Raw genomic sequence first — 57,058 nt, forward strand, 5'->3', positions numbered from 1 at the left:
CAAGCACGCTCTTGCCGTTAATGCGAAGATATTGCTTAGGACAGGCCGCCTGCATCCGGCTGCCGACACCGGCAGCGGGCACAACGGCAATCACCTCAGTACCTGCGATAGTCATGTTTTATCGTTGTTGATTGGCCTGCGCGTTTTTACTGCGATCCGGCACAAGGCGATAGAAGGTCTCACCGGGCTTGATCATGCCCAGCTCATTGCGCGCGCGTTCTTCGATAGCTTCGGAACCGCCATTCAGGTCATCGATTTCCGCAAACAGCCGATCGTTGCGCGCTTTTAATTTGGCGTTACTGCTCTGCTGCACCGCAACATCGTCGTTAACGCGCGTATAGTCATGTAGGCCGTTCTTGCCCAGCCAGAGCGAATATTGCAGCCAGCCGAGTAGTACAAGTAACAGCAGCGTAAGTTTTCCCATCCCCGCCCCCTGAAAAACGGCTCAATCATCCCATAACTTTTCTCCCGACTCCACTGCGGCCTTGAAATAGCCGCCGTTTGGCGAATCGGTGAGCGTTCCACGGGGCTAAACAGCGTCGTCAGGCAACCTTCTGTTACCACCGGGCGCATTCAGACATCAGATTTTGCCCACGGGCGGGCAAACCTTACCACAATGAGGGCGATTACCAACCGCTCAGCAGCGTAAACAGCAGCCAGAAAAGGCCTATAACCACCACGACGGTGAGCAGGAGCGTCCAAATCAGATGGCCGCGCAGCAGCACGCTGGCGATAATACCGACCAGAACGGAAACGGGCAGCAGCGCGAGAAAGAAGGGCCAGGTATAGAGGAAGAAGAACAGCGTGTTAGAGCCGTAAAGCATAAAAGGGATCGCGAGCGCGAACCAGTAGCAGGCAAAGCCTGCCACTCCACCGGGAAACGACCAGGAAGACTCTTCCTGACCGTCATCTTTGCGGGCCAGCATGGGCGTAACGTTATGCATAAGTATCCTGTTGACGCGTAATACGGCCCGCTCTGAGGCGTTTTGCCGCGGCTATCTCAGGCTTTGATAATATCGCGGTCACGCAGCAGATCTAACACTTGAACCCGTAAATTTGTTACCAATTGTTCGCCATCCAGGCGGATTTCCGGACGTTCCGGCGCTTCATAAACGGCGTCAATGCCGGTGAAATTACGCAGCTCGCCGGCCCGCGCTTTTTTATACAGGCCTTTGGGATCGCGCGCTTCGCAGATAGCCAGCGGCGTGTCGACAAAGACTTCAATAAAGCGCCCTTCCCCAACCATGTCGCGCACCATCTGCCGCTCTTCCCGATGCGGAGAGATAAAGGCGCTCAGAACGATCAGGCCCGCATCGACCATCAGCTTTGCGACTTCGCCGACGCGCCGGATATTCTCTTTACGATCGGCGTCGCTGAAGCCCAGATCGCGGCAGAGGCCGTGACGCACGTTGTCGCCATCCAGCAGATAGGTGCTGACGCCAAGCTGATGCAGCGCCTGCTCCAGCGCGCCCGCCACGGTGGATTTACCGGAGCCGGAAAGCCCCGTAAACCACAGCACCGCGCCCTGATGACCGTGCAGCTGCTCGCGCTCCGCACGCGTTACCGCGTGCGCATGCCAGACGACGTTTTCATCGTGAGCGGCCATTATTGACCGCCTGAAATATCGCGAGCGCCCCAGTGCGGGAAGTGGCGACGCACCAGCGCGTTAAATTCCAGTTCAAAAGCGCTGAAATCACCGGTCGCCTGCGCCGCTTCCTCGTTCGGTTCGCGGATCATGCCTGCGCCGACGGTAACGTTGCTCAGACGGTCAATAAAGATCATGCCGCCGGTAACCGGATTCTGCTGGTATTTATCCAGCACCATCGGCTCGTCAAAGGTCAGATCCACCAGACCGATGCCGTTCAGCGGCAGGTTTTCCACCTGACGCTGGGCCAGGCTGTTGATTTCCACCTGATACTGAATTTTTTCGACGCGCGCGCGGGTTTTCTTGCCGGCGATTTTAATATCGAAGCTCTGACCCGGCGCCAGCGGCTGTTCCGCCATCCATACCACGTCCACGCTGGCCGCCTGCACGGGCTTCAGCTCTGTACTGGCATCTACCAGCAGATCGCCGCGGCTGATATCGATTTCGTCCTTCAGCACCAGCGTAATCGCTTCGCCGGCCTGCGCTGCCTGCAAATCGCCGTCAAAGGTCACGATGCGGGCGATGGAAGATTCCACGCCGGATGGCAGCACCTTCACGCGCTGGCCGACCTGTACCGTTCCCGACGCCAGGGTGCCCGCATAGCCGCGGAAATCCAGGTTAGGTCGGTTGACGTACTGCACCGGGAAGCGCATCGGCTGCTGTTCCACCACGCGCTTGACCTCGACGGTTTCCAACACGTCCAGCAGCGTCGGACCGGTGTACCAGCCCATCGCCTCGCTCGCGGAAGCGACGTTTTCCCCTTCCAGCGCCGACAGCGGCACAAAGCGGATATCCAGATCGTTCGGCAGCTGTTCGGCAAAATCCAGATAGTCCTGTTTGATTTGCTCGAACTTCTCTTCGCTGTACTCGACCAGATCCATCTTATTAATAGCCACCACCAGGTGCTTGATGCCCAGCAGCGTGGAGATAAAGCTGTGACGACGCGTCTGATCCAGCACGCCTTTACGGGCGTCGATCAGCAGAATGGCCAGGTCGCAGGTTGATGCGCCTGTCGCCATATTGCGGGTGTACTGCTCGTGCCCCGGCGTGTCGGCAATAATAAATTTGCGCTTTTCAGTGGAGAAATAGCGGTAGGCCACGTCGATGGTGATGCCCTGTTCCCGCTCGGCCTGCAGGCCGTCCACCAGCAGCGCCAGATCCAGTTTCTCGCCCTGGGTACCGTGACGCTTGCTGTCGTTGTGCAGCGAAGAGAGCTGATCTTCATAAATCTGGCGCGTGTCGTGCAGCAGGCGGCCAATCAGCGTGCTTTTGCCGTCGTCGACGCTGCCGCAGGTCAGAAAACGCAGCAGGCTTTTGTGCTGCTGAGCGTGCAGCCAGGCTTCCACGCCGCCCTGGTCGGCAATTTGTTGTGCAATGACGTTGTTCATCTCGGCTCCTTAGAAATAACCCTGGCGTTTCTTCAGCTCCATCGAGCCGGACTGATCGCGGTCGATCACGCGCCCCTGACGTTCGCTGGTGGTTGAAACCAGCATCTCTTCGATGATCGAAGGCAGCGTCTGCGCTTCAGATTCCACCGCGCCGGTTAGCGGCCAGCAGCCCAGCGTACGGAAACGCACCATCCGCTCCTCAATCTTCTCGCCAGGCTGTAAATCGATACGGTCGTCGTCAATCATCATCAACATGCCGTCGCGTTCCAGTACCGGACGCTTAGCGGCCAGATACAGTGGAACAATGTCGATATTTTCCAGGAAGATATATTGCCAGATATCCAGCTCGGTCCAGTTAGAGAGCGGGAAAACGCGAATGCTTTCGCCTTTATTGATCTGGCCGTTGTAGTTGTGCCACAGCTCAGGACGCTGGTTTTTCGGATCCCAGCGGTGGAAACGGTCACGGAAGGAGTAGATACGCTCTTTCGCGCGGGATTTTTCCTCGTCGCGACGCGCGCCGCCGAACGCGGCATCAAAGCCGTATTTGTTCAGCGCCTGCTTCAGCCCTTCGGTTTTCATAATGTCGGTGTGCTTGGCGCTGCCGTGCACGAAGGGATTGATGCCCATCGCCACGCCTTCCGGGTTTTTATGCACCAGCAGCTCGGCGCCAATCTCTTTTACCGTACGGTCGCGGAATTCGTACATTTCACGAAATTTCCAGCCGGTATCCACGTGCAGCAGCGGGAAAGGCAGCGTGCCCGGATAGAACGCTTTACGCGCCAGGTGCAGCATCACCGAAGAGTCTTTGCCGATAGAGTACATCATGACCGGATTGCCGAACTCTGCCGCCACTTCACGGATGATATGGATACTTTCCGCTTCCAGTTGACGCAGGTGGGTGAGTCGTTTTTGATCCATAACTTTTCCTCAAGCCAAATTCACAACGGCGGACGCCCGCTGCGCTGAATGTTGAAACCACGCCAGCTGCTGATGCAGGTTGACCACTTCCCCTATCACTAACAGGGCGGGCGTTGGCGCACGTTGTGCCAGTTGTTCTAATTCCTGTAGCGTGCCGGTCAGCACCTGCTGATCCTGACGCGTGCCGCGCCCGATCACCGCTACCGGCGTTTGCGCGTCGCGGCCATGGGCAATAAGCTGCGCCGAGATTTCGGCGGCTTTTACCGTGCCCATATAAATAGCCAGCGTCTGCCGCGCTCGGGCAAGCGATGGCCAGTCCATCTCTTCGCCGTCGGCCCGGCAATGGCCGGTGATAAACAGCACGCTTTGCGCATGGTCGCGATGCGTCAGCGGAATGCCGGCATAGGCCGTCGCGCCTGCCGCTGCGGTCACGCCCGGTACCACCTGAAATGGAATGCCCGCCTCAACCGCCGCCTGAAGCTCTTCGCCGCCGCGACCAAAAATAAAGGGATCGCCGCCCTTCAGGCGCACAACCCGCTTGCCCTTCTTCGCCAGCTCGACCAGCATCCGGTTAGTCTCTTCCTGCGGCACGCTGTGCGCGCTGGCGCGCTTGCCCACGCAGATGCGGTCGGCGTCGCGTCGGACTAAATCCAGCACCTCGTCGCTGACCAGATGGTCGTACAGCACCACGTCCGCCTGCTGCATCACCTGCAGCCCGCGCAGCGTCAGCAGGCCGGCATCGCCAGGCCCCGCGCCGACCAGGATAATTTCGCCCTGGCTCGCCTCCGGATCGTCCAGCTGGCGAGCCAGCGTCTGTTCCGCGCCCGTCAGATTGCCGGAGGCGACCTGGCTGGCGAAAAGACCGTTAAACGCCTTTTCCCAGAAGCGGCGGCGCTCTGACATTTTGCTCAGCCGCTGCTTAACTCTGTCGCGCCAGCTGCCGGCCAGCGCGGCCATCTGCCCCAGATGGGCGGGCAACAGAGACTCAAGCTTTTCACGCAGCAGGCGCGCCAGTACGGGCGCCGTGCCGCTGGAGGAAATAGCCACGACCAGCGGCGACCGGTCGACAATAGAAGGGAAAATAAAAGAGCATTTAGGCTGGTCATCGACCACGTTAGCCAGCAGCCTGCGCTCGCTGGCATCGTCAAAGACGCGGCTGTTCAGTTCGCCGTCGTCGGTGGCGGCAATCACGAAATAGACCAGGTCGAGCTGGGCGCTCTGATAGTCGCGAGCAATCCACTCGACTTCACCGCTCTCCTGCAGCGCCGTCAGCTCTTCACACAGTTCGCGTGCGGCAATCTGCACCCGCGCGCCTGCGCGACGCAGCAGTTCGATTTTGCGCGCGGCCACGTCGCCGCCGCCAACCACCAGCACCGGTTTGTTTCGGATGTCTGCAAAAAGGGGAAGATAATCCACGTCAGCCTTGCTAAATAACAAAAAGTTAACGCGACTATAGGGCGGCGGTGGAGGCTTATGAAATTACTAATTGGAATGAGTAGTTACCGAATGGAATAACGTTACGGTAAAGCTACGCACAAAATGTGCTTAGCGGAGCGATTTCAGGGGCTTTCAGAAGGATTGTAATTGTGCGGAGCCCGTCACACTTTCATACTGGGACAGCAAAATATTTTCGCTGTTTCGTTACAGGATGACGATTAAGGACGTGACATGTTTTCCCGACTTTGCCTGAGCGCCCTGCTGGCGCTGGGCGTGCTTTCCCCGCTTCACGCCGCGACCAATGAAGGTCAGCTTGCCGAACAGCAGCTGCGCCATATCGCGACTTACTTTCCAGGGCGTATGGCTGGCAGTCCTGCCGAGATGTTAAACGCCGACTATCTGCAACAGCAGTTTCAGCAGTGGGGCTATGAGAGCAATAAAAGAGATTTTACGGCGCACTATCACTATAAATCACAGGATGGCCGCGTTAGCGATCGCAGCGTTATCGCGACATCGGTTATCGCCGCCCGCGCAGGCGAGGTCCCGCAGCAGATAGTTATTCTGGCGCAGGCCGATACCTGGCTGCCGCTAAGCGACAGCGATCGGCAAAAAAATCGCGGCGGCCTGACTTTACAGGGCGCGGACGATAACGCTTCCGGGGTGGCGGTGATGCTGGAGCTGGCGGAGCGTTTACAGTCGACGCCGCTGCACTACAGCCTGCGCTTTGTGGCGCTAAGCGCTTCTGCGCTGCATGGCGAAGAGGATTATCTCGCCCGCATGAAGCCGGAAGAGAAAAAGAACACGCTGCTGGTGATAAAACTAAACGATCTGCTCGTGGGCAACCGGCTCTGGTTTAACAGCGGCACCAACACGCCTGAACCGGTGGCGCGGCAGACGCGCGATCGGGCGCTGGCGCTGGCGCGCTCGGCGCATATTCCTGCCGCCACGCTGGGCAAAGCGGTGAAAAATGAACCGGCGGTAGAGACGTTTGATAAGGCAGGCATCCCGTTGCTGAGCGTTCGCGCCGCCAACTGGGATAAAAAAGGCCATCGGGTGCATACCAGTAACGCGCATTTTCCGCAGGGAAGCTGTCAGCAGCAGGCCAGCTGCGATAACCTTGCCTGGATCGATCGCTGGCTGCCCGGCCGCATCACGCACCGCACGCGCGACAGCGTGAAAATCCTGCTGCCGCTGATCCGCGAGTTAGCCAATCCTCAACCTGAAGCTTAAGGAAGCCCATGTACATTGTCAGTCTGACCTATAACCGCCCGATGCCGGAAGTGGAAGCGGCGCTGGATGCGCATATCGCCTGGCTGGATACTTACTTTGCCGACGGCACCTTTATTGCCGCCGGACGTAAAGATCCCCGTACCGGCGGCGTGATCCTGATAAAGGATATCGATCGCGCTCGGCTGGATCGTATTCTGGCAGAGGATGCTTTTCAGAAGGTGGCGGATTACGAGGTCACTAAAGTGAACGTCACGCGCGGTTCGGCGGACTTTTCTGCGCTGGTGGGACTGTAGGTTTTCGGGAATAAATCAGGGCTGACTCGCATAATAAAGCTTTCGTCATCCCTGATGGAGGCTTTGCTTAGCGAGGTATTGTTAGCATAAATAAATTAGCCTACGATACCCTCATCGTGGTGATTAAATCGCCAATTAAGGAGGGATCTATGAAATATCATCCACCTGAAACGAAACAGCTAACGCCGGAGCAGCGCAAGCTATATCTTAAAATTCAGGCTGAAGAAAATGCTGAAGAGAAACGTTATGCGTCCGATCCTGTCTTGCTGAAACAGGCAGAGGCCTATCACAGAGAGCTGGAACGTATGGTTGAAGAGCGTGCCCAGCCCAAATTTTTACTGCCCGCCTCGAAGGTCAACCAGAGCGTAGCTTCTGGCCATCATGCCATTGATGCGAGCGTTGAGTATTCAGACATTCTGGATCCAGATTCCGCCAGTAAAGGATTTAACCAGTCCGTTCGTGTTCACACTCGCAATAAAAAAGCTTCAATTGCTGTTCATGCCGCTCTTGTGGCCAGCAAGAATAATAAAAAATTCTGAAAGGGAAAGTCAGAAAAATGGTTGCAACAAGGGTAGCAATAACCCCAACATCGAAAATTGAAATCGTATTAGCGCCACAGTTTGAACACGGCGACCGCAAGCAAATTTTAGGTATACCAGGTGAAGCAGCCAACGATATATTTTTAACGGATTTGCCTCAAATGGATGATAACAGCCGTGCATCGTTTGATTATCTTATCCAACAGCTGGCTGAAGAGCTGGATCAAGAAGGCAGAAACAAACCTTCATGGTGTAAGACCAACGGAATGCGTTACGCAGGCGCCGACATCTATGCGCTTTATGACGTATGGCATTACCATAGCGGAGATTGGGATGCGGCACAGGGTCGTTCTGTTTATATTCCTACCGATAGTGGTCATACAAAAGTAAAAGATCTACAGCCCAACCCGTTAGGCATGACCAGCGGGCCTTGCATTCATTTTGCCTGGGAAAATAACGATAAGCGAGTACGGATCCTGGCTTATAGCAAAAGGCATACGCCATACTTCCGGGCATCAGAGCCGGGAAATAATCTTACCTCAAGGATCCTTGCTCCCCTCTGAGCAAAAAGTCATGTTATGCGGCGAACTACCTTATCTGGTTCAGCGTGCGTCAGACAGTATAGCCGCAGCAGTGATAAACCTACGTAAGCTCTTGCAGTACCAAACCTATAGAAAACTGCTGGATATCTGCTTCAGCGGCGCCAAAGAAAACTATCGCTGGGTATGGATGTGTAATAAAGACAAGGATTGGCGGGTTTTAATAATTTGTTTGTAATGAGGGCGGAAGATAACCTCCGCCCTTTAACGTTATTCGTGCAGGCCGCACTCGCGCTTCAGGCCGAAGAAGCGCGTTTCTTCTTCCGCCATGCCCGGCTCCCACTTCCGCGTGGTGTGCGTATCGCCAACCGACAGATAGCCCTGATCCCACAGCGGATGATAGCCCAGGCCGTGCTCCTTCAGATACTGATAAACCTGGCGGTTGTCCCAGTCGATAATCGGCAGCACCTTGAACACGCCGCGCTGAATAGCCAGCACCGGCAGATGGGCGCGGCTGCTGGACTGATCGCGACGCAGACCGGCAAACCACGTCTGCGCATGCAGCGTTTCCAGCGCGCGGTTCATCGGCTCCACTTTGTTGATCTCGTTGTAGCGTTCGATGCCTTCCACGCCCTGCTCCCACAGCTTGCCGTAGCGCGCTTCCTGCCACGCCGCGCTCTGTTCGGCGCGGAATACCTTCAGGTTCAGACCGAGCTTATCGGTCAGCTCGTCAATAAACTGATAGGTTTCCGGGAACAGATAGCCGGTATCGGTCAGGATCACCGGAATATCCGGCTTCGCCTGGGTCACCAGATGCAGACTCACCGCCGCCTGGATGCCAAAGCTGGAAGAAAGCACCGCCTCGCCGGGCAGATTTTCGAGCGCCCAAATAACGCGATCCTGTGCCGACAGCTTTTCCAGCCTGGTGTTGATTTCCGCCAGCGCCATTACGCGTTCGACTTTGGGTAGTGCATTCAGTGCCGAGAGATCGAGTACAGCCATTTCGCGCCTCCGTTATGCCCAAAAATCGCGAGCCGGATCGAGAACAGGTTCCACCACGCCAGCGCGGATAGTGAAATCGCCAAAGCCTTCGTCCGCTTCGCGTTCTTTTGACCAGCGACCCAACAGATGATCGAGGGTGGTTAAAATTTCATCTTCGGTAATGTTTTCACGGTACATACGCGGGATGCGCGTGCCGATGCGGTTGCCGCCCAGATGCAGGTTATAGCGCCCCGGCGCTTTGCCGACCAGGCCGACCTCGGCCAGCAGCGCGCGGCCGCAGCCGTTAGGACAGCCGGTCACGCGCAGGACGATATGCTCATCGCCCACGCCGTGCGCCGTCATCAGCTCTTCCACGCGGGTCACGAACGACGGCAGAAAACGTTCGGCTTCCGCCATCGCCAGCGGACAGGTCGGGAACGCCACGCAGGCCATCGAGTTTTCGCGCTGCGCGGTGACGTTTTCCATCAGGCCGTGCTCGCGGGCCAGCGCTTCGATCGCCGGCTTGTGCGCTTCCGGCACGCCCGCCACAATCAGGTTCTGATTGGCGGTCAGGCGGAAGTCGCCTTTGTGCACCTTCGCAATTTCGGCCAGGCCGGTTTTCAGCGGACGGCCCGGATAGTCCAGCAGGCGGCCATTTTCAATAAACAGCGTCAGATGCCAGTTGTTATCAATCCCTTTCACCCAGCCGAAACGGTCGCCGCGCGTGGTGAATTCATAAGGGCGGATCGGCTCGAAGGTCAGGCCGGCGCGGCGCTCCACTTCCTGCTTAAAGGTTTCCACGCCCACGCGCTCCAGCGTGTACTTGGTTTTGGCGTTTTTACGATCGGTACGGTTGCCCCAGTCGCGCTGCGTGGTGACGACCGCTTCCGCGACGTCGAGGATTTTTTCGACCGGCAGATAGCCAAACTCGCTGGCGGTGCGCGCGTAAGTCGCTTTGTTGCCGTGATCGATAGACAATCCGCCGCCCACCAGCAGGTTAAAGCCGACCAGCCTGCCGTTCTCGGCAATGGCAATAAAGTTCAGATCGTTAGCGTGCAGATCCACATCGTTATGCGGCGGCACCACTACGGTGGTTTTAAACTTACGCGGCAGATAGGTTTCGCCCAGGATCGGCTCTTTATCCGTGGTGGCGACCTTTTCCTGATCCAGCCAGATTTCCGCATAGGCGCGGGTCTGCGGCAGCAGATGCTCGGAGAGTTTTTTCGCCCATTCGTAGGCTTCCTGATGCAGCTCGGATTCTATCGGGTTCGAGGTGCACAGCACGTTACGGTTCACGTCGTTCGCCGTTGCCAGCGCATCCAGGCCGACTTCGCTCAGCATCTGGTGAGCAGGCTTGACGTTGCCCTTCAGGATGCCGTGAAACTGGAAGGTCTGGCGGTTGGTCAGACGAATGCTGCCGTAAATCGTGTTGTCCGCCGCGAACTTATCGATAGCCAGCCACTGCGTCGGCGTAATGATGCCGCCCGGCAGACGGCAGCGCAGCATCATCGCGTGACGCGGCTCCAGCTTCTGCTCGGCGCGCTCGGCGCGAATATCGCGGTCGTCCTGCTGGTACATGCCGTGGAAGCGGATCAGCAGAAAGTTGTCGCCGGTGAAACCGCCGGTCAGGCCGTTATCTAAATCTTCCGCGATAGTTCCGCGCAGATAGTTGCTCTCTTTTTTCAGGCGCTCGGCGTCGGTCAGCTTGCCTTCAACCACCAACGGGCCAGGATGTTTTTCATTGCTCATAAGGCTTTCTCTTTAATATTCGTTAGTGCCGCCGGATATCCGGCGGGGCCGGCTAGTAGACGTCGCGCTGATAGCGGCGCTCGATACGCAGCTCGCTTAAGAATTCGTCGGCGCTTTCCGTATCCATACCGCCATGCTCCGCCACCACTTCCAGCAGGGCCTGCTCCACATCCTTCGCCATACGGTTGGCGTCGCCGCACACGTAAATATGCGCGCCTTGCTGGATCCAGCGCCACACTTCCGCCCCTTTGGCGCGAATTTTGTCCTGCACGTAAACTTTTTGCTGCTGATCGCGCGACCACGCCAGATCGATATTGGTCAGCAGGCCGTCTTTCACGTAGCGCTGCCATTCGACCTGGTACAGGAAGTCTTCGGTAAAGTGCGGATTGCCGAAGAAGAGCCAGTTTTTGCCTTCTGCGCCGTCGTTATCGCGCTGCTGCATAAAGGCGCGGAACGGCGCGATGCCGGTGCCCGGCCCAATCATAATGACCGGCGTTTCGGGATTGGCCGGCAGGCGGAAGTTATCGTTATGTTCAATAAAGACGCGGACTTCGCCGTCTTCTTCCAGCCGATCCGCCAGGAAGCTGGAAGCGCCGCCCGCGCGCGCGCGGCCATCGATGTCATAGCGCACCGCACCGACGGTAATGTGCACTTCGCTTTCGCTCTCCGCCTGCGAAGAGGCGATAGAATAAAGACGCGGCGTCAGCGGACGCAGCAGCGCCGTCAGCTGTTCGGCGCGCAGCTCGATTGGCGCCTGACGCACCATATCCACGATCGGCGTCGTCTGCGCATAGTGCTGCAAACGGCTCTTATCGCCGACCAGGGCCAGCAGATTTTCATCGCGGCTAAGCTTGCCGTACTGCTCGACGATCTGCGTGGTATTGACCGTCAGCTCGAAATGCTTTTGCAGCGCTTCGCTGAGCGGCAGCGTAGCGCCGTTGACCTCTACGGGCTCACTGCCTTTCAGCCACAGTAGCCCGACCAGCTCCTGCACCAGCGCAGGATCGTTTTCATACCAGACGCCCAGCGCGTCGCCCGGCTGATAGCGCAGCCCGGAATCGCCCAGGTCGATTTCGATATGGCGCACGTCTTTATCCGAGTTACGGCCGGTGATCTTCTGATTCACGGCCAGGCTGGCGGTCAGCGGCTCTTCTTTGGTGTAAGGGCTGCTGAGCACTTCGTTGACCGTGCCGGCAGCGGTGGCTGCCGCTGCGACCGGTGATTCGCTCGGCACGCGCGCTTTCAGGATCTCTACAATCTTTTTCCGCCACTGTTCCGCTTCGGCCGCGTATTCGACATCGGCATCCACGCGATCCAGCAGGCGTTCGCCGCCCAGCTCGCCCAGCTTGTTATCGAAATCTTTGCCGGCCTGGCTGAAGAACTCATAAGAGGTATCGCCCAGACCAAAGACCGCGAAAGCGGTGTCGGCCAGCTTCGGCGCTTTCTTTGACATCAGAAACTTATGCAGCGCCACGGCTTCTTCCGGCGGCTCGCCCTCGCCCTGCGTGGAGGTAACCACGACCAGCAGCTTCTCCTGTGCGATCTGCTTGAACTTGTAGTCGCCCGCGTTGACCAGGTTCACGTTCAGCTTAGCCGCCAGCAGATCGTCGCGCAGCTGCTCGGCGACGCGACGGGCGTTGCCGGTCTGCGAGGCGGAAAGCAGCGTAATGGTTGGTGTCTCGACCGGCGCTGGCGCGCTGGCGGTTACCGCGCCCGGCGCCTGATTGACCATGCCCCAGAAGTAGCCGGAGAGCCAAGCCAGCTGCGTGGTAGAGAAATCGCCGGTTGCCGCCTGAAGGCGGGAAAGCTGTTCCGGGTTAAGCGGAAGCAGAGAAGCAGGAGGTGCCTGAGTCGTCATTGCGTTGAAAGTTCCAGTATCGGTGGTCAGGGCCGTAAAGACAGCAAGATAACGTTAGGGTAACGACTGGCATAATAACCCTTAAAGAAGGGTTGGTAATATAAAATAACCAAAATGACTAAACGGTTTTACAAGTAAGCGATAGCGGCGAAACCGGTTAATTAACTTATTGTTTATTATGAACTTAGTCAGAAGGCGCTTTTGCTACGGGCCAGGATGTGCGGATTGGCCGGGAAACGGGTGCGAAAAAAGGCTTTTTCAGGTAGACTTCGCCCGTTTTTTTGAGAAATAACCGAGACTGTCATATGGCTACCACGCTGTTTAAAGATTTCCAATTCGAGGCGGCTCACCACCTGCCCAACGTGCCGGAAGGCCATAAATGCGGCCGCCTGCACGGGCACTCTTTCCTGGTGCGGCTCGAAATCACCGGCGAAGTGGACGCGCATACCGGCTGGGTCATGGATTTTGCCGAACTGAAGGCGGCCTTCAGGCCGCTTTACGACAGGCTGGATCACTATTATCTGAACGAGATCCCAGGGCTGGAAAACCCGACCAGCGAAGTGCTGGCAAAATGGATCTGGGATCGGATGAAGCCGACGCTGCCTCTGCTCAGCGCCGTGATGATCAAAGAGACCTGCACGGCGGGCTGCGTTTACAAAGGCTGATGCTCTGGCGGCAGAGGTCGCCGAAGCCTATGGATAACAATGACAGGGATTAACTAAAAAGGCGGCCTCGGTGCCGCCTTTTTTTATCAGGCGATATTCAGGTATTTGTGTGTCTGCATCGACAGGCGCCAGTTGCGCGCGATGCAGGTTTCAATGCAAAGTTTGGTCGCGTCGTCTTTCTGGCTGATCGGCTGTAGGGCAATGATACGCGGCTTGCTGTCGCTCAGCGTCGCCAACAGGGCGTCCAGCGCCTCTACGTCGCGCTGACGGGCCACCGGATGCTTCACTTCATCAGCGCGAACCAGCGCCTGGTTCAGCACATCATAGCCGCCGCGCATATTGACCTTAGGCGAAACGGTAACCCAGGTTTTTTCGCTGCACTGCACCCGATGCGTGCCGCTGGTTTCAATCTGGCAGCTGAAGCCCTGCTGCTCCAGCGCTTCGGTCAGCGGCGTCAGATCGTGAATGCAGGGCTCGCCGCCGGTAATCACCACGTGCCGGGCCGTCCAGCCGCGCTGCGCAATTACCGCCAGTAACGCCTCCGCGTCCGCCGCGCCCCATGCATCGGTTTCCACCGTCTTCAGCAAGATATCGCCCAGCGAGGTTTCCCGATCGGCCAGCTTATCCCAGGTGTGTTTGGTATCACACCAGCTGCAGCCCACCGGGCATCCCTGCAGGCGGATAAAAATTGCCGGAACGCCGGTATAAAACCCTTCGCCCTGCAACGTCTGGAACATTTCATTAATCGGGTACTGCATCACGCTCTCAATTGACTGTAAAAATAAGGGCGCAAAGTATGACAGATAGCGGCTTTTTAACCAAATCACATTGTGCGGGGGAACCCGGCAACTTTTTATCCCACCTAACCTCATCACTCTTTTCTGAGGTAATCCTATGAACATGCCCATCAGCAGTTTACTGAATCGCGTACTGCTGAATGCCAGCAGCGAGGCGTCGAGCGCGTTCCAGCCGCCTCAGCAGCAGTCCGGCGCGCAGGCCGCGCGCACGGGCAGCATCAGCTTTGGCTCGCCCGCGACCAGTAATCTGCCGGAGCTGAGTAAAAATGGGCAGGATGACGCGGGCAGCTCTTCGTTTAATCAGTTTATGCAGCAGATTGGCAAACTGTTACAGACGGCGCTGTCCGCTATCGATTCGCTGGCGCAGCAGGTGAATAAGGCACACGCTTCGCCCGAACGCATCAACGCCGCCTCGCCAGCGGTCGCTAATGGCCCTTCGACCACGCCCTTAGCCAACGGAACCGCCGCGCCGTCGCAGACCACAACGGCCGCAAACGCTGACGTTACGGCCGCCTCATCCACCAGCAGCAGCCAGGCGGTAAACAGCAATACAGCGCTCGATCCTGCCAAAAACAGCCTGACGTTTGAAAACAAAGGCGACAAGCCCATGACCATCGCCTTTACGCCCAACGCCGACGGCAGCGCCAGGCCTGACGATCTCACCTTGCAACCGGGCGAAACCAAAACGCAGAACTTTGATGCCAACTGGTCGGGCAATTTCCGCAGCACCGCAGGCGACGGCGCCAACGCGACGCTGGGCGAGGTGAAATTTGACGGCGGCAGCGGACAGACTTATTACGACGTCAGCTATATCGAAGGCAATAACGCGGCCATGACCATTGGCCCCGCGAAGGGCGACGGCAGGGTTTCCGGGACGCTGGACGATCTGGTTTCAAACGCGCCCGACGGCATTAAAGCGAAAGACGCGGACGGCAACGTTTATGGCCTGAAAAAATCCACGACTTCAAACCAGCAGGACGCGGCGGTAGTGGATTATTACCGGCAGCATGTGGCCGCCGACAAGGGCTATGTTATCCCTTCCGATGATGCGAGCACCCTGGGCAGCAGCACGAAAAACCTGAAGGTTGAACTGAAAGGCTAAGCGTGACGGCCGGTAAATAGCCAATAAAAAAGCCCCGTCCAGAGACGGGGCTTTCAGATCATCCCGACCTTTAAGGCCGGGAAAACGTCAGCTTACTGACCTTTAACTTCTTTCAGACCGTTGAACGGCGCACGGCTGCCCAGCGATTCTTCGATACGGATCAGCTGGTTGTACTTGGCAACACGGTCAGAACGGCTCATAGAACCGGTTTTGATCTGGCCCGCTGCGGTACCTACTGCCAGGTCGGCAATAGTTGCGTCTTCGGTTTCGCCTGAACGGTGAGAAATCACTGCGGTATAGCCCGCGTCTTTCGCCATTTTGATTGCAGCCAGGGTTTCGGTCAGAGAACCGATCTGGTTGAATTTGATCAGAATGGAGTTAGCGATGCCTTTCTCGATACCTTCTTTCAGGATTTTGGTGTTGGTCACGAACAGGTCGTCGCCCACCAGCTGGATTTTGTCGCCCAGCACTTTGGTCTGATAGGCAAAGCCGTCCCAGTCGGATTCGTCCAGGCCGTCTTCGATAGAGACGATTGGGTACTGTTTGGTCAGATCTTCCAGGAAGTGAGTGAACTCTTCGGAAGTGAAGGCTTTGTTGCCTTCGCCAGCCAGTACATATTTGCCGTCTTTGTAGAATTCAGAAGCCGCACAGTCCATCGCCAGCGTGATGTCTTTGCCCAGCTCGTAGCCTGCTGCTTTTACCGCTTCCGCGATAACGGCCAGCGCTTCGGCGTTGGAGCCCAGGTTTGGCGCATAGCCGCCTTCGTCGCCTACAGCGGTGCCCATGCCTTTAGACTTCAGCACTTTTGCCAGGGTGTGGAACACTTCAGAACCCATGCGGATCGCTTCTTTCAGCGTTTTCGCGCCTACTGGCTGGATCATGAATTCCTGAATGTCGACGTTGTTGTCGGCGTGCTCACCGCCGTTGATGATGTTCATCATTGGCAGCGGCATAGAGAATTTGCCCGGGGTGCCGTTCAGCTCGGCGATGTGCTCATACAGCGGCATGCCTTTAGCGGCAGCAGCAGCTTTAGCCGCAGCCAGAGAAACGGCCAGAATGGCGTTAGCGCCAAATTTGGATTTGTTTTCGGTGCCGTCAAGATCGATCATGATCTTGTCGATGTTTGCCTGGTCTTTGGCATCTTTGCCGGTTACCGCGTCAGCGATTGGGCCGTTAACGGCTGCAACGGCTTTGGTCACGCCTTTACCCAGGAAACGAGATTTGTCACCGTCACGCAGTTCCAGCGCTTCACGGGAACCGGTAGAAGCGCCTGATGGTGCGGCCGCCATACCGACAAAACCGCCTTCCAGATGCACTTCTGCTTCAACGGTCGGGTTGCCACGAGAGTCGATGATTTCGCGACCGATGACTTTAACGATTTTGGACATTAGTTTTTCCTCAGTACAAGTTAACTTAAAACTCAGACAAACAACGCGCGAAAATAGTTCTTATCTTTCGAGCCGGAGCGGTGCTGGCTGGCTCACCCCGGTCACTTACTAAAGTAAGCGCCGGGGATCCACTCGATAGCCGCCTTGCTTCAGCTCAAAACCTGGCAAGTATAAATTCGCGCGCTGCCATGAAAACTACTTATTTCGCCAAACGCTTCTGGTGCTCGCTGGCTGCCTTAACGAAGCCGGCGAAGAGTGGATGACCGTCACGCGGCGTTGAGGTGAATTCCGGGTGGAACTGACACGCAACAAACCACGGATGGTTCGGGATCTCAATGATCTCGACCAGCTGATCGTCACCAGAACGCCCGGCAACGCGTAATCCGGCCGCTTCAATCTGCTTTAACAGCATATTGTTGACTTCATAGCGGTGGCGATGGCGCTCAACGATGGTGTCAGAGCCATACAGCTGGCGCACCAGGCTGTCCGGCGTCAGCTGACACTGCTGGCTGCCCAGGCGCATGGTGCCGCCCAGATCGCTCTTCTCAGAACGCACTTCAACGTTGCCCTCTTCGTCGCGCCATTCGGTGATCAGCGCCACGACCGGGTACTTACAGTCTGGCACAAATTCCGTTGAGTTCGCATCCGCCATACCGGCTACGTTACGCGCGAACTCCATCAGCGCGACCTGCATCCCCAGGCAGATGCCCAGGTAAGGAATATTGTTTTCACGCGCGTAGCGAGCGGTCATCAGCTTGCCTTCCACGCCACGGTAGCCGAAGCCGCCAGGGATCAGGATAGCATCCAAATCTTTCAGAATTTCTACGCCACGGCTTTCCACATCCTGCGAATCGATCAGCTTGATGTTGACCGTTACGCGGTTTTTCAGGCCGCCGTGCTTCAGCGCTTCAATCACCGACTTATAGGCATCCGGCAGCTCAACATATTTGCCGACCATGCCGATGGTGACTTCGCCGCCCGGATTGGCTTCTTCATAGATAACCTGTTCCCATTCGGCCAGGTTCGCTTCCGGCGCGTTCAGGTTGAAGCGCTTGCAGATATAGTCATCCAGGCCCTGCGATTTGAGCATACCCGGAATTTTATAGATAGAATCAACGTCTTTCAGCGAAATAACCGCTTTTTCCGGCACGTTACAGAACAGCGCGATTTTCGCCCGCTCGTTGGCCGGCACGGCGCGGTCTGAACGGCAGATCAGCACGTCAGGCTGAATGCCGATAGAGAGCAGCTCTTTCACCGAGTGCTGGGTTGGCTTGGTTTTGACTTCACCCGCCGCCGCCATATAAGGCACCAGCGTCAGGTGCATGTACATGGTGTGCTCACGGCCAACGTCAACCGCCATCTGGCGGATCGCTTCAAGGAACGGCAGGGATTCGATGTCGCCGACGGTGCCGCCGATTTCCACCAGTACCACGTCGTGACCTTCGCCACCTTCGATGATGCGTTCTTTAATGGCGTTGGTAATGTGCGGGATCACCTGAATGGTCGCGCCCAGATAGTCGCCGCGACGCTCTTTGCGCAGCACTTCCGAGTAGATACGGCCAGTGGTGAAGTTATTGCGGCGGCTCATTTTGGTGCGAATGAAGCGCTCATAGTGGCCCAGATCGAGATCCGTTTCCGCACCGTCATCGGTGACGAAGACTTCGCCGTGCTGAGTAGGGCTCATGGTACCCGGATCCACGTTGATATACGGGTCCAGCTTCATGATGGTCACATTAAGACCACGTGCTTCAAGAATGGCGGCCAGGGAGGCTGCGGCAATGCCTTTACCCAGAGAGGATACGACCCCGCCGGTCACAAAAATATAGTTCGTTGTCATGCTGAACCTGAGAAAGTAGGTTTAAAGACGATGGAATAACCAGGACGGGAAAACAGTATACGGGATTCCCCTGCATGCCACAATTAATCGTTTCCGGTTATGTGCCAGCCATCGTATTGACCGTCACGAGAGTACCCGATTCTCTGCGTGCTGAAGTTGATTGCGATCACACTTTTGTTGAATCGAGTCAGCGAGTTATTCGCCACGAGGGAATAATTCGACCGCTGCCAGGATAGCAAAGCGGAAAAAACAAAAGGGGCGCGCTGGCCCGCCGCGAAAGACGGGCTAACGGACGGGAGAAACAGATTTTCCCTTTTCAGGCCCTGCTATTCCTTCGCCTTCACCTGCTGCCAGGCGGCCTCCATTTGCTCCAGCGTGGCCTCCTGCATTGGCAATCCCTGTGCGGCGATAATTTCTTCTACCTGACGGAAGCGACGCTCGAATTTATCGTTGGCTTTTTGCAGCGCCGTTTCCGCTTTGCTGCCCAGATGCCGCGAGAGATTAACCGTGGCAAACAGCAGATCGCCAATCTCCTCTTCCAGCTTTTGCTGGTCGATGACCGCCTGTTTGGCTTCGTGCATCACTTCATCAATTTCTTCGTAAACTTTGTCCAGCACCGGGCCAAGCGTATGCCAGTCAAAGCCGACGTTGCTGCAACGCTTCTGGATTTTGTGCGCGCGCATCAGCGCGGGCAGCGCGCGAGGAATATCGTCCAGCGCCGAGTGCTGCGCTTTACCGGCACGTTCCTGCGTTTTAATCGCTTCCCAGTTCACCAGCACCTCTTTGCTGTCGCGAACCTGCGCATCGCCAAAGATATGCGGATGGCGACGCTCCAGCTTGTCGCTGATGGTCTGGCAAACGGCATTAAAGTCAAAGCGCCCTTCTTCCTGCGCCATCTGCGCATAGAACACCACCTGAAACAGCAGATCGCCCAGCTCGCCCTGCAGGTCGTCAAAATCTTCGCGGCTGATGGCGTCCAGCACTTCATAGGTTTCTTCAAGGGTGTAAGGCGCGATGCTGGCAAAGGTCTGCTCACGATCCCACGGGCAGCCAGCTAGCGGATCGCGCAGGGTTTTCATGATGCCCAGCAGGCGATCGATAGCGTTCATAACGGAGTCCATTTGTAAGGAAGAAAAAAACGACTATACGGCATGGCAAGGCAAAATTCATGCAGGGAAAGGAATAAAGCTTCGGTCATCAGCAGGCCGCCTGCGCCCGGCCAGCGCGCTATCCCCTGTCAGGGATAAACGCGGCCGGCGCGCAAAACGGCAACCAGGCAGCAGGCTTGCAGGGTCGTCGCCTCAGCAGTCCTGTCCGGGAAGGGGGAAGGCATTAATGCAGCCTTCTGGCGTCAATGATATCCGGCACCTGGTTCAGCCTGGCCAGCACGCGGCCCAGCACCTGCTGATTGTAAATTTCGATATCCATATCGATAGTCGCCAGCTGCTTTTTGGTATCGCTCCTGCTGGAGACGCCCAGCACGTTGACCTTCTCGTTGGCGAGGATAGTCGTGATGTCGCGCAGCAGGCCGCTGCGATCGTTGGCGGTGACGCGCACCACCAGCGAGTAGCCGCTGGAGTAGCTTTCGCCCCACACCGCATCGACAATTCTTTCCGGCGCGTGCGACATCAGCTCGGTCAGCTGATCGCAGTCGGCGCGGTGGATAGAGATGCCGCGTCCCTGGGTGATAAAGCCGGTGATATCGTCGCCGGGGATCGGCTGGCAGCAGCGGGCGATATGGTGCATCAGGTTGCCGACGCCCTCGACCACCACGCGGCCGCTCTCCTTGCTGCGCGGCACGGAGGATTTCAGCGTCAGCTGGCGCAGCGCCTCGCGATCTTCTTCTTCCGCGCTCGGCTTGTTCAGCTTCGATTGCAGGAAGTTGCTCATCTGGTTCAGACGAATATCGCCGCCGCCGATAGCGGCCAGCAGCTCGTCCAGCGAGTTGACGTTATAGCGCGGCAGCAGCAGCTTTTCCGCCTCTTTCAGGCTGATATCCAGGTGATCCAGCTCGTTATCGAGGATCTGCTTGCCCGCGACGATATTTTTATCACGATCCTGCTTACGGAACCAGGCGTGAATTTTTGATCGCCCACGGCTGGTGGTGACGTAGCCCAGGTTGGGATTCAGCCAGTCGCGGCTTGGGTTCGGCTGCTTTTGGGTGATGATGTCGATTTGATCGCCCATCTGCAGCTGATAGGTAAAGGGCACGATGCGGCCACCGATTTTTGCGCCGATGCAGCGGTGGCCGATATCGCTGTGGATATGGTAAGCAAAGTCCAGCGGCGTGGAGCCGGCGGGCAGATCCACCACGTCGCCTTTAGGCGTAAACACATAGACGCGATCGTCAAAGACCTGGCTACGCACCTCGTCCAGCATTTCGCCGGAGTCCGCCATCTCTTCCTGCCAGGCAATCAGCTTACGCAGCCAGGCGATACGCTCTTCGTGCCCCGACGCGCCGCGCGCGCTGCCGGTCGTGCCGCCCTCTTTGTACTTCCAGTGTGCGGCCACGCCCAGCTCGGCGTCTTCATGCATCTGCCGCGTGCGGATCTGGATCTCAACGGTTTTGCCCTTCGGCCCCAGCACCACGGTATGAATCGACTGATAGCCGTTCGGCTTGGGATTGGCGACGTAGTCGTCAAATTCGCTGGGCAGGTGGCGATAAAGCGTATGCACTATCCCCAATGCGCCGTAGCAGTCCTGCAAACGTTCGGCGACGATACGCACGGCGCGCACGTCAAACAGCTCGTCGAACGCCAGCGATTTTTTCTGCATCTTGCGCCAGATGCTGTAGATATGTTTCGGGCGGCCGTACACTTCCGCTTTGACGCCCTGCCTGACGATCTCGTCACGCAGCGACTGCACGAAAGTGTCGATATACTGCTCGCGGTCGATGCGGCGCTCGTGCAGCAGTTTGGCGATGCGTTTGTATTCATCCGGGTGCAGATAGCGGAAGCAGAAATCCTCCAGCTCCCATTTCAGCTGGCCTATCCCTAAACGGTTAGCAAGCGGCGCATAGATATTGGTGCACTCTTTGGCGGCAAGCACGCGCTCGTCTTCCGGCGCGTCCTTCACCTCGCGCAGATGGGCGATACGCTCGGCCAGCTTGATTACCACGCAGCGGAAATCTTCCACCATCGCCAGCAGCATGCGCCTGACGTTATCGACCTGCTCCGAAGCCATAGAGTCGTTGTGGGTCGCTTTCAGCTGGCGGATGGCGTCCATATCCCGTACGCCGTGCACCAGCGAGACGATGGCTTTGCCGTACTTTTCTTCCAGCACCTCTTCGGACACCACGCCCGCGTCCGCCAGAGGAAAAAGCAGCGCGGCGCGCAGGCTTTCGCTGTCCATGCTGAGCATGGAGAGGATCTCCACCATTTCGACGCCGCGCCAGAGCAGGAGCGCCGCATCGGGATGATGGCGGGTGGTTTCTTCGCAATAGCGCCAGGTATCGGCCAGTCGTTCGCATGACTGGGGATTCGCGATCCCCAAACTGGTGATCCACTGGTCGAGCGCAAACTCACCGGCCGTATTCAGATGTGCACTTCTTACCGCAACCATATCCTCTCCAAACCTCCTTCCGGGAAGCTATTTTCGGCTGAATAACACCATGGATTCGACGTGCCCGGTATGCGGAAACATATCAAGCAGGGTAATCCTTTCTGGTCGATAGCCGGCAGCCAGGAAAATCTGGCTGTCCCGGGCAAGTGTAGTCGGATTACAGGAAACATAGACCACGCTTTCCGGCGCAAGTTTAATAATGTGAGGGATCGCTTCTGCCGCGCCAGCGCGGGCCGGATCCAGCAGTACCTTATTAAAACCTTCCGCCGCCCAGGGCTGCGCCGTCACTTCTTCTTCCAGGTTATGCTGATAAAATGCAATGTTATTCAGATTATTCAGGCCCGCATTATACGCACCCTTTGCCACTAATGCTGCAACCCCCTCCACACCGGTGACATTTTCCACCCGCTTTCCTGAAGGAAGCGTAAAGTTTCCCATGCCGCAGAACAGATCCAGCAGGCGGTCGGTGGGCTGCAAATCCAGCCACGCCATCGCCTGAGCCACCATCTGCTGATTCAGCTCGCCGTTGACCTGAATAAAGTCGCGCGGGCTGAACGTCAGCGTCAGGCCGTCGAGCTGATAGAACGGCATCTCGCCAGCGATCTGCTCCAGCGTTTCGCTGTCCGGAGCCAGAAAAAGCGCGACCTGCTGGCTATGCGAAAACCGTTCCAGTTTCTCTCTGTCTGCCGCGCTGAGCGGATCGAGATGGCGCAGCACCAGCAGCGGGCCGTTGTCCGCCAGTACCAGCTCGGCATGGCCCAGCCTTCTTACGGCCTGCAGGCTGCTTAGTACCTGGTGCAACGGCTGCAGCAGTGCATCAAGTTCGGGCTTCAAAACGGGGCATTGCGTAATGGCGACCAGCTCGCTGGAGGCGGCCTGGCGAAAGCCCATTTGCAGCGTCTGGCTGCGCGCATGATAGTGCAGACCCAGACGAGCGCGGCGGCGGTAGCCGTACGCGCTGCCGGCGATAATATTCTCCACCGCCACCGGCTCGCCAATTTGCTGGCTCAGCAGGCGCGACAGCGCTTTGGCCTTGCTGCGCTGCTGTAGCTCGGGCGAAGCGTGCTGCTGCTGGCAGCCGCCGCAGCGGCCAAAGTAAGGACAGGCTGGCGCAACCCGTTCCGGGCTGGTCGACAGAAGCCGTTTTGTCCTGGCCCGCGCCCAGCTGCGTTTCTCTTCCACGATTTCTACTTCCGCCTGCTCGCCGGGCAGCGCACCGCTGACAAACAGCGTTTTGCCATGATGGTGCGCCACGCCCTGGCCGGAGCCGTCAAGGTCAGTAACCGTCACGGTCATGATCTGGCGGGTCGTCACGCGCCGTTTTGCAGAGTAGAATTGCGCCATTACTTTTGTCTCGACAGTGGTTAAACCCGCGTAGCCTACACCAGCATCAGGATTAATTCGACTGGCGACGGCGCCACAGGATAATTATGACCAAATACAGCCTGCGGGCACGAATGATGATCTTGATTCTGGCGCCTACGCTGATGATTGGGCTGCTGCTGAGCACGTTTTTTATCGTGCATCGCTATAACGAACTGCAGCGCCAGCTGGTGGATGCCGGCATCAATATTATCGAACCGCTGGCGGTTTCCAGCGAATACGGCATGACGTTCCACAGCAAAGAGGCGGTGCGGCAGCTGGTCAGCCTGCTCCACCGTCGCCATTCCGATATCGTGCGCGCCATTACCGTTTTCGACGCGCAGAATCAGCTTTTTGTCACGTCCAACTATCACGCCAGCGCCGACAAGCTGCGTCTGCCGGCAGACGCGACCTTCTCTACCCCCTTCAGCTATCAGCGGCTGGGCAATTCGGTCATTCTGCGCACGCCCATTTTATCGGAAAGCTATTATCCCGATGAGTCGCCGGTCGAGGACGCCAAACCCAACGGCAATCCGCTGGGCTATGTCGCCATTGAACTGGATCTGCAGTCGGTGCGGCTGCAGCAGTATAAAGAAGTTTTTGTTTCCACCCTGCTGCTGCTGCTCTGCCTTTGCCTGGCCATGCTGTTCGCCTATCGTCTGATGCGCGACGTCACCGGCCCGATCCGCGATATGGTCAATACCGTCGATCGTATTCGACGCGGCCAGCTGGACAGCCGCGTCACGGGCCATATGCTCGGCGAGCTGGATATGCTGAAAAACGGCATTAACTCAATGGCAATGTCGCTGACCGCCTATCACGAAGAGATGCAGCAAAATATCGATCAGGCGACGTCCGATCTGCGCGAAACCCTGGAACAGATGGAGATCCAGAACGTCGAGCTGGATCTGGCTAAAAAACGCGCCCAGGAGGCCGCGCGGATTAAGTCAGAGTTCCTGGCGAATATGTCGCACGAGCTGCGCACGCCGCTTAACGGCGTAATTGGCTTTACCCGCCAGACGCTGAAAACGCCGCTGAATATTACGCAGCGCGACTATCTGCATACCATTGAGCGTTCGGCCAACAACCTGCTGAGCATCATTAACGACGTGCTGGATTTCTCCAAGCTGGAGGCGGGCAAGCTGGTGCTGGAAACCATCCCGTTCCCGCTGCGCGCCACCCTGGATGAAGTCGTCGTCCTGCTGGCGCCGTCCGCACATGAAAAAGGGCTGGAGCTGACGCTGAGCATTCAGTCCGACGTGCCCGACAACACTATCGGCGATCCGCTACGCCTACAGCAAATCATCGTCAACCTGTTGGGCAATGCGATTAAGTTTACCGAACACGGCAACATCGATATCTGCATTGAGAAGCGCTCCCAGAGCAACAACCGCGTTGACCTTGAGGTGCAGATCCACGATACCGGCATCGGCATCGCTGAAAAGCAGCAGTCGCAGCTGTTCCAGGCTTTCCGCCAGGCCGACGCCAGCATTTCCCGACGCCATGGCGGCACCGGGCTGGGGCTGGTGATTACGCAAAAGCTGGTTAACGAAATGGGCGGCGAGATCTCTTTTCATAGCCGGTTGAATCAGGGCTCCACCTTCTGGTTTCACGTCAACCTGGCGCTGAACCCGAATGCCGCTCAGGATCCGCGCGCCGTAGCCTGTCTGGAAGGCAAAACGCTGGCTTATATAGAGGCGAATCCAGCCGCCGCGCAGGCCACGCTGGCGCTGCTGGCCAGCACGCCGCTGGCCGTCAGCTATAGCCCAACGCTTGCCGGGCTGCCGCAGGCGCATTACGACACGCTGCTGATTGGTTTGCCGGTCAGCCAGGAACCTTCGCGGCAGCTGCCCTGGCAGGCACTGCCCGCGCTTGAGCGTGCAGATAATGTGATTATGGCTCTGCCCTGCCAGATGCAGACCTGGGCGGAAGAGCTGAAAGATAAAGGCGTCAGTGCCTGCCTGCTGAAGCCGGTTTCGCTGTCGCGGCTGCTGCCGGTGCTGCTCGATCACCATACCCGCGAAGAAAACGATCTGCCCCGCCGCCACAAGCTGCCGCTGACGGTGATGGCCGTCGATGACAATCCGGCGAACCTGAAGCTGATCGGCGCTCTGCTGGAGGAACAGGTTGAACGGGTGGTGCTGTGCGACAGCGCGATGATGGCGATCCAGCAGGCGAAAACCCAGCCGCTGGACGTTATCCTGATGGATATTCAGATGCCGGAAATTGACGGGATTCGTGCCAGCGAACTGATCCGCGAGCTGCCTGCGCACGCCTCCACGCCGATTGTCGCCGTGACGGCGCATACGCTGGATGGCGAAAGAGCGCAGCTGATTAAGGCGGGCATGAACGATTATCTGGCCAAGCCTATCGACGAGGCCAGGCTGGAAAACCTGCTGCTGCGCTATGCGCCGCACAAAGCGCAGCCTCTTGCCGCGCCGGGCACGCTTTCTGCCTCTCTGGACTGGGATCTGGCGCTGCGTCAGGCGGCCAACAAGCCCGATCTGGCGCGCGATCTGCTGCAAATGCTGGTGGATTTCCTGCCTGAAGTGCAGAAACAGGTTGAAAGCCATATGGCGGAAGGCGACGTCGGGGCGCTGCGCGATATCATTCATAAACTGCACGGCAGCGCCAGCTACAGCGGCGTTCCCCGCATGAAGCAGCTGTGCCAGCAGCTGGAGCAAAGCCTGCGCGGCGGCATGCCCGTTGAAGACGTCGAGCCGGAGCTGTTTGAACTACTGGACGAGATGCAAAACGTCGCCCGGCTGGCGCAGGAAAAGCTGACGAGGGTAGCGGGCAAGGGACGCTGAGGCCAGGCGTTGCGCCAGCAAGGAAAACACAACGGCCCGGCCTGAGAGAAAACCAGCGGAGCAGCAGGCCGATGCAAAAGGCTTGTTGTTACAGAAGCCCTGTTTGCTCTCAGACTGTACCGGGCGCGCTTGCCCATCCGGCCACGGCAAACAAAACGTAGTGAACGAGTCAGGAAAGTTTCTGGCCAATCGCCAGCGCGGCGGCGATGTTCCGTGCCGTCATGCGCACGTTATCCGCCGCATTTTCCAGCGCGTCGTCCAGCGTACAAATGCTGTAAATAACGCTGAATACCGCATCCAGACCGTGCTGATGCACGACCGCGACATCTTTGGTCAGGCTGCCCGCGATGCCGATAACCGGCTTGTTATAGCGCTTGGCGACTTTCGCTACTCCGATCGGCACTTTGCCGTGAATGGTCTGGCTGTCAATGCGCCCTTCGCCGGTGATCACCAGCGTGGCGTCCCGCACCAGCTCGTCCAGCCCCAGCGCCTCGGTCACGATTTCAATGCCGCGCCGCAGTTCCGCGCCGCAAAAAGCGTGCAGCGCCACGCCCATCCCGCCTGCCGCGCCGCCGCCGGGGATCGACAGCACGTCGATATCCAGATCCCGCCGGATAATCCGGGCATAGTGCGCCAGCGCGTTATCCAGCTGTTCCACCAGCTCCGGCGTAGCCCCTTTCTGCGGGCCGAACACGGCGGAAGCGCCCTCTTCGCCCAGCAGCGGATTGGTGACGTCGCAGGCAACCTCAAAACGGCAGTTTTTGATCCGCGCATCCAGTTCGCTGATGTCTATCGTCGCCAGATCGTTAAGCCTGCCGCCGCCTAAACCGATTTGTCTGCCCTGGCTGTCGAGCAGTTTTGCGCCCAGCGCCTGCACCATACCCGCGCCGCCGTCATTGGTTGCGCTGCCGCCGATGCCGATAATAAAACGCTGTACGCCCTTATCCAGCGCGCTGCGGATCAGTTCGCCGGTGCCAAAGGAGGTGGTGATCAGCGGATCGCGCCGCGCCGCAGGCACCAGTTCCAGCCCGCTGGCCGCCGCCATTTCGATATAGGCGCAGCTGTCGTCACCGGAAAGACCGTAAAAGGCGTCGACCTCTTCGCCCAGCGGGCCGGTGACGCGCAGGCGTACGGTTTTGCCGCCCGTCGCCGCCACCATCGCCTCGACCGTGCCTTCGCCGCCGTCCGCGACGGGCAGTTTGACATACTGAGCTTCGGGAAATATTTCCCTGAATCCCTGCTCGATTTGCGTGGCGACCTGCTGAGCCGACAGGCTTTCTTTATACGAATCCGGTGCGATTACTATTTTCATACGTTAATCCGTGCGCGGGGCCGGGAAGGTTCCGGCCTGGTTCAGCAGGCCGGACCACGGGACTATTTGATTTCGACTTTCGCCAGTTTTTCGTAATAGCAGGCCAGCGCGCTGTGATCGGCCGTGCCCAGCCCGTCAGCTTTCAGCGCCTGCATCATTTCCATTACCGCCGCCGTGAGCGGCAGCTGCGCGCCTACGCCGTGCGACGTATCCAGGGCGTTAGCCAGATCTTTAATATGCAGATCGATACGAAAACCCGGCTTGAAGTTGCGGCTCATCACCATTGGCGCTTTGGCATCCAGCACCGTGCTGCCCGCCAGGCCGCCGCGTATCGCCTGGTAGACCAGATCCGGGTTGACGCCCGCTTTGGTCGCCAGCGTCAGCGCTTCCGCCATTGCCGCGATATTCAACGCAACAATCACCTGGTTAGCCAGCTTGGTCACGTTGCCCGCGCCAATCTCACCGGTGTGAACCACCGAGCCTGCCATCGCTTTCATAATATCGTAGCACTTATCGAACAGCTCTTTGTCGCCGCCGACCATCACCGAAAGCGTGCCGTCGATGGCTTTAGGTTCGCCGCCGCTGACCGGCGCATCCAGCAGCGCGACGCTTTTTTTCGCCAGCGCTTCATGAATTTCACGGCTCGCCAGCGGCGCGATGGAGCTCATATCGATCACGATAGTGCCCGCCTTCGCGCCTTCGATTACGCCGCCTTCGCCCAGCAGCACTTCTTTCACGTGCGGCGAGTTGGGCAGCATGGTGATAATCACGTCGCTCTGCTCTGCCACCGCTTTTGCCGAATCGCCGGACGTCGCGCCCAGCGCAACCAGCTCCGCCACGCTTTCCGCATTGTGATCGCGCACCACCAGCGAGTAGCCGGCCTTAATTAAGTTTTTGCTCATGGGCTTGCCCATGATACCCAGACCTATAAATCCGATTTTCATCTTTGTCTCCTGAACAGTGGGTTATTTTTTAAAGCGATCGCACAGGGCCTGCGTGGCGCCACGGAACACGCCTAAATCGCTGCCTACCGCAACAAAACCGGCGCCCCATTCCAGATAGCGGCGGGCATCGGCCTCCACCGGGGCCAGAATGCCGCTCGGCTTGCCGACCGCTTTGGCGCGCTCAAAAATATATTTGATCACCTTCAGCACTTCCGGATGGGCGGGCTGCCCCAGGTAGCCCAGCGCGGCCGAGAGATCGCCCGGCCCGACGAAAATGCCGTCCACGCCTTCTACCGCCGCGATAGCGTCAATGTTATCCACGCCCTGCTGCGTTTCGATCTGCACCAGCACGGTGATGTTGTCGTTGATGATGGTGTTGTACTGCGGCACGGTGCCGTACATATTGCTGCGGTGCGAAACCGATACGCCGCGAATGCCCATCGGCGGATAGCGGGTGGAGGCCACCGCGCGCACCGCTTCCTCTTCCGTCTCGACAAACGGGATCAGGAAGTTGGAAAAACCGATATCCAGCAGGCGTTTGATGATGACCGGCTCGTTGGTCGGCGGCCGCACCACCGGCGCGCTGACGCTGCCCTTCAGCGCCATCAGCTGCGGAATAAAAGTGGTGATGTCGTTCGGCGCGTGTTCGCCATCCAGCACCAGCCAGTCGAAGCCTGCCAGTCCTAACACTTCCGTGGTCAGCGGGTTAGCCAGCGCGCACCAGCTGCCGATTAAGGTTTCGCCTGCCAGCAGGCGCTGACGAAAGCTGTTCGGCGTATTTACGTAGCTCATCGGTTTCTCCAGAAATTGGGTTAGCGCACCAGGCATGGGCGTTTGTTGTCAAACGTCCAGTCCGGTACCAGGAATTGCATAGCCTGCGCGTCGTCGCGCGCGCCCAGACCGTGTTTCAGGTAAAGCTCGTGCGCTTTCATAACGCGATCCATATCCAGCTCTACGCCCAGGCCCGGCCTGTCCGGCACCTGCACCATGCCGCCCTTGATTTGCAAAGGCTGCTGCGTCAGGCGCTGGTTGCCTTCCTGCCAGATCCAGTGGGTATCGATAGCGGTGATTTTGCCGGGTGCCGCCGCCGCAACGTGGGTAAACATCGCCAGCGAAACGTCAAAATGGTTATTGGAGTGGGAGCCCCAGGTCAGGCCGAAGTCATGACACATCTGCGCAACGCGTACGGAACCCTGCATCGTCCAGAAGTGCGGATCCGCCAGCGGAATGTCGACGGACTGCAAAGAGAGCGTGTGCCCCATCTGGCGCCAGTCGGTGGCAATCATATTGGTGGCCGTTGGCATGCCCGTCGCGCGACGGAACTCGGCCATCACTTCGCGACCGGAATAGCCCTGCTCCGCGCCGCAAGGATCTTCGGCGTAGGCCAGCACGTCTTTCAGCTGCTTGCCCAGCTCGATCGCTTCGTTGAGCGACCAGGCGCCGTTAGGATCGAGCGTAATGCGCGCCTCGGGAAAACGCTTCGCCAGCGCGGTCACCGCTTCGGCCTCTTCGCTCCCGGCCAGCACGCCGCCTTTCAGTTTGAAATCGTTGAAGCCATATTTTTCATAGGCGGCTTCCGCCAGGCGCACCACGGTTTCAGGCGTCAGCGCCTCTTCATGACGCAGGCGATACCAGTCGCAGCTGTCGTCCGGCTGGCTCTGATAAGGCAGCGAGGTTTTTCGGCGATCGCCGACGTAAAAGAGATAGCCCAGCATTTCCACGCGATCGCGCTGCTGCCCATCGCCCAGCAGGGAGGCAACGTTGACGCCAAGGTGCTGGCCCAGCAGGTCCAGCAGCGCCGCTTCGATGCCGGTCACCACGTGGATAGTGGTACGCAAATCGAAAGTCTGGTTGCCGCGCCCGCTCGCATCGCGATCGGCAAAGGTGTTGCGCACGTGGCTCAGCAGATTTTTATATTCGCCAATGCCGTGGCCGACCAGCAGCGCCGCCGCTTCTTCCAGCGTCTTGCGAATTTTTTCGCCGCCGGGAATTTCACCGACGCCCGTGTGGCCGGAATTATCTTTAATGATAACGATATTACGGGTAAAGAATGGCGCGTGGGCGCCGCTGAGGTTCAGCAACATGCTGTCGTGACCGGCGACCGGGATGACCTGCATTTCTGTGATCAGTGGAGTAGCCTGACTCATAACGTATTCCTTCTGTAAGGTTCAGCGCCCAAAGGCCGGGCGTTTGCGATCGAATGTCCAGCCGGGGATCAGGTATTGCATGGCGGCGGCATCATTGCGCGCGCCGCCGGGCAGCGTTTTATAAAGCGCGTGGGCTTTTTCAATTTGCGCCCAGTCCAGCTCAATGCCCAGCCCCGGCGCGTCCGGCACGGCGATCTTGCCGTTGCGGATCTGCAAAGGTTCTTTGGTCAGGCGCTGATCGCCTTCCTGCCAGATCCAGTGGGTATCAATGGCCGTCGGCTTGCCCGGCGCGGCGGCGCCCACGTGCGTAAACATCGCCAGCGAAATATCGAAGTGGTTATTGGAATGGCAGCCCCAGGTCAGCCCCCAGTCGTCGCACAGCTGGGCGACACGCACCGCACCGCTCAGCGTCCAGAAGTGCGGATCGGCCAGCGGAATATCGACGGCGTTCAGCATTACGGCATGGTTCATTTCCCGCCAGTTAGTGGCGATCATATTGGTGGCAACCGGCAGGCCGGTCGCGCGGCGGAATTCCGCCATTACCTCACGGCCCGAAAAGCCCTGCTCCGCGCCGCACGGATCTTCCGCATAGGTCAGAATGCCCTGCATGTCTTTACACAGCGCGATAGCTTCATCAAGCAGCCAGGCACCGTTGGGATCGACGGTGATGCGCGCTTCGGGAAAACGTTTTTTCATCGCTTTCACCGCGTCGATCTCCTGCTCGCCCGGCAGCACGCCGCCTTTGAGCTTGAAATCCTTGAAGCCATATTTATCCTGCGCGGCTTCCGCCAGCCGCACCACGGCCTCGCTGTCCATCGCCTTCTGATGACGCAGGCGATACCAGTCGTGCGGGGCGTTCTCGCCGTTCAGGTAAGGAAGATCGGTTTTTTCCCGGTCGCCGATATAGAACAGATACCCCAGCACCGTCACTTCATCACGCTGTTTGCCCGGCCCCAGCAGTTCCGCGACCGGTACGTTCAGGCACTGTCCCAGCAGATCCAGCAGCGCCGCTTCCAGCGCGGCCACCGCGTTGACGCGCAGTTCAAACGTCCACGCGCCTTTGCCGAAGTTATCAAAATCCGCCGACTGGTTGCCCCGATGCACCTCCTGCACCAGCCGGTTCATCCTGGCGACTTCCCGCCCTTTGACCTGGGGGACGGCATCCAGCAGCGTCTGGTAAATCGTCTCGCCGCCCGGCGCTTCTCCCACGCCGGTGTGTCCGGCGCTGTCGGTCAGCACCACGATATTGCGGGTAAAGTAAGCGCCGTGCGCGCCGCCGATATTCAGCAACATGCTGTCGTATCCCGCTACCGGGATCACTTTCATATCGGTGATCGTCGGGCTGCTTTGCGTCGTCATAACTCGTCCTTACAAAGGTTTCAGTTCAATACGCTTGATATCGCGTACCAGCACCAGGTAGCTCATTACCGCGACAAACGCATGAATACAAACGTAAATCAGCGCGCCGTTATAGGAGCCGGTCGTGGCGATGATGTAACCGATCACCACCGGCGTGACGATGCCGGAAATGTTGCCGAACATATTGAACAGCCCGCCGCTAAGCCCGCTGATCTCTTTCGGCGCGGTATCCGCCATCACCGCCCAGCCCAGCGCGCCAATCCCTTTGCCGAAGAAAGCCAGCGCCATAAAGAACACCACCACCCATTCCGTATCGACGTAGTTACAGACCACCATGGTGATAGAGAGCAGCATGCCGAGAACGATTGGGGTTTTACGGGCGATATTCAGCGAGCCGGTTTTACGCATCAGCCAGTCGGAAATAATGCCGCCCAGCACGCCGCCCAGGAAACCGCAGATGGCCGGAATCGACGCCACCATGCCGGCCTTCAGAATGGACATGCCGCGCGCCTGCACCAGATAAACCGGGAACCAGGTGATAAAGAAGTAGGTTAAGGCGTTAATGCAGTACTGACCCAGGTAGATACCTATCATCATTCTTGAGGTAATCAGCTGCTTTATCTGCGCTTTTTTCTCCGCCCAGCTGACCTTACGCTCGGCTTTTTTCATATCCATATTAATCAGCGCGCCGCCCTGCTCCATATATTCCAGCTCGGCTTTATTGACGCCCGGATGGTCGTTCGGATCGTGGATCACTTTGAGCCAGATAAAGCTGATGATGATGCCCAGCCCGCCCATAAACCAGAACACGTGCGCCCAGCCGACTTCGGAGGTAAGCCAGCCCATGATCGGCGCGAAGATCACCGTGGCGAAGTACTGCGCCGAGTTAAAAATAGCGACGGCGGTGCCGCGCTCCTGCGCGGGGAACCAGGCGGCGACGATGCGGCTGTTGCCGGGAAAAGAAGGCGCTTCCGCCAGGCCGACCATAAACCTGAGCATAAACAGCGTGACGATAATGCTGAAGCCGCTGAGCAGATCGACAAAGCCCTGCAACAGCGTGAACAGCGACCACAGGAAGATGCTCCAGAAATAGACGCGCTTTGAGCCGAACCGGTCCAGCAGCCAGCCGCCGGGGATCTGCCCTATTACGTAAGCCCATGAGAAAGCGGAGAAGATATAGCCCAGCCCGACCGGATCCAGCCCGATGTCTTTTGACATTGCCGAACCGGCGATAGCGATAGTGGCGCGGTCGCCATAATTAAATGAGGTGACGATAAATAGCATCACCACTATCCAGTAGCGAGCATTAGTTCTTTTTTGCACGGTGCTCGCAGCACTGCTGATTGAATCCATGATGCACTCCTGAAATATAGCGGTCAGGCAAACTCACTCTGGACTGCATACACATCGCGTTGGGTATCAGAATGATGTCAGGTTAAACACAGCGATTAAGTGGCAGAATAATCACAACGTTCAAAGCTCTCGTCCCGTTTGTTAAAAAGTATAGGGAGGCCACCCAGGTAAAGCACCGGTAAAAAGCACTATTTAAACGGGAAAAACCCAGAGATGTTCTTGCATATGCCCAATTCGTTGCGGAGTGGCTCACGGAAACAGCGGGTTCTGCGGGCGCGGTCACGTTCCCTTTTTCTTTGTGAGCCTCCTCACTGTCGCCTGTACTCTTGCCTGAAAATACGCTGATTGTTACCGCGCCATGTCGGACATTTGCATAATGTTTTCGGCCTGAAGCCTCTCTATACTGTCCAACAGCAGAATAATTCCACCCGAAAACGCTTCTCACCCACCTTTAAAATAAAGAACGTGCCGATTCATTTATCTCAGGACTTGTCGAGCAATGAACATTTCCAGAAACGATCTTCCCCTTTATATAAAGGTGCATGAAAACGATAACGTCGCCATTGTTGTAAATAATAATGGATTAAAGGCTGGTACGACTTTTTCATGCGGACTGGTACTAAAAGAACATATTCCCCAGGGACATAAAGTTGCATTAAACGATATTGCGCAAGGCGGCGATATTATTCGCTATGGCGAAGTGATTGGTTATGCGGTGCGCGATATTCCTCGCGGCGGCTGGATTGACGAGTCGCTGGTGGTGTTGCCGGAAGCGCCGGATCTCGCCAGCCTGCCGCTGGCCAACAATGTGCCGCCCGCCCTGCCGCCGCTTGAAGGCTACACCTTTGAAGGCTATCGCAACGCCGACGGCAGCGTGGGCACGCGCAACCTGCTGGGGATTACTACCAGCGTGCACTGCGTGGCGGGCGTGGTCGATTACGTGGTGCAGATTATTGAGCGTGAATTGCTGCCAAAATATCCTAACGTCGATGGCGTGGTGGCGCTGAATCACCTTTACGGCTGCGGCGTGGCGATCAACGCGCCGGCCGCCGTGGTGCCGATCCGTACCATTCACAACCTGGCGCTGAACGCCAACTTCGGCGGCGAAGTAATGATTGTCGGCCTGGGCTGTGAGAAACTTCAACCCGAGCGCCTGCTGGAAGGCACGCCCGACGTACAGGCGATTTCGCTGGATGATAATGACGTGGTGCGCCTACAGGATGAGAAGCATGTTGGCTTTGAATCTATGGTTGCCGATATTTTGCAGGTTGCCGAACGCCATCTGCAACGCCTGAACCAGCGCCAGCGTGAAACGGTACCGGCAGCGGAACTGATCGTCGGTATGCAGTGCGGCGGCAGCGATGCCTTTTCCGGCGTAACCGCCAACCCGGCGGTAGGTTTCGCTTCCGATCTGCTGGTGCGCTGCGGCGCGACGGTGATGTTCTCCGAGGTGACCGAAGTGCGCGATGCGGTGCATCTGCTGACGCCGCGCGTGGCGACACAAGAAGTCGGCCAGCGGCTGCTGGAAGAGATGGCCTGGTACGATGACTATCTGAATATGGGCAAAACCGATCGCAGCGCTAACCCTTCGCCCGGCAACAAAAAAGGCGGGCTGGCGAACGTGGTGGAAAAGGCGCTGGGTTCTATCGCCAAATCGGGCCGCAGCGCTATCGTTGAGGTGCTGTCGCCAGGCCAGCGACCCACCAAACGCGGCCTGATCTATGCCGCCACGCCGGCCAGTGATTTCGTCTGCGGCACGCAGCAGATGGCTTCCGGCATTACTTTGCAGGTGTTTACTACAGGACGCGGCACGCCTTACGGCCTGGCGGCTATCCCCGTAATCAAAATGGCGACGCGCAACGCGCTGGCGGAAAGATGGCATGACTTAATGGATATCAATGCGGGGACGATTGCGACGGGCGAGGAAACCATAGAACAGGTAGGCTGGCGGCTGTTTGAGCTGATCCTGGATATCGCCAGCGGCCGGAAACAAACCTGGTCCGACCGCTGGGGGATCCGTAACTCGCTGGCGGTATTCAATCCGGCACCGGTTACCTGATGCTGCGGGCCTTCCCTTTAAGGCAAAGGCCCGGCTATTAATCCAGCTGCTTCAGCCAGGCTTCAACCCACGGCGAAGAAAGCGTTTCAGGCTCCGGATAGTCGTTAGCATCGATCAGCAGTACATCGCCGACCCGCTTCGCCGAGTGCTCCTGCAACAGCGCATCGAACTTTTTCCCCGCGCCGCAGAAATCATCGTAGTTGCTGTCGCCCAGCGCAATCACGCCGTAGCGCAGAGTGGGCTGATGGCCCAGCTTGTCTTTGATAGCATAAAACAGCGGCGTGATGCTGTCCGGCAGATCGCCCTGAGCCGTGGTCGAGGTGATCACCAATGCCACGCCGTCGGCGTAACGCTGCCACTGTTCAAGCGTGGGATCTTCAAAAATTTCCACCTGATGACCGGCATCCGTCAATAAAGGCTCCGCCTCTTCCGCCACCAGCAGCGCGTTACCGTAAACCGTCCCTACAAAAATGCCTATTTGCGCCATGCTTATCTCCTCGTTGCCTGGTCTGAACCGCTATCCTGCAGGCAAGATGCCGCAAACTCAACCCTGGGAAGATTGGGGAGAGCGTCTTCCCAGCCAAACTGCGCCATCATTCCCTGCCAGACCGAGTCCAGACCCGCGCGCAGCAGCAAAGGCTCGCCCGTTACCGGATGCGTCAGCCGCAGTTCGCTGGCGTGCAGCATCAGCCGCGTCATGCCGAAGTGCTGTGCCGCGCTGCGATTCTGCCGCAGATCGCCGTGCGCGCTGTCGCCGATAATCGGATGGCGCAGATGGGTCATATGCCGACGCAGCTGGTGCTTGCGGCCCGTCTGCGGCTTCAGCTCCATCAGCGTATAGCGCGAGGTATCGTATCGGCTGACCGGCACCGGCAGCTCCGCTTTATCCAGCGCGCGCCAGTGGGTCACGGCAGGCTGCGGTTCCTTATTCTGCTCGCTGAACCTGTCAGCGATCTTATCCAGCTCTTCAGTTAATGCGTAATCCAGCGTTTCTTCGCCATCCAGCCAGCCTCTGACCACGGCATGATAGGTTTTTTGCAGCTGGTGCTGCTCAAACTGCTGCGAAAGCAGGCGGGCGACCTCGCTGGATAAGCCCATCAACAGCACGCCCGACGTGGGGCGATCGAGCCGATGAACGGTAAATACGTGCTGGCCTATCTGATCGCGCACGGTTTGCATCACGAAAACGCTTTCATGCCTGTCGAGCCAGCTGCGGTGCACCAGCCAGCCTGAGGGTTTATTCACCGCGACCAGCCACTCGTCCTGATAAAGGATCTCCAGCATCAGGCGTCGTGCTCGAACAGTTGATCAAGCTGGTTCAGCATGTGCAGCAGATTGGCGCGGCCCGGAATAGCACCTTCCAGCGCCACTTCATAATAAGGGGCGATAGCCAGCTTTACCGGCAAAGCAGACTGCGCATCCAGCAGCGCCTGCATACGCGGCAGGAAAACCCACTGTAGCCACTGGATCGGCATCATGGTATCTACGCAAAAAGGCTCGGTGCTTTCAAACGCCTCGGCGTTTGGCGCGCAGTTTTGCCACAGCCCGGCGTCATGTAAGGCCTGCTCAATAGCCTGCAGGCGATTGCGGATTTCAAGTTCCCGGCTCATCTAAGCTCTCCTGGTCAGTTTTAAAGGGTCGCAAGCATAGCATTACCGCCGACAACGGGATAAGTATGGACGAAAAAAAGGGAGCACTGTAAAAACAGTGCTCCCGGTTCGTTCGCAGCAATCCAGCTACTTTTAGTGCTCCCTGCTCATCCCTGATAACTTTGTCCTGCAGTTTTCCCTACACTTTCACCGTCAATGGCGATGTCCCTGAGCATCCTGGCTTACCGCTCTCCGGCAGTACGTTTCTCCTTCCCGGAGGTGTCCCTTTTTCTCACTCCTGAGATATCTTGTGCAGATCTGAAGTCCTTAACAGGTGCTTTCAGTCTGCCGACCGGCTTGTTCCTTAAGCCACCATCCCTTGCGACAGGATCAAGTTTGCCTTAATGAACCTGACAAACAATAGGCTGAAAACTTTTTTTTGACCCCGGCAGGTTTTTTTACGAAAAGCGTTATAACAACTTTATGATTTGCTTTGCTTTTACCGGAGAAAACGCCTTTTTTTCTTAAGATATAAAAGCGATCTCTTACAGACTCTGTAAGAGATCTCTCACAAGATAAATGACGCTTTACCTTAAGGGATCAATAATCGGTAAAGAAACAAGGAATTGCTCCAGGTTCGCGGCCAGTACCGTCTGCTTTTTAGTACCCAGCTTTTCCAGAATCACTTCCCCGCTCAAATTACATACGGAAATGATTTCCAGCTCGGATGGTGTGGTAGCAATAAAAAACGTAGGCGAATGTTTAAGACGGCGCTTCATAACCAGATGGCCGATCAAGTTTTCCTGCATACGCTCGAAATCGTCTTCGCTCCATATTTGCAGCAGCGTGCAGGGCTGGCCGTTGACCAGCGTCTTCATATCGCCTGCAAACTGCGAGGTGTACCAGGCAACGACGGCAGGCTGAATTTGTAAATCGAGCGCGCGCTCTACGTTTTCCAGGTTTTTGGCGAGGGTAAAGGGCTGCGGCAGCCACCAGACCTCATCGCCAACGGTTTGCTGCACGCAGGGCGAGGGAACGCCATACAGCTCGCTGCTGGCGGGCGGATGACCGCATTCGCTGACCCACCGGTCGCAATAGTTGCGGGTAAAATCAGCCAGGGCGCGGGAGGTTTCATCAATCATTCTTTTTTCACTCTCTGGTGCCTGAGTTACACTAAGGCTATACGTTTTTAGTTGCGTCGCCCGGGCCTTCCCGGCCGCAGACGATTGACCACTTCACCTGTCATATCAGGCTATAAGGTAATGCAATGTCTTCAGATACACATCAGGCGCTGAGCGGCCTGACGTTAGGAAAACCCACAGAGTACCACGACCAGTATCAGCCTTCTTTGCTCCAGGCGGTGCCAAGAAGCATGAACCGTGAGCCGCTGGGGCTTTATCCTGACAGTTTGCCCTTCCACGGCGCCGATATCTGGACGCTGTACGAACTCTCCTGGCTGAATGCCAAAGGCCTGCCGCAGGTGGCGATTGGCGAAGTCAGCCTGGATGCCCACAGCGTTAACCTGATCGAGTCCAAGAGCTTTAAGCTCTATCTTAACAGCTTTAATCAGACCCGCTTTGGTGACTGGGGCGAAGTCCGGGCGACGCTGGAGCGCGACCTCAGCGCCTGCGCGCAGGGCGAGGTCAGCGTTGCGCTGTTCCGGCTGCGGGAAATTGAAGGCCAGCCGATAGGCCACTTCAGCGGCCACTGCATTGACGAGCAGGATATTGAGATCGACAGCTATACCTTCAGCACCGACTATCTCCAGCAGGCCACGCAGCCGGAAGTAGTGGAAGAAAAACTGGTGAGCCATCTGCTGAAGTCCAACTGTCTGATCACCAACCAGCCGGACTGGGGTTCAGTGCAAATCAGCTATCGCGGCCCGCGTATCCAGCGTGAGGCGCTGCTGCGCTACCTGGTGTCGTTCCGGCACCATAACGAATTTCATGAGCAGTGCGTTGAGCGCATTTTCAATGATATCTTGCGCTTCTGCCAGCCGGAAAGCCTGAGCGTTTATGCCCGCTATACCCGTCGCGGCGGCCTGGATATCAATCCCTGGCGCAGCAACGGCGCATTTAAACCCGGCCTGTCCAGGCTGGTACGCCAGTAGCACTTTGCGTACCGTCGCGCATAAACGCACGATAACGTTGTTAACTGTTTGAGAAGAAGGCTAATCTGAAGCGGGCATCGGGTGCCCGGGAACATTTTTTCGCCGTCACGCTCGCCGTTTATCCGGCGGGCTTTTGATGGGGAGCGACCACCGCCCGGACGGGTGTAAAGGAGTTAATTTGATCACACATATCAGCCCATTAGGCTCCATGGATCTGTTGTCTCAACTGGAAGTCGATATGCTGAAGCGCACCGCCAGCAGCGACCTTTACCAACTCTTCCGCAACTGTTCCCTTGCCGTACTTAACTCCGGCAGCCAGACGGACAGCAGCCATGAACTGCTGTCGCGTTTTGAAAACTTTGACATCAACGTGCTGCGGCGCGAGCGCGGCGTCAAGCTGGAGCTGATTAATCCGCCGGAGGAAGCCTTTGTCGACGGTCGCATCATTCGCTCGCTACAGGCCAACCTGTTTGCCGTGCTGCGCGACATTCTGTTTGTAAATGGTCAGTTTGACAGCGGCTTTCAGCAGCAGGACGTGGATGACTCGGTGCGCATCACCAACCTGGTGTTTTCGCTGCTGCGTAACGCCAGGGCGCTGCACGTCGGCGAGCTGCCGAATACCGTGGTTTGCTGGGGCGGCCACTCGATCAACGCCGTGGAATATCAGTACTGCCGCAACGTCGGTTCGCAGCTGGGCCTGCGCGAGCTGAATATCTGTACCGGCTGCGGGCCGGGCGTCATGGAAGCGCCGATGAAAGGCGCCGCCGTGGGCCACGCGCAGCAGCGTTACAAAGAGAGCCGTTTTATCGGCCTGACCGAACCGTCGATCATTGCCGCCGAGCCGCCGAATCCGCTGGTCAACGAACTGATTATCATGCCGGACATTGAAAAACGTCTGGAAGCCTTTGTGCGTATCGCCCACGGCATCATTATTTTCCCGGGCGGCGTGGGTACGGCGGAAGAGCTGCTCTATCTGCTGGGCATCCTGATGAATCCGCAGAACCGCGATCAGGTGCTGCCGCTGATCCTTACCGGCCCGAAAGAGAGCGCCGATTACTTCCGCGTGCTGGATGAGTTTATCGTCAGCACGCTGGGCGAAGCCGCGCGTCAGCACTACACCATTATTATCGATGATGCGGCGGAAGTGGCGCGCCTGATGAAAAACGCTATGCCGAAGGTGAAAGAGCATCGGCGCGAGACGGGCGACGCCTATAGCTTTAACTGGTCAATCCGCATCGCGCCGAATTTGCAGGTGCCGTTTATGCCCACGCACGAAAATATGGCCAATCTTAATCTTTATCCCAATCAGCCTGCCGAACAGCTGGCGGCCTCGCTGCGCCGCGCGTTCTCCGGCATTGTGGCGGGCAACGTCAAGGAGCCTGGGATCAAAGCGATTAAGGAACAAGGCCCGTATAAGATACACGGCGATGCAGAAATCATGCGCCGCATGGACGATTTGTTACAGGGATTTGTTGCCCAGCACCGCATGAAGCTGCCGGGAACGGCCTACATCCCCTGCTACGAAATCATTAAGTAACCCTCAGCGGAGCGGCAGCCGTGCCGCTCAGTATCCACTATGACTATTCATCTGTTGATTATTGATGCGCTGAATCTGATTCGTCGCATCCACGCCGTGCAGGATTCTCCCTGCCAGGAAACCTGTATCCATGCTGTGCAACAGCTTATCCTGCACAGCAAGCCGACCCATGCGGTGGCGGTGTTTGACGACGACGATCGCCACGAAGGCTGGCGTCATCAGCGCCTGCCGGACTATAAAGCCGGACGCGCGCCCATGCCGGACACGTTAAAAACAGAGATGCCGCAGATCCGGGCAGCGTTTGAGGCGGCGGGCGTGGCCTGCTGGCACGCGCCGGGCGAAGAGGCGGACGATCTGGCCGCCACTTTGGCGGTAAAGGTTGCCGACAGCGGCCATCAGGCAACCATAGTGTCGACCGATAAGGGCTACTGCCAGCTGCTGGCACCAAATATTCAAATCCGCGACTACTTTCAGAAGCGCTGGCTGGATTTGCCGTTTATTGAAAAGGAGTTTGGCGTAGCGCCCGCGCAGCTGACGGATTACTGGGGGCTGGCCGGTATCAGCAGCAGTAAGATCCCAGGCGTGGCGGGCATTGGCGCGAAAAGCGCGGCAGAGCTGCTGCAAACCTACGGCTCGCTGGCGGCGATTTACGAGCGGCTGCCGGAAGTGGCGGATAAATGGCGCAAGAAGCTGGAGCAGCAGCAGGAGATGGCGCATCTCTGCCGCGAGGTGGCGACACTGAAAACCGATCTGCATCTGGCCGGCAACCTGAAGGATCTGCGGCTGCCGTAAAGGCAAGCGCGCGTCCCGGGCCTGACGTTGATAACGGACATAGCGGCAACTTCATTGCCGCCTGTCTTTTGACAGCGGTCTGCGGCCCGGACTCTCTTTAGCGCTCGTCGCGGCGTCCTGGCGTCGCGCCCCAGATGCGGCGAATATGCACGGTAACTTCTTCGCGATCGTGATAAAGCTGGCGCGCCTGAATTTGCGCGTTGATGCCGTTGGCCTTCAGCTTTTCGTCGATCATCGCCAGGTTTTGTGAGACTTCTTCATAGCGCTTTTTCATCGGCAGCTTGAGGTTGAAGATGGTTTCACGGCACCAGCCGTTCACCAGCCAGTCGGCCATCAGGTTAGCCACGCGTACCGGTTTTTCCACCATATCGCATACCAGCCAGTAGATGTTGCTGCGCGTCGGGCGATATTTAAAGCCGTCCTCGCGATGGTGGAAAACCTGCCCGGTATCCATCAGGCTCGGCGCCATCGGGCCGTTATCAACGGCGTGCACCATCATGCTGCGCTTCACCAGCTGATAAGTCCAGCCGCCGGGACAGGCGCCCAAATCGACCGCATAAAGGCCGCTGCCCAGGCGTTCTTCCCATTCGTCGGCCGGTACAAAAACGTGAAACGCTTCTTCCAGCTTTAACGTCGAGCGGCTTGGCGCGTCGGACGGGAACTTCAGCCGTGGAATGCCCATAAAGAACGGGGAGTTGTTCTGCGGCAGCGAGTAGCCGACGTAGCAGTAGCCCGGCGCGATAAAAAAGACGTGCACCACGGGACGCTTGTCGCTTTCGTAATTCAGCAGGATGCCCGCCGAGCGCAGGCTGGAACGCAGCGGCACGGTGAACTTGCGGCAGAATTTCAGCAGCTCTTTGCTCTCGTTAGTGTCCGGCACTTCAACCCGCAGCTCGCCGCCCTTTTCCACCACGCCGGTCAGCATCCCCGTCACCGGCGTGACGCGATCCTCAGGAGGCAAATCGCGCAGCAGCTCGCCCACGACGATCATCTGACGCGAAAAAATCAGCTCGCTGAAAGGCAGCTCGCGCAGCAGTTTTTCGGCGTCTTCAGGCTGATAGCATTCAAACAGCACGTAAGCGGAATCTTCCTTTACGCGCGCAAAGCCAAATACTTCTCTGGCTGCGGCTTTCGCGGTGATCTCCGCCGCGCACTCTTTTTCAAAGCCCTGACGGCAATAGAGTAAAACTTTATTCATGGCGTTCTGCCCTTTTCTTCAGACGCAGCGCGCCAATCAACATTAAAACCCAGCCAATCAGGAAGCAGAAGCCTCCTACCGGCGTAACGTAAACCCAAAGCTTAAGATGGGACAGCGCCAGACAGTAAAGGCTGCCGCTAAACAGTACGGTGCCCAGCGCCAGCAGCGCGCTGCTCCAGTAAAACCAGATATTGGCGCGGCTGCGCATCGCTGCCGCCAGGCCCAGGATCGCCAGCGTGTGGAAACCCTGATACTCCAGGCCGGTTTTCAACCAGGCCATTTCGCCCGGCCCCAGTGACCGGCTTAATACATGAGCGCCAAATGCGCCCAGCATGACAAAAACAAACCCGCTGATGGCCGTAAAAATCAGCATTGCACGACTCGACATTCTTATCATCCTCTGAGACAGCACGCGCCGCCGCCCTGGCAACGCATGATTAAGGGTTCAGCTTTCGTAGCGGAAGCGGAATTTTTCCTGTTCGCTGGCCGCTTTTGCCAGGATCCACTGACGAAAGGCGGCTATTTTACCCAGTTCTGCCTGACTGTCATGACAAACCAGATAAAAAGCGTTTTTACTTACCAGCACGTCGTTAAAGGGACAGGCCAGCCTGCCCGCTTCTATCTCCGTTTGCGCCATCACGTTGTTCGCCAGCGCCACGCCCTGGCCGTGGATAGCCGCCTGTAAAACCATCGCGCTGTGGCTGAAAATAGGGCCGTGCTGCACGTTGATATTTACGCCCAGCTGGCGCGTATAGGCCTGCCAGTCGCGACGGGAAGCGTCATGCAGCAGCGTAAAGCGCGTCAGATCGGCAGCCGTTTTAAGAGGATTATCGCCGGTTAGCAGCAAAGGTGAACAGACAGGCAGCAAATATTCGGCATAAAGTTTTTCCACCCGCAGGCCCGGCCAGTTGCCGCGCCCATAGAAAATAGCCACGTCTACGTCATCGGCCAGCTTCTCTTCTTCCCGGTCGACGGCCTGGATACGCACGTCTATCCCCGGATAAGCTGAGTTAAAGCTGGACAGGCGCGGCACCAGCCATTGGATCGCAAAGCTGGGCAGCAGGCTGACGGTCAGCGCGCCCTTCGCGCTCCGTGCCTGAAGCTTGCGGGTAGCGTCGTTCAGCGCGGTGAAAATCTCTTTGATATCCAGGTAGTAGCTCTGGCCTTCCTCGGTAAGCAATAAAGAGCGGTTGCGCCGCCGGAACAGCTTAAGGCCCAGAAAATCCTCCAGTGACTTGATCTGATGGCTTACCGCCGCCTGGGTCACAAAAAGCTCTTCTGCGGCCCGGGTAAAACTGAGATGACGTGCGGCAGCATCAAATACGCGCAGGGCATTTAAAGGAGGAAGACGTTTCGACATGATTACCGGTTACAGAATGTTGGCTTCGGACATAAGGCCGCTGACGCAGCTTTACGTATTAGTTTTTTTTATCCGAGCCATTATAATTTGTCCGTTGAGGATGCACCAGCAAATACCTATAGTTGCCGCACTTCCTGAGCCGGAACGAAAAGCAGTTTGAAATTGAAGCGCTTGCGCGGGGATTTTAGAAGGCTTTTGGCTTGTGGTCGTGATGTTGTGTTTGCAATTGATCTGCCTTTTGCAGATCGGGTAGTCCGACTACCGCTTTTAGATTTACCCTGTCTGTCCATAGAGATTTAATAGCACCGCAAATTGCGGTGCTTTTTTTTGCCTGAAACTTACTGGCCCATTTCAACCATTTCTTTTACGTCTGAACGGTTGATCTGCTGCTTGTTGCCGTTAGCATCTTTGTAGCTGATCATACCGGTATCGTCATCTACTACGGGTTTGCCGTCGGCGACGATGGTACGGCCATCATTGGTATGCATAACATAATTGCTTGAGCAGGCAGCCAGGGCAAAAGTCATGGCGCAGGCGGCCATAATAGCAGCAAATTTTTTCATCTTTATATCTCCTTGCAGATAGTAATGCGATAAACCACCCGCAATGCGCGATCCCGAGGCAAAAAGCGAGTAAATTGCCTGTCCTGAGAAAGCTTATTTGCGGGTAATAGTTTAAACCTTGCATAAATCAGGATAACTCGCTTTTCAGACATTGCCAGGAAAGCGCCTGTAATTCAGTTGGATTCGGTAAAAACCGCATCAATCCACCCTTATTCGAGGAGAACATGAGCATATTTTCGCCTGTTCATTTTCGCCAGCAGTTTCCCGCGTTGGACGAAGCCGGCATCTATCTTGACAGCGCGGCCACCACGCTGAAGCCAGCGGCGGTGATTGAAGCCACCCAGGCGTTCTACAGTCAGGGGGCCGGAACCGTGCATCGCAGCCAGTTTGCCGCCGCGCGTGCGCTAACCGACCGCTATGAAAATGCCCGTGGTCAGGTGGCGCGACTGCTGAATGCCCCGCTCGCCAGCAATATTGTCTGGACCAAAGGCACCACGGAAGCGATCAACCTGATCGCCCAGGGCTATTTTCGACCACGCCTGCGGCCAGGCGATGAGATCGTCGTCAGCGAAGCCGAGCATCACGCCAATCTGGTGCCATGGCTGATGGTGGCTGAGCAGACCGGCGCCAAAGTGGTGAAGTGGCCGATCGGCAAAGATTTGCTGCCCGGCATCGCGACGCTGGAAACCTTACTGAATGCGCGTACGCGGGTGCTGGCGCTTGGACAAATGTCCAACGTCACCGGTGGCTGCCCGGATGTAAGCAAGGCCGTCGCACTGGCGCATCGCGCGGGCGCAAAGGTAGTTATAGACGGCGCGCAGGGCGTGGCGCATCGGCCGCCCGACGTAGCAGCGCTGGATATCGACTTTTATGCTTTTTCCGCCCATAAGCTTTATGGGCCGATGGGGACAGGCGTGCTCTATGGCAAAACAGCGCTGCTGGAAGCGATGCAGCCCTGGCAGGGCGGCGGCAAAATGCTGACCACCGTCAGCTTTGACGGCTTTACGCCGCAGGCGGTGCCCTGGCGCTTTGAGGCAGGCACGCCCAACGTAGCGGGCGTCATCGGGCTGAGCGCGGCGCTGAGCTGGCTGGAAACAGTGGATATGGCGGCGGCAGAAAGCTGGAGCTGCGGGCTGGCCGACGTGGCGGAAGAGCGGCTGGCGGATCTGCCCGGCTTTCGCAGCTTCCGAGCCAGCGGCTCCAGCCTGCTCGCCTTTGATATCGCGGGCGTACACCACAGTGATATTGTTACGCTGCTGGCGGAAAGCGGCATCGCGCTGCGCGCCGGCCAGCACTGCGCCCAGCCGCTGCTACAGACACTTGGCGTCAACGGCACCCTGCGCGCCTCTTTTGCGCCCTATAATACGCTTAACGATGTTGAAGCGCTGGTCAGCGCCATGACCACCGCACTGGAACTTTTGGCAGATTAACTATGACGACTTTACCGGCTCCGCACCCGTTCGGCACGCTGATTACCGCCGACGGCTTAAAACAGACTTTTTCCGCCTTTACGCAGTGGGAAGAACGCTATCGCCAGCTGATTTTGGTGGGAAAACAGCTGCCCGCACTGGCGGAGGAGTGGAAAACGGCGGAAATCGAACTCAGCGGCTGTGAAAACCGCGTCTGGCTTGGACATCGACAGTCGCCCGACGGCAGCCTGCACTTTTACGGCGACAGCGAAGGCCGCATCGTGCGCGGACTGCTGGCGGTGCTGCTGGTCAGCGTGGAAGGAAAGCTGCCCGAAGAGATATTGCAGAGCGATCCGCTGGCGCTGTTTGATGACCTGGGGCTGCGCGATCAGCTCAGCGCCTCGCGCAGCGCCGGACTGGCGGCACTGGCGACAGCGGTAGTGAAGGCGGCGAGCGAAGCGGGTTAAGCAAATCAGAAGCGGCGTCAGCCGCGCGCCGCTTTCGCCATCATTTTTTTCAGCACGTGGGAAACGGCCACGAAGCCGAAAGTGGCGGTGACCATCGTGGCCGCGCCGAAGCCGGAAGCGCAGTCCATCCGCTTTGGCCCTTCCGCCGTACTGCGTGAAGCGCAAACGGAACCGTCCGGCTGCGGATACATCAGCGCCTCGGTGGAAAACACGCAGTCAATACCCAGCTTGCCCTTGCTGTTTTTAACGATATTGAAATCGCTTTTTAACCGTTCGCGCAGCTTAGCCGCCAGCGGATCCTGAATCGTTTTCGCCAGATCCGCCACCTGGATCTGCGTGGGATCGATCTGACCACCCGCGCCGCCGGTGGTAACCAGCGGAATTTTATTACGGCGGCACCAGGCCAGCAGCGCCGCTTTTGGCCGCACGCTGTCGATGGCGTCAATCACATAGGTAAAGCCGCCGCTCATCAGCTCAGCCGTATTTTCCGCAGTGATAAAGTCATCCACGCAGGTCACTTTGCATTCCGGATTGATGGCCAGGATGCGTTGCGCCATTACCTCGGTTTTCGCCTGCCCTACCGTACCTTTCAGCGCGTGGATCTGCCTGTTGGTGTTGGTCACGCAGACATCGTCCATATCAATTAGCGTGATGGCGCCGATACCGGTGCGCGCCAGCGCTTCAGCGGCCCAGGAGCCTACGCCGCCAATGCCGATCACGCAGATATGCGCGTCGGCGAAAAGTTGCAGAGCAGACTGACCATATAAGCGTGCCGTGCCGCCAAAGCGCTGTAGCCAGGCGTCGGAAAGAACCCTCATGATTTACCTCAACGTCGGAAACGGGCCGGAAACGCCGGCCCGTTGACCTTAATTATCGACTGACCAGCGCCGCACCGGCATTGCCATTTTGTGCCATAGAGAAAGGAGAAACGCCCGCGCCCGGCGCCGCTTTCAGCACCCAGACGCGACCGTAGTGGTTATACCAGCCTGCCATATGGCCCGCCTGCTCGCCGATACCCTGATAGATATCAAAGTGCTGGCCCTTAATAGCGCCGCCCACGTCGAGCGCCACCATCACGCGCATTTCATATTTGCCGTTGAACTTGCCTTTATCGTTCAGCAAAGGCACCTCCGCCAGCAGTACCGTGCCCGGCGGGATCAGCGAACGATCGGCGGCCACCGAGGCTTTGGCGATCAGCGGTACCGCGCTCGCGCCGCGTACCGGCGCAAACTCTTCCGGCTTAAAGAAGACAAAGGACGGGTTTTGCTCCAGCAGCTCGCGCACCTCGGCCGGGCTGTGGTTTTCGCCCCATTGGCGGATAGCCTGCATCGACATATCTTCGCGCTTCACTTCGCCGCGATCGATCAGCACCTTACCGATGCTGCGATAAGCATGGCCGTTCTTGCCGCCGTAGCCGAAGAAGGTCAAAGGACGGCCGTTGCCGTAGTCAACGTAGCCGCTGCCCTGCACGTCCATAATAAAGTTATCCATCAGCGAATTGCTGTAACCGATAACGTAACGTTCATCCAGGCCGCCGCTGTAGATTTCCGCTCGGCTTGGCAAACGGCGCTTGCCGCGCGGCGGCATGCGGTATAAAGGATACTGAAATTCGCCCTGGCGGGTGTAGCGGGCATGGATAACCGGCGTGTAGTAACCGGTAAACTGCACGTTGCCATAATTGTCGGTGCCTTCCATCTGATACGCATCCACGCCGTACTGGCGCAGCTGCCGCGTATCACCGCCCGCCATCAGCCAGCTTTTTAGCGCGCTGTAGGTTGAAAGCTGGCGGGAAAACATGGCTGGCGAAGCGGCCTGGATTTCCAGCAGCTGATCGGCAAAATCTTTGCCGTTAACGGGGCGCCCTTTGGCGTTAGGTTGATTAACCAGCCCCAGCGGCTGCTGCAGCTTGCCGTCCTTATACTGCTGGCCGCGATCGGTAGGTTTGGAGGAACATCCCGCAAGCAGGGCGATTAACGCCCCGGTGACCATATACTTTGCCCAACGTCCTTTCATTATTCTCTACCTTTATACGCAATTGCAGGCGAAGATAGCAAAGCGCCCCACAGATTAAAACGTCCTCGCCAAAAAGAAGCGTCGTTTTTGCACAACAATACAACAATCGGCTGACAAATTAAGCAGTAAGGGCGATTTCAGGCGTTAATTTGCAAAAAGGGGTTGCAACAAAATCGCCGGAGAGTATAGTGCGCATCCACGGACGCGGGATGGAGCAGCCTGGTAGCTCGTCGGGCTCATAACCCGAAGGTCGTCGGTTCAAATCCGGCTCCCGCAACCAATTCCCTCCGGGGAAAAGCAGTAAACCTGTCGTGATGGAAGCGCCAGGAAGTTCGGACGCGGGATGGAGCAGCCTGGTAGCTCGTCGGGCTCATAACCCGAAGGTCGTCGGTTCAAATCCGGCTCCCGCAACCATTTTCTCAGGAAAATGTAGTAGTAAAAAAGTCTGCCGTGATGGAAGCGTCAGCATCGGACGCGGGATGGAGCAGCCTGGTAGCTCGTCGGGCTCATAACCCGAAGGTCGTCGGTTCGAATCCGGCTCCCGCAACCAACTAAACACCCTTTCGGGTGTTTTTTTGTTTCTGGCGTTCCAACTTTCTTATTTTATCGGACGACCTGTCGCCGCCCGCTTTCCTATCTTGGTGCTAACGGTGCGCCGTGGGCAAAATAGCCTTTAATCCCTGCCAGAATCGACTCCGCCACCTGACGCTGGAACGCTGCCGTACGCAGTTTGCGCTCCTCCTCCAGATTACTGATAAAAGCCGTTTCCACCAGAATGGAAGGAATATCCGGCGCTTTCAACACCGCAAAAGCCGCCTGCTCCACCTTCTTCTTGTGCAGATGATTAATTTTGCCCATATGTCCCAGCACTTCCTTGCCGAACTTCAGGCTGTCGTTAACGGTCAGGCTCTGTACCATATCGAACATAGTGTGATCAAGGTAGCGATCGCCGCTCATGCTGACGCCGCCGATCAGATCCGATTCGTTCTGCGTTTGCGCCAGATAGCGCGCGGCGGTGCTGGTTGCGCCTTTAGTCGACAGCGCGAACACGGAAGAGCCTCGCGCCGCCCGGCTGGTAAAGGCATCGGCATGAATAGAAACAAACAGATCGGCGCGTAATCTGCGCGCTTTTGCCACCCGCACCTTCAACGGAATAAATACGTCGTCGCTGCGTGTCATATGCGCGCGCATATTGGGCTGCTTATCGATTAGCGCTTTCAACCGACGGGCGATTTTCAGCACCACGTCCTTTTCTTTGGTTTTATGCTTGCCGATAGCACCGGTATCTTCGCCGCCGTGACCGGGATCGATCATGATAATAATCGGACGATCCCGCCCCGCTTTGCCGGGCAACGGCGCGGAAGCGGGCTGGCCGCTTTCCAGCTCGCCTTTATTGTAATCCTGCAACAGCGCCAGCAGCGGATCGTCTTCATGGTTATGGCTGCGGTTTCTGGCCGGATAGAGATCCAGCACCAGGCGGTTTTTGATGCCAGCGACCGGATCGAGCGTAAAGACTTTTGGCGTCACGCTCTGCTTCAGCTCCAGCACCAGCCGCACCGTATGGCGATCGAACTGGCCGACGCGCGCGCTTTTAATATAGGGATCGTCGCTGCGCACCAGATGCCCGACCTGATGCAGGGTCTGATTCAGGTGCACGCCGGAGATATCCACCACTATGCGTTCAGGATGACTTAACGCAAACTGTTTATATTTCAGCGGAGTATTGGATTCCAGCGTGACGCGGGAATAGGTTGAAGACGGCCAGATGCGCACGGCCACAATATGGCTGCTTGCCGCCAGTCCCGCTTTGCTGACGCTCAGCAGCAGCGCTGCGCCAGCGCCCTGTAGCCAGCGACGTCGGCCGGGCGAAGGTAAATCAGACATGCCACTCCAGTAAGAAATTGCTGTTTTGTAAAGAAAAATAAAACCAAAAAACCACCAGGCGCAAAACTGTAGCGAATCCTGCTGCCGGTGTCACCCCCAAAAGCCCTTCACGGGCCGCAGCGTTAAGCTACGTTAAAGAGAAGGTTGAAAATTGGCACTTGCGCCCGCGCGATAAAAGAATAAAAATACATTTTTAGCGAATAATAATTCATAGAGGGTTTGCCGTGAAGGAACGGAGTACCGAGCTGGTTCAGGGGTTTCGCCATACCGTGCCCTATATCAATGCCCATCGTGGTAAGACGTTTGTCATTATGCTGGGCGGCGAAGCCATTGAGCATGATAACTTCTCAAGCATCGTTAATGATATTGGCCTTCTGCACAGCCTCGGCATTCGCCTGGTGGTGGTATACGGTGCGAGGCCGCAGATTGACGCCAATCTGGCGGAGCATCAGCTGGAGCCGGTTTATCACAAGCATACCCGCGTCACCGACGCGCAGTCGCTGGAGCTGGTCAAGCAGGCGGCAGGCCGTTTACAGCTGGATATCACCGCGCGCCTGTCGATGAGCCTCAACAACACGCCGCTCCAGGGCGCGCATATCAACGTCGTCAGCGGCAACTTTATTATCGCGCAGCCGCTGGGCGTGGATGACGGCGTGGATTACTGCCACAGCGGCCGTATCCGCCGCATCGATGAAGAGGCTATTCACCGTCAGCTCGACAGCGGCGCTATCGTGCTGCTGGGGCCGGTTGCCGTTTCCGTGACCGGCGAGAGCTTTAACCTGACCTCGGAAGAAGTCGCCACCCAGCTGGCGATCAAGCTGAAGGCGGAAAAAATGATCGGCTTCTGCGCGGAACAGGGCGTGACCGACAGCGAAGGCGCAATTATCTCCGAGCTGTTCCCGAACGAAGCGCAGCAGCGCATTATCGAGCTGGAAGAAGGCCATGACTATCTGTCTGCGACCGTGCGCTTTTTACGCGGCGCGGTGAAGGCCTGCCGCAGCGGCGTGCGCCGCAGCCACCTGATTAGCTATCAGGAGGACGGCACGCTGTTGCAGGAACTGTTCTCGCGTGACGGTATCGGTACGCAGATTGTGATGGAAAGCGCCGAGCAGATCCGCCGCGCCACCATCAACGACATCGGCGGCATCCTTGAGCTGATCCGCCCGCTGGAGCAGCAGGGCATTCTGGTGCGTCGCTCGCGCGAGCAGTTAGAGATCGAAATCGACAAATTTACGATTATCGAGCGGGATAACCTCACCATCGGCTGCGCGGCGCTCTACCCTTTCCCGGAAGAGAAAATCGGCGAGATGGCCTGCGTCGCGGTACACCCGGACTACCGCAGCTCGTCGCGCGGCGAAGCGCTGCTGGAAAGAGTGGCGCTGCAGGCGCGGCAGATGGGGCTGAAAAAGCTGTTCGTGCTGACCACGCGCAGCATTCACTGGTTCCAGGAGCGCGGCTTTACGCCGGTCGATATCGAAGAGCTGCCGGAAAGCAAAAAGCAGATGTATAACTACCAGCGCCGCTCAAAGGTGCTGATGGCCGATCTGAGCCATGCGCGGATGGCGTAGCGAAAAAGCTATGTACCTGCCTCCAGGGGACGATTAAATCAGCCGTGGAGGCAGTTGAACTCATCGCAGGTGTGGCGTAATATTTAACCAGTTATGTATTGACGACCCCGTCAATATTCCAGAGCAGGATTTAGCTATGTCGCCGCGTGAGCTTAAAGAAAAACAACATCAGGTCTATGCAGAGCGTATGAAAGCGCTTAACAAAGGCCAGCTTGCTCCTCAACCTTTGAGTGAAAAGCCCTGCTATAGCGCCAGTCGTAAGTCTTCTCGTCGGGCTAACGTTAGCTTTGCATAGTGAAAATAAACCCTCCTCGGGATGGTTATTTTTGTATTAATAATGATTAACTCAACTGCCTGATTTGCCTCACTGACTTTATTTTACTGAGCCCATCCGCTATCGACATCTTTTTTAATTTTTGTTGGTTAACGCTATGGCAGAACTACACATTCCCACTTCTGAGCAGGTTTACCTACTGAATCATGAGCTGATAGCACATGCGAATGAACTACAGGATCCGGTAATTACGGTCGGCGGTCAGGCTGTTTTTTATTGGGCATCTTATTATCAGGAACTTTACCCCGCAACCGAGCAACCAGACGAACGCGCACTTCGCTCTGTGGATATCGATTATGTTTCCAGAAAAAGAAATGTGATCGGTATAGGTAAAGCGCTTAATATCGAACCGAAATTTCAGGAACCTTTTACCCCTCCGTCTATCGCAATTTTTTCACTGATTGATCGAGACACGGCAAAGATAAAAGAGTTTGGCGGACGCCTGTTTTCTAATGCTGATATTCAATATCGTGAAAATATTATCGATATTATAGACAGGCCTTCCGGCTTTCAGCATGACGAGTTCACCGGTGAAAAGCTGCTGTTAAACACAGAACCATTTATAACGCGTCATATAAAATCCGGCGTGCCGGAAAGCCATGATCTGGTCAGAGTGCTTAATCCTGTTGCCTGTATGAGATCGCGTTTCGCTAATATTGCCGAAAAAATCAAGCCCGATACAGAAACTGAAAGCCTTCGGATTAAGAGCCTGATGCTTCCCGTATTCTATTTTTTACTGGATAAGTTCGAGTTTGAGCACTTTCGTCACGCCAGACGCTTTTTAGACAGTTTCATCCAACTTACGCAGCACAGTGCCTGGCGACGTATCCAGACACGTCAGAATATCCCTCTCTATAAAATCCTCGAACAGCTTTATATATTTCTTAGTGCGAACAGAAAAGATTATGAGCTTGACGACAAATTTATCGATCGTGAACTCTGCAAAAAAGCCCGTGAAACCCGGGCTTTGTTTGAACGATTACAAAAAGTTAGCCGAACATCAGGTTAGCATTACCGAGCTGTTTAGTTGCAGAAAGAAGATGTCTGACAGGCATAACGTTGTAATGTCAGATTAAGCAAGTCAGCTATTTTCTCACTTTACCCCGCCAGCCGTTCCACCAGGCCGCTGCGGCGGCGCGTGCGCATCTTCACCGCGCTGTTCAGCACCTGATTATCCGCATACAGCGTCAGCCGCTCTCTGGCGCGGGTGATAGCGGTATAAACCAGTTCACGCGTCAGTACCGGCGCAAACTGATTCGGCAGCACCAGCAGCGTATGATCAAACTCCGAGCCCTGTGATTTATGCACGGTCATCGCATAGGCGGTTTCATGCGGCGGCAGGCGGCTGGGCTGCACGGCCCGAATGCTGCCGTCGGGCAGCGGGAAGAACACCTTCAGCGCGCCTTCCGCATCGTTCATCGCAATGCCGATATCACCGTTAAACAGCCCCAGCGCGCTGTCGTTGCGGGCGATCATTACCGGCCTGCCGATATACCATTTGCTGCCCGGCTGGCGCTGGATCAGCCGTTTTTTCTGCAAGGCGGCCTCAATACGCTCATTAAGTCCGAACACGCCAAACGGCCCCTCCCTCAGCGCACACAGCAGCTGAAAGCGGCCAAACGCCTCAATCACCCGGCGAGGTTCCGCCTGGTCGGCAATCTGCTCAAGATAGTCGCGATAGCCTGCCACGCTGGCGTCCAGCAGATGCTGATACTCTGCGCTGCTGCTCAGCGTAAAGCGGGTAATATCAGCAAAATCCGCGTTAAATACTTTTTCAACCTGACGGATATCGCCCGCGTTGACCGCCAGCGCCAGCTGCCCGATGCCCGATGAGGCGTCGAAACGGTAGCTTTTACGCAGCAGGCAAATGCTGTCGCGCACCGCTGGCGCCAGCTTGTCCTCCTGGCCTGCAATCTCGCAGCCGGTCAGGCGCATCAGCATTTCCGCGCGCTGGCTGCTGTAGCCGGACTCCGCGCAGCGGCAGATATCGCCGAGCACCGCGCCCGCTTCCACCGAGGCAAGCTGGTCGCGATCGCCCAGAAAGATCACCCTGGCGTGCGGCGGCAGCGCGGCGATCAGGCTCGCCATCATCGGCAAATCCACCATAGAAGCTTCATCCACCACTAACAGATCCAGATGCAGCGGATTGCCCGCGTGATAGCGCATCCGCTGGCTGCCGGGCACCGCGCCCAGCAGGCGATGCAGCGTGGTGGCCTCGGCAGGAAAACGCTGTTTTTCCGCTTCGCTGACTTCAAGCCGCTGCAACGCTTTGCCCAGGGATTCGGTCAGCCGCGCCGCCGCTTTACCCGTCGGGGCGGCCAGGCGAATACGCAGCGAGCCGGAAGAAAGCTCCAGCAGCGTCGCCAGCAGTTTGGCTACCGTGGTGGTTTTGCCCGTTCCCGGCCCGCCGGAGATCACCGCAATTTGCCGCGTGATCGCCACCGCTGCGGCGATTTTCTGCCAGTTATCCGGCTGCTCGCCAAAATGCCTGTCGAGCGCGCTGCGCAGCCGCTGTTCGTCAAAGGGCGTATGGGCTTCACGCACGATAAACTGCGCCACCTGCCCTTCCGACTGCCACATGCGATGCAGATAGAGCCGCTGCTGATGCAGTACCAGCGGCGTTGCCGTCGTGCCGTCGCCCACGGCCTGCGCCGATGACAGCAGGTGATGCCAGTCCGGCTCGCCAACGGCCTGCCACAGCTGACCGGCCAGCTCAGGATGGCGTCCGCCGAACAGCAGCGCTTCGCTGAGATGCGTCAGCGGCAGGCACACGTGCCCCTCGCCCGCTTCGGCGCTGACGCAGGCCGCAGCCAGCATCAGTGCGGGATGATCGTCGCCCGCCACCATGCGGGCGAACTGCACGTCCAGCGGACGCAGCAGTCGCGCCTCACAGGCGGAGAGCAGCAGTTGCGCTATGGCCATAGTTCCTCCTGAAATTCCCCGGCAAACAGCGCGTCGAGCGACTGCACAAAAGCCGCTTCCGGGCAGGTGCGGAAGATGCCGTTTTCACGCGCCGTACCGTCCACGCCGCGCAGGAAAAGATAGATAACGCCGCCGAAGTGGCGCTGATAATCGTAGTCAGCCAGACGATGACGCAAATAGCGATGCAGCGCCAGCGTATAAAGCTGATATTGCAGATCGTAACGGTGCGCGCGCATCGCTTCCGCCATCGCTTCCGGCGTGTAGTGCTCGCCCGACTCGCCCAGCCAGTTGGATTTATAATCCAGCAGATAATATTTTCCCTGCCAGCAAAACACCAGATCGATAAAACCTTTCAGCATTCCCTGCACCTGCTGAAAGTTAAGCGGCGGGCAGCCGGCCGACAGCGGATCGTAATGGCGCACCAGCCGATCCAGCTTTTCCGCCATCAGCATTTGTTTGATGGGCAGATAAAATTGCAGCTCCACCTGACGGCTTTCCGCCGGTAGCTGGCTCAGGCTGACGCCGGTTTCATTCAGCGGCGTGGTCAGCACGTTTTCCAGCCACTGTTTCATCACCGGCAGCCAGGCAAGGTCGTGCCCCTGTCCGGCAAGCTGTTCGCTCAGCCAGGCTTCATCCACCGGCTGGGTAAAGTCGAGGTTTTCAAACAGGCCGTGCAGAAAAGTGCCCGGCGCCGCGCCGCGAGGAAAAGTATGCGGCGTCAATTGCGCAGCCTGCTGGCTTTGCGCCTCGCCCGCCGCGTCAACGTCCAGGCGCGGCAGCAGATCCAGCGTGACGGAATGGCCGTGCTGCTGTAGCCCGGAATAGCTGGTCACCCGCCACTCGTCGCGCAGCTTGCGCGCCATCGCTTTGCTGCTGAGCGCGTGTAAGGCGTGCCGCTGCGGCTGCCAGGGAGCGCTTTCCGGCGTCTCCGCCAGCACGGTTTCTACCGCCTCGTTTTGCATTGTAAGCAGCTGCTCGCGTAGCGCGGTGGCGTCAGCCGGTTCGCCCTGCTGCAACAGCCAGCCCAGCGCGCTGCGGTGCAGATCGCTGTTGCCTTCTTTTTTACGGTTGCCCTTGATCAGCGGCGCAACGCCCACGCTACAGTGATGAACGGAGCGCGTCAGCGCCACATAGAGCAGGCGCAGATCTTCGGCCAGCCGCTCCTGCTCGGCCAGCTCAAGGCTTTCCTCGTCCTCGCGCAGATCCAGCAGCGCCTGATAATTCTGTCGATCGTGATAGATGCCCGTGGCCGCTTCGCGATAGTTGGCAACAAACGGCAGCCACACCAGCGGATATTGCAGACCTTTCGATTTATGGATAGTGACGATCTGCACCAGGTGGCGATCGCTCTCCAGCCGCAGCTGCTGACTGGCCGACTGCCCGTTGGGCTGCGCCACTTCCTGCGCCAGCCAGCGCACCAATGCGTGCTCGCTGTCGAGCGACGCGGAAGCTTCCTGCAACAGCTCGCCCAGATGCAGCAGATCGGTCAGGCGGCGCTCGCCGCTTTCCGAAGCCAGCAGGTTTTCCGCAATCTGCCGGTTGACCATCAGCTCGCGCAGCATCGGCAGCACGCCCCGCTTCAGCCAGCGCTGACGATAGTGGTCGAACTCATCCACCAGCGCATCCCATTTGCGCTCGTCCTCGCTCAGATCCTGCAAGGTCGGCGCATCCAGCCCGAAGATGCTGGTAGCGAGCGCGCTGCGCAGAATGCGTTCCTGCTCCGGCGCCAGCACCGCCTGAAGCAGCCACAGCATTTCACGCGCTTCCTGGGTGGCGAACACGCTGTCGCGGTTGGAAAGGTAGACCGAGGGAATATTCAGGGCGTTGAGCGCTTCCCGTACCAGCGCGGCTTCGCTGCGGCTGCGCACCAGCACGGTGACGTCCGAAGCCTGCACCGGCCGCAGCTCGTCGCCCTTGCCGATCTGCGCCGTGCCTTGCTGACCCGCGCTCAGCCAGCGGCAGATATCCGCCGCGCACTGGCGCGCCATAAACTGCTGATATTCCGTCACGCCCACGCCTTCACCCGGCTGTAGCCAGAA

51 protein-coding genes and 3 tRNA genes (2 of these 54 cut by a window edge) are annotated in these 57,058 nt (G+C 57.5%); 19 read left to right on the plus strand and 35 right to left on the minus strand.

The window, feature by feature from the left end; all coding sequences use genetic code 11:
- From ispD to cysG, 7 genes are all read right to left on the minus strand, one after another.
- Nucleotides 1-115, minus strand: partial view of a 2-C-methyl-D-erythritol 4-phosphate cytidylyltransferase gene (gene ispD / locus AB6T85_RS14060; protein WP_301252626.1) — the start only. Its footprint begins 596 nt before the window's first position; 115 of the gene's 711 nt are visible here — the first part of the coding sequence; its start codon is at nt 113-115; its stop codon lies off the left edge, out of view.
- 3 nt (nt 116-118) lie between these two features.
- The gene (ftsB, locus tag AB6T85_RS14065) at nt 119-424 is read right to left on the minus strand and encodes a cell division protein FtsB (protein ID WP_125287441.1); all 306 of its coding nucleotides are present in this window, start codon (nt 422-424) and stop codon (nt 119-121) included.
- Nucleotides 425-626: 202 nt separating this feature from the next.
- Complete coding sequence (locus AB6T85_RS14070; RefSeq protein ID WP_253458885.1) at nt 627-944, minus strand: DUF3561 family protein; 318 nt, start codon at nt 942-944, stop codon at nt 627-629.
- A 56-nt stretch (nt 945-1,000) separates the two neighbouring features.
- Nucleotides 1,001-1,606, minus strand: coding sequence for an adenylyl-sulfate kinase (cysC, locus tag AB6T85_RS14075; protein WP_301252628.1), 606 nt, complete (start codon nt 1,604-1,606; stop codon nt 1,001-1,003).
- Complete coding sequence (gene cysN, locus AB6T85_RS14080) at nt 1,606-3,033, minus strand: sulfate adenylyltransferase subunit CysN (protein WP_253458881.1); 1,428 nt, start codon at nt 3,031-3,033, stop codon at nt 1,606-1,608. The genes cysC and cysN overlap by 1 nt, the downstream gene beginning before the upstream one ends.
- Nucleotides 3,034-3,042: 9 nt before the next feature.
- Nucleotides 3,043-3,951, minus strand: a complete 909-nt coding sequence (cysD, locus tag AB6T85_RS14085) for a sulfate adenylyltransferase subunit CysD (RefSeq protein WP_253458879.1) — start codon at nt 3,949-3,951, stop codon at nt 3,043-3,045.
- A 9-nt stretch (nt 3,952-3,960) separates the two neighbouring features.
- Nucleotides 3,961-5,367 carry a siroheme synthase CysG gene (gene cysG / locus AB6T85_RS14090; protein ID WP_253458876.1) on the minus strand — a complete coding sequence of 469 codons (1,407 nt, stop codon included), beginning with the start codon at nt 5,365-5,367 and terminating at the stop codon, nt 3,961-3,963.
- 252 nt (nt 5,368-5,619) lie between these two features.
- Between cysG and AB6T85_RS14095 the strand changes: the two genes are divergently transcribed.
- The 4 genes from AB6T85_RS14095 to AB6T85_RS14110 all read left to right on the plus strand — a co-directional run bounded on the left by AB6T85_RS14095 (nt 5,620) and on the right by AB6T85_RS14110 (nt 8,013).
- A complete protein-coding gene (locus AB6T85_RS14095) occupies nt 5,620-6,618 on the plus strand; it encodes an aminopeptidase (RefSeq protein WP_253458873.1) in 999 nt (332 codons plus the stop codon).
- An 8-nt stretch (nt 6,619-6,626) separates the two neighbouring features.
- Nucleotides 6,627-6,911, plus strand: a complete 285-nt coding sequence (locus AB6T85_RS14100; RefSeq protein WP_125287434.1) for a YciI family protein — start codon at nt 6,627-6,629, stop codon at nt 6,909-6,911.
- 149 nt (nt 6,912-7,060) lie between these two features.
- The gene (locus tag AB6T85_RS14105; protein WP_301252633.1) at nt 7,061-7,450 is read left to right on the plus strand and encodes a hypothetical protein; all 390 of its coding nucleotides are present in this window, start codon (nt 7,061-7,063) and stop codon (nt 7,448-7,450) included.
- Between the two features lie 17 nt (nt 7,451-7,467).
- A complete protein-coding gene (locus tag AB6T85_RS14110) occupies nt 7,468-8,013 on the plus strand; it encodes a hypothetical protein (RefSeq protein ID WP_301730118.1) in 546 nt (181 codons plus the stop codon).
- A 246-nt stretch (nt 8,014-8,259) separates the two neighbouring features.
- On the opposite strand, the gene cysH is transcribed toward AB6T85_RS14110, so the two are convergent.
- Genes cysH through cysJ form a run of 3 tightly spaced genes read right to left on the minus strand, consistent with a single transcriptional unit; the run spans nt 8,260 to nt 12,577 of the window.
- Nucleotides 8,260-8,991 (minus strand): phosphoadenosine phosphosulfate reductase, encoded by a 732-nt coding sequence (cysH, locus tag AB6T85_RS14115; RefSeq protein ID WP_253458870.1) that lies wholly within the window; start codon nt 8,989-8,991, stop codon nt 8,260-8,262.
- Nucleotides 8,992-9,003: 12 nt separating this feature from the next.
- Nucleotides 9,004-10,719, minus strand: coding sequence for an assimilatory sulfite reductase (NADPH) hemoprotein subunit (cysI, locus tag AB6T85_RS14120; RefSeq protein ID WP_253458867.1), 1,716 nt, complete (start codon nt 10,717-10,719; stop codon nt 9,004-9,006).
- A gap of 52 nt (nt 10,720-10,771) precedes the next feature.
- On the minus strand, nt 10,772-12,577 hold the full coding sequence (gene cysJ, locus AB6T85_RS14125; protein WP_369895915.1) for an NADPH-dependent assimilatory sulfite reductase flavoprotein subunit: 1,806 nt from the start codon (nt 12,575-12,577) through the stop codon (nt 10,772-10,774).
- Between the two features lie 305 nt (nt 12,578-12,882).
- Here cysJ and queD point away from each other — a divergent pair, with 305 nt between their 5' ends.
- Nucleotides 12,883-13,242, plus strand: a complete 360-nt coding sequence (queD, locus tag AB6T85_RS14130) for a 6-carboxytetrahydropterin synthase QueD (protein ID WP_125287429.1) — start codon at nt 12,883-12,885, stop codon at nt 13,240-13,242.
- Between the two features lie 86 nt (nt 13,243-13,328).
- Here the strand turns inward: queD and queE are convergent, their stop codons facing one another.
- Entirely contained in the window at nt 13,329-14,000 is a 672-nt protein-coding gene (gene queE / locus AB6T85_RS14135; RefSeq protein WP_253458861.1) for a 7-carboxy-7-deazaguanine synthase QueE, read from the minus strand.
- Nucleotides 14,001-14,136: 136 nt separating this feature from the next.
- On the opposite strand from queE, the gene AB6T85_RS14140 reads away from it, so the two are divergent.
- Nucleotides 14,137-15,141, plus strand: coding sequence for a glycoside hydrolase 64/thaumatin family protein (locus tag AB6T85_RS14140; RefSeq protein ID WP_253458859.1), 1,005 nt, complete (start codon nt 14,137-14,139; stop codon nt 15,139-15,141).
- 92 nt (nt 15,142-15,233) lie between these two features.
- Here the strand turns inward: AB6T85_RS14140 and eno are convergent, their stop codons facing one another.
- The 5 genes from eno to rlmD all read right to left on the minus strand — a co-directional run bounded on the left by eno (nt 15,234) and on the right by rlmD (nt 23,271).
- Nucleotides 15,234-16,529, minus strand: a complete 1,296-nt coding sequence (gene eno, locus AB6T85_RS14145) for a phosphopyruvate hydratase (protein WP_253458856.1) — start codon at nt 16,527-16,529, stop codon at nt 15,234-15,236.
- Nucleotides 16,530-16,728: 199 nt separating this feature from the next.
- Entirely contained in the window at nt 16,729-18,366 is a 1,638-nt protein-coding gene (pyrG, locus tag AB6T85_RS14150) for a glutamine hydrolyzing CTP synthase (protein ID WP_253458853.1), read from the minus strand.
- Nucleotides 18,367-18,692: 326 nt separating this feature from the next.
- Nucleotides 18,693-19,475 (minus strand): nucleoside triphosphate pyrophosphohydrolase, encoded by a 783-nt coding sequence (gene mazG / locus AB6T85_RS14155; RefSeq protein ID WP_253458850.1) that lies wholly within the window; start codon nt 19,473-19,475, stop codon nt 18,693-18,695.
- Nucleotides 19,476-19,698: 223 nt separating this feature from the next.
- Complete coding sequence (relA, locus tag AB6T85_RS14160) at nt 19,699-21,927, minus strand: GTP diphosphokinase (protein WP_253458847.1); 2,229 nt, start codon at nt 21,925-21,927, stop codon at nt 19,699-19,701.
- A 27-nt stretch (nt 21,928-21,954) separates the two neighbouring features.
- Nucleotides 21,955-23,271 (minus strand): 23S rRNA (uracil(1939)-C(5))-methyltransferase RlmD, encoded by a 1,317-nt coding sequence (gene rlmD / locus AB6T85_RS14165; RefSeq protein WP_301252640.1) that lies wholly within the window; start codon nt 23,269-23,271, stop codon nt 21,955-21,957.
- 86 nt (nt 23,272-23,357) lie between these two features.
- On the opposite strand from rlmD, the gene barA reads away from it, so the two are divergent.
- Nucleotides 23,358-26,099 (plus strand): two-component sensor histidine kinase BarA, encoded by a 2,742-nt coding sequence (gene barA, locus AB6T85_RS14170; RefSeq protein WP_253458841.1) that lies wholly within the window; start codon nt 23,358-23,360, stop codon nt 26,097-26,099.
- Between the two features lie 169 nt (nt 26,100-26,268).
- Here barA and AB6T85_RS14175 read toward each other — a convergent pair whose 3' ends face one another.
- From AB6T85_RS14175 to AB6T85_RS14200, 6 genes are all read right to left on the minus strand, one after another.
- Nucleotides 26,269-27,411, minus strand: coding sequence for a glycerate kinase (locus AB6T85_RS14175; protein ID WP_301730113.1), 1,143 nt, complete (start codon nt 27,409-27,411; stop codon nt 26,269-26,271).
- Between the two features lie 62 nt (nt 27,412-27,473).
- Nucleotides 27,474-28,355, minus strand: a complete 882-nt coding sequence (garR, locus tag AB6T85_RS14180) for a 2-hydroxy-3-oxopropionate reductase (protein ID WP_301730111.1) — start codon at nt 28,353-28,355, stop codon at nt 27,474-27,476.
- Nucleotides 28,356-28,376: 21 nt separating this feature from the next.
- A complete protein-coding gene (gene garL / locus AB6T85_RS14185; RefSeq protein WP_369895918.1) occupies nt 28,377-29,147 on the minus strand; it encodes a 2-dehydro-3-deoxyglucarate aldolase in 771 nt (256 codons plus the stop codon).
- A 20-nt stretch (nt 29,148-29,167) separates the two neighbouring features.
- Nucleotides 29,168-30,502, minus strand: a complete 1,335-nt coding sequence (gene gudD / locus AB6T85_RS14190) for a glucarate dehydratase (RefSeq protein WP_301252642.1) — start codon at nt 30,500-30,502, stop codon at nt 29,168-29,170.
- Between the two features lie 21 nt (nt 30,503-30,523).
- Entirely contained in the window at nt 30,524-31,861 is a 1,338-nt protein-coding gene (locus tag AB6T85_RS14195) for an enolase C-terminal domain-like protein (RefSeq protein ID WP_253458827.1), read from the minus strand.
- A gap of 9 nt (nt 31,862-31,870) precedes the next feature.
- The gene (locus AB6T85_RS14200) at nt 31,871-33,214 is read right to left on the minus strand and encodes an MFS transporter (RefSeq protein ID WP_253458824.1); all 1,344 of its coding nucleotides are present in this window, start codon (nt 33,212-33,214) and stop codon (nt 31,871-31,873) included.
- 499 nt (nt 33,215-33,713) lie between these two features.
- Between AB6T85_RS14200 and garD the strand changes: the two genes are divergently transcribed.
- On the plus strand, nt 33,714-35,273 hold the full coding sequence (gene garD, locus AB6T85_RS14205) for a galactarate dehydratase (protein ID WP_301252643.1): 1,560 nt from the start codon (nt 33,714-33,716) through the stop codon (nt 35,271-35,273).
- 37 nt (nt 35,274-35,310) lie between these two features.
- Here garD and AB6T85_RS14210 read toward each other — a convergent pair whose 3' ends face one another.
- From AB6T85_RS14210 to syd, 4 genes are all read right to left on the minus strand, one after another.
- Nucleotides 35,311-35,760 (minus strand): flavodoxin, encoded by a 450-nt coding sequence (locus AB6T85_RS14210; RefSeq protein WP_301730103.1) that lies wholly within the window; start codon nt 35,758-35,760, stop codon nt 35,311-35,313.
- Nucleotides 35,761-35,762: 2 nt separating this feature from the next.
- Entirely contained in the window at nt 35,763-36,557 is a 795-nt protein-coding gene (gene truC, locus AB6T85_RS14215; RefSeq protein ID WP_253458817.1) for a tRNA pseudouridine(65) synthase TruC, read from the minus strand.
- Nucleotides 36,557-36,883: a YqcC family protein gene (locus tag AB6T85_RS14220; RefSeq protein ID WP_253458816.1), complete on the minus strand. Its 327-nt coding sequence runs from the start codon at nt 36,881-36,883 to the stop codon at nt 36,557-36,559. Before AB6T85_RS14220 ends, truC begins: the two co-directional genes overlap by 1 nt.
- A 566-nt stretch (nt 36,884-37,449) precedes the next feature.
- Nucleotides 37,450-38,004, minus strand: a complete 555-nt coding sequence (syd, locus tag AB6T85_RS14225) for a SecY-interacting protein (RefSeq protein WP_253458814.1) — start codon at nt 38,002-38,004, stop codon at nt 37,450-37,452.
- A gap of 125 nt (nt 38,005-38,129) precedes the next feature.
- Here syd and queF point away from each other — a divergent pair, with 125 nt between their 5' ends.
- The 3 genes from queF (at nt 38,130) to xni (ending at nt 41,301) form a co-directional block, all read left to right on the plus strand.
- The gene (gene queF / locus AB6T85_RS14230; RefSeq protein WP_253458812.1) at nt 38,130-38,972 is read left to right on the plus strand and encodes an NADPH-dependent 7-cyano-7-deazaguanine reductase QueF; all 843 of its coding nucleotides are present in this window, start codon (nt 38,130-38,132) and stop codon (nt 38,970-38,972) included.
- A 178-nt stretch (nt 38,973-39,150) separates the two neighbouring features.
- Complete coding sequence (gene ppnN, locus AB6T85_RS14235; RefSeq protein WP_253458809.1) at nt 39,151-40,509, plus strand: nucleotide 5'-monophosphate nucleosidase PpnN; 1,359 nt, start codon at nt 39,151-39,153, stop codon at nt 40,507-40,509.
- A gap of 39 nt (nt 40,510-40,548) precedes the next feature.
- Nucleotides 40,549-41,301, plus strand: coding sequence for a flap endonuclease Xni (gene xni / locus AB6T85_RS14240; RefSeq protein ID WP_301252645.1), 753 nt, complete (start codon nt 40,549-40,551; stop codon nt 41,299-41,301).
- Nucleotides 41,302-41,398: 97 nt separating this feature from the next.
- Here xni and rlmM read toward each other — a convergent pair whose 3' ends face one another.
- The 4 genes from rlmM to AB6T85_RS14260 form a co-directional block, all read right to left on the minus strand.
- Complete coding sequence (rlmM, locus tag AB6T85_RS14245) at nt 41,399-42,499, minus strand: 23S rRNA (cytidine(2498)-2'-O)-methyltransferase RlmM (protein ID WP_301730100.1); 1,101 nt, start codon at nt 42,497-42,499, stop codon at nt 41,399-41,401.
- Nucleotides 42,492-42,887 (minus strand): DUF423 domain-containing protein, encoded by a 396-nt coding sequence (locus AB6T85_RS14250; protein WP_253458802.1) that lies wholly within the window; start codon nt 42,885-42,887, stop codon nt 42,492-42,494. Before AB6T85_RS14250 ends, rlmM begins: the two co-directional genes overlap by 8 nt.
- 57 nt (nt 42,888-42,944) lie before the next feature.
- Nucleotides 42,945-43,859 carry a transcriptional regulator GcvA gene (locus AB6T85_RS14255; RefSeq protein WP_369895924.1) on the minus strand — a complete coding sequence of 305 codons (915 nt, stop codon included), beginning with the start codon at nt 43,857-43,859 and terminating at the stop codon, nt 42,945-42,947.
- 338 nt (nt 43,860-44,197) lie between these two features.
- Complete coding sequence (locus AB6T85_RS14260) at nt 44,198-44,422, minus strand: YgdI/YgdR family lipoprotein (RefSeq protein WP_253458800.1); 225 nt, start codon at nt 44,420-44,422, stop codon at nt 44,198-44,200.
- Nucleotides 44,423-44,646: 224 nt separating this feature from the next.
- On the opposite strand from AB6T85_RS14260, the gene csdA reads away from it, so the two are divergent.
- The gene (gene csdA, locus AB6T85_RS14265; protein WP_253458798.1) at nt 44,647-45,852 is read left to right on the plus strand and encodes a cysteine desulfurase CsdA; all 1,206 of its coding nucleotides are present in this window, start codon (nt 44,647-44,649) and stop codon (nt 45,850-45,852) included.
- Between the two features lie 2 nt (nt 45,853-45,854).
- Nucleotides 45,855-46,298, plus strand: coding sequence for a cysteine desulfurase sulfur acceptor subunit CsdE (csdE, locus tag AB6T85_RS14270; protein WP_253458796.1), 444 nt, complete (start codon nt 45,855-45,857; stop codon nt 46,296-46,298).
- 17 nt (nt 46,299-46,315) lie between these two features.
- Here the strand turns inward: csdE and tcdA are convergent, their stop codons facing one another.
- A complete protein-coding gene (gene tcdA / locus AB6T85_RS14275) occupies nt 46,316-47,116 on the minus strand; it encodes a tRNA cyclic N6-threonylcarbamoyladenosine(37) synthase TcdA (RefSeq protein ID WP_301252649.1) in 801 nt (266 codons plus the stop codon).
- A gap of 52 nt (nt 47,117-47,168) precedes the next feature.
- Nucleotides 47,169-48,311 (minus strand): murein transglycosylase A, encoded by a 1,143-nt coding sequence (gene mltA / locus AB6T85_RS14280; RefSeq protein ID WP_301252651.1) that lies wholly within the window; start codon nt 48,309-48,311, stop codon nt 47,169-47,171.
- Between the two features lie 203 nt (nt 48,312-48,514).
- On the opposite strand from mltA, the gene AB6T85_RS14285 reads away from it, so the two are divergent.
- The 3 genes from AB6T85_RS14285 to AB6T85_RS14295 all read left to right on the plus strand — a co-directional run bounded on the left by AB6T85_RS14285 (nt 48,515) and on the right by AB6T85_RS14295 (nt 48,861).
- Nucleotides 48,515-48,591, plus strand: a tRNA-Met gene (locus tag AB6T85_RS14285).
- 57 nt (nt 48,592-48,648) lie between these two features.
- Nucleotides 48,649-48,725, plus strand: a tRNA-Met gene (locus AB6T85_RS14290).
- A 59-nt stretch (nt 48,726-48,784) separates the two neighbouring features.
- Nucleotides 48,785-48,861: transfer RNA gene (locus AB6T85_RS14295), tRNA-Met, on the plus strand.
- 83 nt (nt 48,862-48,944) lie between these two features.
- Here AB6T85_RS14295 and amiC read toward each other — a convergent pair.
- On the minus strand, nt 48,945-50,195 hold the full coding sequence (gene amiC / locus AB6T85_RS14300) for an N-acetylmuramoyl-L-alanine amidase AmiC (protein WP_253458789.1): 1,251 nt from the start codon (nt 50,193-50,195) through the stop codon (nt 48,945-48,947).
- A gap of 224 nt (nt 50,196-50,419) precedes the next feature.
- Here amiC and argA point away from each other — a divergent pair, with 224 nt between their 5' ends.
- The 3 genes from argA (at nt 50,420) to AB6T85_RS14315 (ending at nt 53,106) form a co-directional block, all read left to right on the plus strand.
- A complete protein-coding gene (gene argA / locus AB6T85_RS14305; protein WP_253458786.1) occupies nt 50,420-51,763 on the plus strand; it encodes an amino-acid N-acetyltransferase in 1,344 nt (447 codons plus the stop codon).
- 136 nt (nt 51,764-51,899) lie between these two features.
- Nucleotides 51,900-52,058, plus strand: a complete 159-nt coding sequence (locus AB6T85_RS14310) for a hypothetical protein (protein ID WP_301252550.1) — start codon at nt 51,900-51,902, stop codon at nt 52,056-52,058.
- Nucleotides 52,059-52,194: 136 nt separating this feature from the next.
- The gene (locus tag AB6T85_RS14315) at nt 52,195-53,106 is read left to right on the plus strand and encodes a hypothetical protein (RefSeq protein WP_369895927.1); all 912 of its coding nucleotides are present in this window, start codon (nt 52,195-52,197) and stop codon (nt 53,104-53,106) included.
- Nucleotides 53,107-53,195: 89 nt separating this feature from the next.
- On the opposite strand, the gene recD is transcribed toward AB6T85_RS14315, so the two are convergent.
- Together recD and recB are read right to left on the minus strand one after the other, a co-directional pair.
- The gene (gene recD, locus AB6T85_RS14320; protein ID WP_369895930.1) at nt 53,196-55,019 is read right to left on the minus strand and encodes an exodeoxyribonuclease V subunit alpha; all 1,824 of its coding nucleotides are present in this window, start codon (nt 55,017-55,019) and stop codon (nt 53,196-53,198) included.
- Nucleotides 55,010-57,058: the 3' portion of an exodeoxyribonuclease V subunit beta gene (gene recB / locus AB6T85_RS14325; protein ID WP_369895932.1), read on the minus strand. 1,488 nt of this gene lie beyond the right edge of the window; the window shows 2,049 of its 3,537 coding nt (coding positions 1,489-3,537); its start codon lies off the right edge, out of view — the gene reads right to left on this strand; its stop codon occupies nt 55,010-55,012. Before recB ends, recD begins: the two co-directional genes overlap by 10 nt.

The organism is Erwinia aeris, from assembly GCF_041224955.1.
Taxonomy (GTDB): domain Bacteria; phylum Pseudomonadota; class Gammaproteobacteria; order Enterobacterales; family Enterobacteriaceae; genus Erwinia; species Erwinia aeris.

Bases quoted from the DNA above. Each gene is read 5' to 3' on its own strand.
- ftsB (WP_125287441.1), bottom strand. From the start codon at position 424: ATGGGAAAACTTACGCTGCTGTTACTTGTACTACTCGGCTGGCTGCAA.
- AB6T85_RS14070 (WP_253458885.1), bottom strand. From the start codon at position 944: ATGCATAACGTTACGCCCATGCTGGCCCGCAAAGATGACGGTCAGGAA.
- cysC (WP_301252628.1), bottom strand. From the start codon at position 1,606: ATGGCCGCTCACGATGAAAACGTCGTCTGGCATGCGCACGCGGTAACG.
- cysN (WP_253458881.1), bottom strand. From the start codon at position 3,033: ATGAACAACGTCATTGCACAACAAATTGCCGACCAGGGCGGCGTGGAA.
- cysD (WP_253458879.1), bottom strand. From the start codon at position 3,951: ATGGATCAAAAACGACTCACCCACCTGCGTCAACTGGAAGCGGAAAGT.
- AB6T85_RS14095 (WP_253458873.1), top strand. From the start codon at position 5,620: ATGTTTTCCCGACTTTGCCTGAGCGCCCTGCTGGCGCTGGGCGTGCTT.
- AB6T85_RS14100 (WP_125287434.1), top strand. From the start codon at position 6,627: ATGTACATTGTCAGTCTGACCTATAACCGCCCGATGCCGGAAGTGGAA.
- AB6T85_RS14105 (WP_301252633.1), top strand. From the start codon at position 7,061: ATGAAATATCATCCACCTGAAACGAAACAGCTAACGCCGGAGCAGCGC.
- AB6T85_RS14110 (WP_301730118.1), top strand. From the start codon at position 7,468: ATGGTTGCAACAAGGGTAGCAATAACCCCAACATCGAAAATTGAAATC.
- cysH (WP_253458870.1), bottom strand. From the start codon at position 8,991: ATGGCTGTACTCGATCTCTCGGCACTGAATGCACTACCCAAAGTCGAA.
- cysI (WP_253458867.1), bottom strand. From the start codon at position 10,719: ATGAGCAATGAAAAACATCCTGGCCCGTTGGTGGTTGAAGGCAAGCTG.
- cysJ (WP_369895915.1), bottom strand. From the start codon at position 12,577: ATGACGACTCAGGCACCTCCTGCTTCTCTGCTTCCGCTTAACCCGGAA.
- queD (WP_125287429.1), top strand. From the start codon at position 12,883: ATGGCTACCACGCTGTTTAAAGATTTCCAATTCGAGGCGGCTCACCAC.
- queE (WP_253458861.1), bottom strand. From the start codon at position 14,000: ATGCAGTACCCGATTAATGAAATGTTCCAGACGTTGCAGGGCGAAGGG.
- AB6T85_RS14140 (WP_253458859.1), top strand. From the start codon at position 14,137: ATGAACATGCCCATCAGCAGTTTACTGAATCGCGTACTGCTGAATGCC.
- eno (WP_253458856.1), bottom strand. From the start codon at position 16,529: ATGTCCAAAATCGTTAAAGTCATCGGTCGCGAAATCATCGACTCTCGT.
- pyrG (WP_253458853.1), bottom strand. From the start codon at position 18,366: ATGACAACGAACTATATTTTTGTGACCGGCGGGGTCGTATCCTCTCTG.
- mazG (WP_253458850.1), bottom strand. From the start codon at position 19,475: ATGAACGCTATCGATCGCCTGCTGGGCATCATGAAAACCCTGCGCGAT.
- relA (WP_253458847.1), bottom strand. From the start codon at position 21,927: ATGGTTGCGGTAAGAAGTGCACATCTGAATACGGCCGGTGAGTTTGCG.
- rlmD (WP_301252640.1), bottom strand. From the start codon at position 23,271: ATGGCGCAATTCTACTCTGCAAAACGGCGCGTGACGACCCGCCAGATC.
- barA (WP_253458841.1), top strand. From the start codon at position 23,358: ATGACCAAATACAGCCTGCGGGCACGAATGATGATCTTGATTCTGGCG.
- AB6T85_RS14175 (WP_301730113.1), bottom strand. From the start codon at position 27,411: ATGAAAATAGTAATCGCACCGGATTCGTATAAAGAAAGCCTGTCGGCT.
- garR (WP_301730111.1), bottom strand. From the start codon at position 28,355: ATGAAAATCGGATTTATAGGTCTGGGTATCATGGGCAAGCCCATGAGC.
- garL (WP_369895918.1), bottom strand. From the start codon at position 29,147: ATGAGCTACGTAAATACGCCGAACAGCTTTCGTCAGCGCCTGCTGGCA.
- gudD (WP_301252642.1), bottom strand. From the start codon at position 30,502: ATGAGTCAGGCTACTCCACTGATCACAGAAATGCAGGTCATCCCGGTC.
- AB6T85_RS14195 (WP_253458827.1), bottom strand. From the start codon at position 31,861: ATGACGACGCAAAGCAGCCCGACGATCACCGATATGAAAGTGATCCCG.
- AB6T85_RS14200 (WP_253458824.1), bottom strand. From the start codon at position 33,214: ATGGATTCAATCAGCAGTGCTGCGAGCACCGTGCAAAAAAGAACTAAT.
- garD (WP_301252643.1), top strand. From the start codon at position 33,714: ATGAACATTTCCAGAAACGATCTTCCCCTTTATATAAAGGTGCATGAA.
- AB6T85_RS14210 (WP_301730103.1), bottom strand. From the start codon at position 35,760: ATGGCGCAAATAGGCATTTTTGTAGGGACGGTTTACGGTAACGCGCTG.
- truC (WP_253458817.1), bottom strand. From the start codon at position 36,557: ATGCTGGAGATCCTTTATCAGGACGAGTGGCTGGTCGCGGTGAATAAA.
- AB6T85_RS14220 (WP_253458816.1), bottom strand. From the start codon at position 36,883: ATGAGCCGGGAACTTGAAATCCGCAATCGCCTGCAGGCTATTGAGCAG.
- syd (WP_253458814.1), bottom strand. From the start codon at position 38,004: ATGATTGATGAAACCTCCCGCGCCCTGGCTGATTTTACCCGCAACTAT.
- queF (WP_253458812.1), top strand. From the start codon at position 38,130: ATGTCTTCAGATACACATCAGGCGCTGAGCGGCCTGACGTTAGGAAAA.
- xni (WP_301252645.1), top strand. From the start codon at position 40,549: ATGACTATTCATCTGTTGATTATTGATGCGCTGAATCTGATTCGTCGC.
- rlmM (WP_301730100.1), bottom strand. From the start codon at position 42,499: ATGAATAAAGTTTTACTCTATTGCCGTCAGGGCTTTGAAAAAGAGTGC.
- AB6T85_RS14250 (WP_253458802.1), bottom strand. From the start codon at position 42,887: ATGTCGAGTCGTGCAATGCTGATTTTTACGGCCATCAGCGGGTTTGTT.
- AB6T85_RS14255 (WP_369895924.1), bottom strand. From the start codon at position 43,859: ATGTCGAAACGTCTTCCTCCTTTAAATGCCCTGCGCGTATTTGATGCT.
- AB6T85_RS14260 (WP_253458800.1), bottom strand. From the start codon at position 44,422: ATGAAAAAATTTGCTGCTATTATGGCCGCCTGCGCCATGACTTTTGCC.
- csdA (WP_253458798.1), top strand. From the start codon at position 44,647: ATGAGCATATTTTCGCCTGTTCATTTTCGCCAGCAGTTTCCCGCGTTG.
- csdE (WP_253458796.1), top strand. From the start codon at position 45,855: ATGACGACTTTACCGGCTCCGCACCCGTTCGGCACGCTGATTACCGCC.
- tcdA (WP_301252649.1), bottom strand. From the start codon at position 47,116: ATGAGGGTTCTTTCCGACGCCTGGCTACAGCGCTTTGGCGGCACGGCA.
- mltA (WP_301252651.1), bottom strand. From the start codon at position 48,311: ATGAAAGGACGTTGGGCAAAGTATATGGTCACCGGGGCGTTAATCGCC.
- amiC (WP_253458789.1), bottom strand. From the start codon at position 50,195: ATGTCTGATTTACCTTCGCCCGGCCGACGTCGCTGGCTACAGGGCGCT.
- AB6T85_RS14310 (WP_301252550.1), top strand. From the start codon at position 51,900: ATGTCGCCGCGTGAGCTTAAAGAAAAACAACATCAGGTCTATGCAGAG.
- AB6T85_RS14315 (WP_369895927.1), top strand. From the start codon at position 52,195: ATGGCAGAACTACACATTCCCACTTCTGAGCAGGTTTACCTACTGAAT.
- recD (WP_369895930.1), bottom strand. From the start codon at position 55,019: ATGGCCATAGCGCAACTGCTGCTCTCCGCCTGTGAGGCGCGACTGCTG.